Source organism: Streptomyces wedmorensis, from assembly GCF_000716445.1.
Lineage (GTDB): Bacteria > Actinomycetota > Actinomycetes > Streptomycetales > Streptomycetaceae > Streptomyces > Streptomyces wedmorensis.
Map to the genome: position 1 here is coordinate 57264 of NZ_JNWK01000030.1, position 57671 is coordinate 114934.

The 57671-nt window shown below is 72.7% G+C and carries 48 protein-coding genes and 2 pseudogenes (2 of these 50 cut by a window edge); 23 read left to right on the forward strand and 27 right to left on the reverse strand.

The annotated features are described in order from the left end of the window. The 4 genes from OO54_RS23030 to OO54_RS23045 all read right to left on the reverse strand — a co-directional run. Positions 1 to 39: the 5' end (the start) of an EI24 domain-containing protein gene (locus OO54_RS23030; protein WP_033205984.1), read on the reverse strand. It extends 792 nt beyond the left edge of the window; only the first 39 of its 831 coding nucleotides appear in the window; the start codon lies at positions 37 to 39; its stop codon lies off the left edge, out of view. A 42-nt stretch (positions 40 to 81) separates the two neighbouring features. Next, positions 82 to 1701, reverse strand: a complete 1620-nt coding sequence (locus OO54_RS23035; protein WP_051787115.1) for a serine/threonine-protein kinase — start codon at positions 1699 to 1701, stop codon at positions 82 to 84. 119 nt (positions 1702 to 1820) lie between these two features. Then, positions 1821 to 2243 (reverse strand): organic hydroperoxide resistance protein, encoded by a 423-nt coding sequence (locus OO54_RS23040; RefSeq protein ID WP_030693363.1) that lies wholly within the window; start codon positions 2241 to 2243, stop codon positions 1821 to 1823. A 65-nt stretch (positions 2244 to 2308) separates the two neighbouring features. Beyond that, positions 2309 to 3328, reverse strand: a complete 1020-nt coding sequence (locus OO54_RS23045; RefSeq protein ID WP_033205986.1) for an NADP-dependent oxidoreductase — start codon at positions 3326 to 3328, stop codon at positions 2309 to 2311. A gap of 105 nt (positions 3329 to 3433) precedes the next feature. Between OO54_RS23045 and OO54_RS23050 the strand changes: the two genes are divergently transcribed. Next, positions 3434 to 3868: a MarR family winged helix-turn-helix transcriptional regulator gene (locus OO54_RS23050; protein WP_017239158.1), complete on the forward strand. Its 435-nt coding sequence runs from the start codon at positions 3434 to 3436 to the stop codon at positions 3866 to 3868. 15 nt (positions 3869 to 3883) lie between these two features. On the opposite strand, the gene OO54_RS45115 is transcribed toward OO54_RS23050, so the two are convergent. Further along, a complete protein-coding gene (locus OO54_RS45115; RefSeq protein ID WP_051787116.1) occupies positions 3884 to 4942 on the reverse strand; it encodes an SCO2400 family protein in 1059 nt (352 codons plus the stop codon). 287 nt (positions 4943 to 5229) lie between these two features. Here OO54_RS45115 and mreB point away from each other — a divergent pair, with 287 nt between their 5' ends. The 4 genes from mreB (at position 5230) to OO54_RS23075 (ending at position 10803) form a co-directional block, all read left to right on the forward strand. Continuing rightward, positions 5230 to 6291, forward strand: a complete 1062-nt coding sequence (gene mreB / locus OO54_RS23060) for a rod shape-determining protein (protein ID WP_033205989.1) — start codon at positions 5230 to 5232, stop codon at positions 6289 to 6291. A gap of 225 nt (positions 6292 to 6516) precedes the next feature. Further along, positions 6517 to 7998, forward strand: coding sequence for a GAF domain-containing sensor histidine kinase (locus OO54_RS23065; RefSeq protein WP_033206107.1), 1482 nt, complete (start codon positions 6517 to 6519; stop codon positions 7996 to 7998). A 112-nt stretch (positions 7999 to 8110) separates the two neighbouring features. Then, on the forward strand, positions 8111 to 9295 hold the full coding sequence (locus OO54_RS23070; protein ID WP_078905309.1) for a nitrate/nitrite transporter: 1185 nt from the start codon (positions 8111 to 8113) through the stop codon (positions 9293 to 9295). 59 nt (positions 9296 to 9354) lie between these two features. Then, positions 9355 to 10803, forward strand: coding sequence for an acyl-CoA synthetase (locus OO54_RS23075; RefSeq protein WP_033205994.1), 1449 nt, complete (start codon positions 9355 to 9357; stop codon positions 10801 to 10803). A gap of 134 nt (positions 10804 to 10937) precedes the next feature. On the opposite strand, the pseudogene OO54_RS23080 reads toward OO54_RS23075, so the two are convergent. The 4 genes and pseudogenes from OO54_RS23080 to OO54_RS23095 all read right to left on the reverse strand — a co-directional run. Then, positions 10938 to 12584, reverse strand: a pseudogene (locus OO54_RS23080) (S8 family serine peptidase); the annotation flags it as partial. Between the two features lie 37 nt (positions 12585 to 12621). Continuing rightward, a pseudogene (locus OO54_RS41660) lies at positions 12622 to 13841 on the reverse strand (RNA-guided endonuclease InsQ/TnpB family protein). A gap of 253 nt (positions 13842 to 14094) precedes the next feature. Further along, positions 14095 to 15357 (reverse strand): MFS transporter, encoded by a 1263-nt coding sequence (locus OO54_RS23090; RefSeq protein ID WP_033205996.1) that lies wholly within the window; start codon positions 15355 to 15357, stop codon positions 14095 to 14097. Continuing rightward, positions 15354 to 15800, reverse strand: coding sequence for a GNAT family N-acetyltransferase (locus OO54_RS23095; protein ID WP_017239165.1), 447 nt, complete (start codon positions 15798 to 15800; stop codon positions 15354 to 15356). The genes OO54_RS23090 and OO54_RS23095 overlap by 4 nt, the downstream gene beginning before the upstream one ends. A 108-nt stretch (positions 15801 to 15908) precedes the next feature. On the opposite strand from OO54_RS23095, the gene OO54_RS45915 reads away from it, so the two are divergent. Genes OO54_RS45915 through OO54_RS23105 form a run of 3 tightly spaced genes read left to right on the forward strand, consistent with a single transcriptional unit; the run spans position 15909 to position 18296 of the window. Beyond that, positions 15909 to 16055: a hypothetical protein gene (locus OO54_RS45915; protein WP_157856502.1), complete on the forward strand. Its 147-nt coding sequence runs from the start codon at positions 15909 to 15911 to the stop codon at positions 16053 to 16055. Continuing rightward, entirely contained in the window at positions 16052 to 16636 is a 585-nt protein-coding gene (locus OO54_RS23100) for an NUDIX domain-containing protein (protein ID WP_234439393.1), read from the forward strand. The genes OO54_RS45915 and OO54_RS23100 overlap by 4 nt, the downstream gene beginning before the upstream one ends. A 43-nt stretch (positions 16637 to 16679) precedes the next feature. Continuing rightward, positions 16680 to 18296, forward strand: a complete 1617-nt coding sequence (locus tag OO54_RS23105) for a prenyltransferase/squalene oxidase repeat-containing protein (protein ID WP_033205999.1) — start codon at positions 16680 to 16682, stop codon at positions 18294 to 18296. Between the two features lie 55 nt (positions 18297 to 18351). On the opposite strand, the gene OO54_RS23110 is transcribed toward OO54_RS23105, so the two are convergent. Continuing rightward, the gene (locus tag OO54_RS23110; protein ID WP_017239169.1) at positions 18352 to 18834 is read right to left on the reverse strand and encodes a MarR family winged helix-turn-helix transcriptional regulator; all 483 of its coding nucleotides are present in this window, start codon (positions 18832 to 18834) and stop codon (positions 18352 to 18354) included. 124 nt (positions 18835 to 18958) lie between these two features. Between OO54_RS23110 and OO54_RS23115 the strand changes: the two genes are divergently transcribed. From OO54_RS23115 to fxsT, 4 genes are all read left to right on the forward strand, one after another. Beyond that, a complete protein-coding gene (locus tag OO54_RS23115) occupies positions 18959 to 19375 on the forward strand; it encodes an organic hydroperoxide resistance protein (RefSeq protein ID WP_017239170.1) in 417 nt (138 codons plus the stop codon). Between the two features lie 228 nt (positions 19376 to 19603). Beyond that, entirely contained in the window at positions 19604 to 21061 is a 1458-nt protein-coding gene (locus tag OO54_RS23120; RefSeq protein ID WP_033206002.1) for a VMAP-C domain-containing protein, read from the forward strand. Then, a complete protein-coding gene (locus tag OO54_RS23125; protein WP_033206005.1) occupies positions 21058 to 22152 on the forward strand; it encodes an AAA family ATPase in 1095 nt (364 codons plus the stop codon). The genes OO54_RS23120 and OO54_RS23125 overlap by 4 nt, the downstream gene beginning before the upstream one ends. After that, positions 22152 to 26654, forward strand: a complete 4503-nt coding sequence (gene fxsT, locus OO54_RS23130; RefSeq protein WP_051787118.1) for an FxSxx-COOH system tetratricopeptide repeat protein — start codon at positions 22152 to 22154, stop codon at positions 26652 to 26654. The genes OO54_RS23125 and fxsT overlap by 1 nt, the downstream gene beginning before the upstream one ends. Before the next feature lie 86 nt (positions 26655 to 26740). Here the strand turns inward: fxsT and OO54_RS23135 are convergent, their stop codons facing one another. Further along, positions 26741 to 28051, reverse strand: a complete 1311-nt coding sequence (locus OO54_RS23135; protein ID WP_063738318.1) for a cation:proton antiporter — start codon at positions 28049 to 28051, stop codon at positions 26741 to 26743. 133 nt (positions 28052 to 28184) lie between these two features. Between OO54_RS23135 and OO54_RS23140 the strand changes: the two genes are divergently transcribed. The 5 genes from OO54_RS23140 (at position 28185) to OO54_RS23160 (ending at position 34948) form a co-directional block, all read left to right on the forward strand. After that, positions 28185 to 29420: an RBBP9/YdeN family alpha/beta hydrolase gene (locus tag OO54_RS23140; protein ID WP_159391581.1), complete on the forward strand. Its 1236-nt coding sequence runs from the start codon at positions 28185 to 28187 to the stop codon at positions 29418 to 29420. Then, positions 29417 to 30517, forward strand: coding sequence for an effector-associated domain 2-containing protein (locus OO54_RS23145; RefSeq protein ID WP_051787121.1), 1101 nt, complete (start codon positions 29417 to 29419; stop codon positions 30515 to 30517). Before OO54_RS23140 ends, OO54_RS23145 begins: the two co-directional genes overlap by 4 nt. An 87-nt stretch (positions 30518 to 30604) precedes the next feature. Next, entirely contained in the window at positions 30605 to 30793 is a 189-nt protein-coding gene (locus OO54_RS23150; RefSeq protein WP_033206010.1) for a hypothetical protein, read from the forward strand. Between the two features lie 22 nt (positions 30794 to 30815). Continuing rightward, positions 30816 to 32642: an HEXXH motif domain-containing protein gene (locus tag OO54_RS23155; RefSeq protein WP_051787122.1), complete on the forward strand. Its 1827-nt coding sequence runs from the start codon at positions 30816 to 30818 to the stop codon at positions 32640 to 32642. A 251-nt stretch (positions 32643 to 32893) separates the two neighbouring features. After that, positions 32894 to 34948 carry a phosphocholine-specific phospholipase C gene (locus OO54_RS23160; RefSeq protein ID WP_033206013.1) on the forward strand — a complete coding sequence of 685 codons (2055 nt, stop codon included), beginning with the start codon at positions 32894 to 32896 and terminating at the stop codon, positions 34946 to 34948. Positions 34949 to 35023: 75 nt separating this feature from the next. Here the strand turns inward: OO54_RS23160 and OO54_RS23165 are convergent, their stop codons facing one another. The 4 genes from OO54_RS23165 to OO54_RS23180 form a co-directional block, all read right to left on the reverse strand. Then, positions 35024 to 35620, reverse strand: a complete 597-nt coding sequence (locus OO54_RS23165) for a hypothetical protein (protein ID WP_033206016.1) — start codon at positions 35618 to 35620, stop codon at positions 35024 to 35026. Between the two features lie 94 nt (positions 35621 to 35714). Next, positions 35715 to 36707: an MBL fold metallo-hydrolase gene (locus tag OO54_RS23170; RefSeq protein WP_033206019.1), complete on the reverse strand. Its 993-nt coding sequence runs from the start codon at positions 36705 to 36707 to the stop codon at positions 35715 to 35717. Between the two features lie 191 nt (positions 36708 to 36898). After that, positions 36899 to 37690: an AfsR/SARP family transcriptional regulator gene (locus OO54_RS23175; RefSeq protein ID WP_033206023.1), complete on the reverse strand. Its 792-nt coding sequence runs from the start codon at positions 37688 to 37690 to the stop codon at positions 36899 to 36901. 192 nt (positions 37691 to 37882) lie between these two features. Continuing rightward, positions 37883 to 39535 carry a penicillin-binding transpeptidase domain-containing protein gene (locus OO54_RS23180; protein ID WP_051787123.1) on the reverse strand — a complete coding sequence of 551 codons (1653 nt, stop codon included), beginning with the start codon at positions 39533 to 39535 and terminating at the stop codon, positions 37883 to 37885. Positions 39536 to 40032: 497 nt separating this feature from the next. Here OO54_RS23180 and argJ point away from each other — a divergent pair, with 497 nt between their 5' ends. Then, positions 40033 to 41214 (forward strand): bifunctional glutamate N-acetyltransferase/amino-acid acetyltransferase ArgJ, encoded by a 1182-nt coding sequence (gene argJ, locus OO54_RS23185; RefSeq protein WP_017239183.1) that lies wholly within the window; start codon positions 40033 to 40035, stop codon positions 41212 to 41214. A 743-nt stretch (positions 41215 to 41957) separates the two neighbouring features. Here argJ and OO54_RS23190 read toward each other — a convergent pair. Then, entirely contained in the window at positions 41958 to 42671 is a 714-nt protein-coding gene (locus OO54_RS23190; RefSeq protein ID WP_063738316.1) for a TetR/AcrR family transcriptional regulator, read from the reverse strand. Positions 42672 to 42750: 79 nt separating this feature from the next. Here OO54_RS23190 and OO54_RS23195 point away from each other — a divergent pair, with 79 nt between their 5' ends. Beyond that, positions 42751 to 44274: a serine hydrolase domain-containing protein gene (locus tag OO54_RS23195; protein ID WP_051787124.1), complete on the forward strand. Its 1524-nt coding sequence runs from the start codon at positions 42751 to 42753 to the stop codon at positions 44272 to 44274. 271 nt (positions 44275 to 44545) lie between these two features. Here OO54_RS23195 and OO54_RS23200 read toward each other — a convergent pair whose 3' ends face one another. The 4 genes from OO54_RS23200 to OO54_RS23215 form a co-directional block, all read right to left on the reverse strand. Further along, complete coding sequence (locus OO54_RS23200) at positions 44546 to 45565, reverse strand: hemolysin family protein (protein WP_033206028.1); 1020 nt, start codon at positions 45563 to 45565, stop codon at positions 44546 to 44548. Further along, positions 45562 to 46878, reverse strand: a complete 1317-nt coding sequence (locus OO54_RS23205) for a hemolysin family protein (protein WP_399521845.1) — start codon at positions 46876 to 46878, stop codon at positions 45562 to 45564. Before OO54_RS23205 ends, OO54_RS23200 begins: the two co-directional genes overlap by 4 nt. 138 nt (positions 46879 to 47016) lie before the next feature. Continuing rightward, positions 47017 to 48036 (reverse strand): hemolysin family protein, encoded by a 1020-nt coding sequence (locus OO54_RS23210; RefSeq protein ID WP_033206034.1) that lies wholly within the window; start codon positions 48034 to 48036, stop codon positions 47017 to 47019. Beyond that, on the reverse strand, positions 48033 to 49370 hold the full coding sequence (locus OO54_RS23215) for a hemolysin family protein (RefSeq protein WP_051787125.1): 1338 nt from the start codon (positions 49368 to 49370) through the stop codon (positions 48033 to 48035). Before OO54_RS23215 ends, OO54_RS23210 begins: the two co-directional genes overlap by 4 nt. Positions 49371 to 49866: 496 nt before the next feature. On the opposite strand from OO54_RS23215, the gene OO54_RS23220 reads away from it, so the two are divergent. Together OO54_RS23220 and OO54_RS23225 are read left to right on the forward strand one after the other, a co-directional pair. Continuing rightward, positions 49867 to 50895: a sporulation protein gene (locus tag OO54_RS23220; RefSeq protein WP_033206129.1), complete on the forward strand. Its 1029-nt coding sequence runs from the start codon at positions 49867 to 49869 to the stop codon at positions 50893 to 50895. Between the two features lie 184 nt (positions 50896 to 51079). Then, a complete protein-coding gene (locus tag OO54_RS23225; RefSeq protein ID WP_033206036.1) occupies positions 51080 to 51535 on the forward strand; it encodes a tellurite resistance TerB family protein in 456 nt (151 codons plus the stop codon). Positions 51536 to 51626: 91 nt separating this feature from the next. On the opposite strand, the gene OO54_RS23230 is transcribed toward OO54_RS23225, so the two are convergent. The 3 genes from OO54_RS23230 to OO54_RS23240 form a co-directional block, all read right to left on the reverse strand. Continuing rightward, positions 51627 to 52274 (reverse strand): hypothetical protein, encoded by a 648-nt coding sequence (locus OO54_RS23230; protein WP_157856504.1) that lies wholly within the window; start codon positions 52272 to 52274, stop codon positions 51627 to 51629. A 128-nt stretch (positions 52275 to 52402) separates the two neighbouring features. Beyond that, on the reverse strand, positions 52403 to 53332 hold the full coding sequence (locus tag OO54_RS23235; RefSeq protein ID WP_033206038.1) for a M56 family metallopeptidase: 930 nt from the start codon (positions 53330 to 53332) through the stop codon (positions 52403 to 52405). A 4-nt stretch (positions 53333 to 53336) separates the two neighbouring features. Next, the gene (locus OO54_RS23240) at positions 53337 to 53741 is read right to left on the reverse strand and encodes a BlaI/MecI/CopY family transcriptional regulator (RefSeq protein WP_033206040.1); all 405 of its coding nucleotides are present in this window, start codon (positions 53739 to 53741) and stop codon (positions 53337 to 53339) included. 205 nt (positions 53742 to 53946) lie between these two features. Between OO54_RS23240 and OO54_RS23245 the strand changes: the two genes are divergently transcribed. After that, a complete protein-coding gene (locus OO54_RS23245) occupies positions 53947 to 54522 on the forward strand; it encodes a TerD family protein (protein WP_033206042.1) in 576 nt (191 codons plus the stop codon). A gap of 43 nt (positions 54523 to 54565) precedes the next feature. After that, positions 54566 to 54835 (forward strand): Sec-independent protein translocase subunit TatA, encoded by a 270-nt coding sequence (tatA, locus tag OO54_RS23250; RefSeq protein ID WP_033206045.1) that lies wholly within the window; start codon positions 54566 to 54568, stop codon positions 54833 to 54835. 77 nt (positions 54836 to 54912) lie between these two features. Here tatA and OO54_RS23255 read toward each other — a convergent pair whose 3' ends face one another. From OO54_RS23255 to OO54_RS23270, 4 genes are all read right to left on the reverse strand, one after another. Further along, positions 54913 to 55170, reverse strand: coding sequence for a recombinase family protein (locus tag OO54_RS23255; protein WP_033206048.1), 258 nt, complete (start codon positions 55168 to 55170; stop codon positions 54913 to 54915). Between the two features lie 92 nt (positions 55171 to 55262). Then, positions 55263 to 55904 (reverse strand): response regulator, encoded by a 642-nt coding sequence (locus OO54_RS23260; protein WP_033206049.1) that lies wholly within the window; start codon positions 55902 to 55904, stop codon positions 55263 to 55265. Next, positions 55897 to 57225: a sensor histidine kinase gene (locus OO54_RS23265; protein WP_051787127.1), complete on the reverse strand. Its 1329-nt coding sequence runs from the start codon at positions 57223 to 57225 to the stop codon at positions 55897 to 55899. Before OO54_RS23265 ends, OO54_RS23260 begins: the two co-directional genes overlap by 8 nt. A gap of 17 nt (positions 57226 to 57242) precedes the next feature. Further along, on the reverse strand, positions 57243 to 57671 hold the 3' portion of the coding sequence (locus tag OO54_RS23270; protein WP_033206052.1) for an ABC transporter permease. The gene runs 318 nt beyond the window's last position; 429 of the gene's 747 nt are visible here — the last part of the coding sequence; its start codon lies off the right edge, out of view; its stop codon occupies positions 57243 to 57245.

Below are 57671 nucleotides of genomic sequence, written 5' to 3' on the forward strand. Positions count from 1 at the left end.
CTGCACCAGGTACTTGAAACCCACCCCGAGATCGCGCATGGGGGTCACCCTATCGGTGCCTCCGGGGGCCGCCCGGGCAGGTCAGCGGCCGGACGTACGGAAGGAGCCGAGGGCCGTGTCGAAGTGCCGGCGGGCCTCCGCCGCGCGGTCCACCGGGGCCGACGCCCACACGTCGTACAGCGTCCCGGCCTGCTCCCAGCAGACGTCCACGGTGCGCCGCGGCCCCTCCGCGCTGGTGAAGCCGTTCCAGGTGAACTCCCAACGGGCGGCGGGCAGTCCCTTGTGCCGCGTCTCCTCGACCGTCGCGTCGCGGTACCCCGGGTTGGTCCTCGGGCCGCTCGCGTCGGCGTCGCGCATCACGCCGATCGCTCCGCCGGCCGGGATCGCCCTGATCCTCACCCCGACCCAGGCGGCCCCGTCCGCCGTCGTGTAGAACACCCGCTCCCCGTCGGTCGAGCGGCGCGCCCCGGCGGGGACGGCAAGGGTGAAGCCCCGTTCGTCCTCGACGGCCGTGTACCCGGCGGGTGCGGGGTCGGACGCGGAGGTGGGCCGGGGGCCCGCCGAACCCGTCGGTCCGGCGCCCGTCGACGGTTCGTCCCGTCCGGCCAGCAGCACCGCCACCGTCACCGCCGCCACGGAGGCGGCGACGGCCGCGACCACGAAGGGCAGCGCGAGCGCGCCCCGCCGCCCGGCCGCGGCAGCGGGGGCCCGGTCCTCCGGCGGGGTGGGCTGCCGCGGGGTGGCCGGCAGGTGGGCGTCGGGCGCGGCCGGCGGGCGGGGGCCGGCGGCCTCCGGGGACAGGGGCCGCCGGGGAGTGCCGGTGGGGCCGGTGTCGCGCACGGCCGGCGGCCCGACCGGCACCGGACCGTCGGCCGGGTCCTCCCCCGCCGCGCAGGCGGCGAGCATCCGGCGGGCTTCGGCGGCTCCCAGGCGCCGGTCCGGGTCGCGTTCGAGCAGGCCGCGGACGACCGGGACGAGCGGCCCCATCCGCTCGGACGGCCGGATCTCCTCGTACACGACGGCGTGCAGGACGGCGCCGATCGAGTCCCGGCGGAAGGGCGAGGTGCCCGTCGCCGCCGCGCACAGGAGCGCGCCGAGCGACCACAGGTCGGAGGCAGGGCCCGCGTCGCCTCCCTGCATCCGTTCCGGCGCGGTGTACTCGGGGGTCCCGACGAAGACGCCGGTCCCGCTGAGCGTGGTGGCGCCGGGGAGGCTGGCGATGCCGAAGTCGGTGAGCACCGCCCGGCCGCTGCCCTTCTCCAGGAGGACGTTGGCCGGTTTCACGTCCCGGTGCAGGACGTCGAGGGCGTGGGCGGCGCCGAGCGCGTCGAGCAGGTCGAGGCCGAGCCGCGCGGTCTCCCGCGGGGACAGGACGCGGCCGGCGGCCAGCCGGTCGGCGAGCGATCCGCCGTCGACCAGCTCCATCACCAGTGCGGGTCGGCCCTCGTGCTCGACGACGTCGTGGACGACGATCACGTGGGGGTGCCGGATCCGGGCGACGACCCGCGCCTCCCGGAGGGCGCCCGCCGGGTCGGCGCCGTCGTCGAGCGCCAGGGTCTTGACCGCGACCGGTCGCCCGAGCAGTTCGTCGGTGGCCCTCCGGACCACGCCCATGCCACCCTGCCCGAGGCGCTCCCCGAGGCGGTACCGCCCGCCGATGAGCCCGTGGCCGGCCTGCTCCGGCCCGTTGTGCGACGACACTCGACTCCCCCGTCCGCTGGACACGGACATGATGCCGCAGCCGCCCGGCTCCGGACACGACGAGGGCCGCACCCCGGTCGGTCGGGGTGCGGCCCTCGCCCAGTGTGCGGGTCCGCGGGTCAGACGGCGAGTTCGACCGTGATGTTGCCGCGGGTCGCCTTGGAGTACGGGCAGACCTGGTGGGCCTTCTCGATCAGGCTCTTGGCGGTCTCGGCGTCCACGTTGGGGATGGTCGCCGAGATCTTGACGATGATGCCGAATCCGTCGTCGTTCTTGCCGATGCCGACCTCGGCGGTGACCGTCGAGCCGGAGACGTCCGCGTTCTCGTTGCGGGCGACGACGCCCAGCGCGCCCTGGAAGCAGGCGCTGTAGCCGGCGGCGAAGAGCTGCTCGGGGTTGGTGCCGGCGCCGGAGCCGCCCATGGCCTTGGGCGGGTTGACGACGACGTCGAGCTGACCGTCGTCCGTGGCCACGCGGCCGTCACGGCCGTTCTCGGCGGTGGCGACGGCGGTGTAGAGGACGTCGGAGTGCTGGATGGACATGCCGGGGTACTTCCTTCTGCTGTTCGCCGCGACTCGCGCCCACGATCACGACGGCTGAGGGAAGACTAGCGGGTCACCGAGACGATCATCTTTCCGGTGTTGTCGCCGCGGAGGAGCCCGAGGAAGGCGTCCACGCCGTTCTCGATGCCCTCGACGAAGGTCTCGCGGTGCTTCAGCTCGCCGGAGCCGAGCCAGCCGCCGACCTCCTGGACGAACTGGTTCTGCAGGCCGTAGTGGTCGCCGACGAGGACGCCCTGGAGCCGCAGCCGCTTGCCGATGATCATCGCCATGTTGCGCGGGCCGGGGACCGGCTCGGTGTCGTTGTACTGGGCGATCATGCCGCAGATGGTGGCGCGGCCGTGCACGTTGAGCGAGGAGATCGCGGCTTCGAGGTGGTCGCCGCCGACGTTGTCGAAGTAGACGTCGATGCCGTCCGGGGCGGCCTCCCGGAGCTGGTCCTTGACCGGGCCGTTCTTGTAGTTGAAGGCGGCGTCGAAGCCGAGCTCCTCGACGAGGAACTTCACCTTCTCGTCGGAGCCGGCGGAGCCGATGACGCGGGAGGCGCCCTTGAGCCTCGCCATCTGGCCGACCTGGCTGCCGACGGCCCCGGCGGCGCCGGAGACGAAGACGGCGTCGCCCTCCTTGAAGGAGGCGACCTCGAAGAGGCCGGCGTAGGCGGTGAGGCCGGTCATGCCGAGCACGCCCAGGTAGGAGGAGAGGGGGGCGAGCGCCGGGTCGACCTTGGTGGCGCCCTTGGCCGGGACGTCGGCGTACTCGCGCCAGCCGAGGCCGTGCAGGACGTGGTCGCCGACGGCGAAGCCCTCCGCGTTGGAGGCGACGACCTCGCCGACCGCGCCACCGTCCATGGGGCGGTCGAGCTCGAAGGGCGGAATGTACGACTTGACGTCGTTCATCCTGCCGCGCATGTAGGGGTCCACGGAGAAGTGCAGGTTGCGCACGAGGATGCGGCCCTCGGCGGGCTCGGCGACCGGGGTCTCGCGCAGGGCGAAGTCCGCGGGGACGGGCCAGCCGTGCGGACGGGCGACGAGGTGCCACTCACGGCTGGACACGGGAAGAACGGACATGAGCACGGCCTCCAGAAAAGCTTTGGATCACAAAAGGTTCACTACCTCAAACAACCATGCTCCTGGATATTTCATGTTGTCAAGTATCTGGGTAGACTGACCCCCATGGCCACCTCACGCACGGACCCGCTGACCCTCGAAGTCGTCGAGCTGATCGGCACGGTCGTGGCGCGCTACTACGAGGAGTACGAGCAGGCGGCCGCGCAGCACGCGCTGACCGGCGCCCAGGCCCGCGTCCTCGGCCTGCTGTCGCTCGACCCGCTGCCGATGCGCCGCATCGCGCAGAAGCTGAAGTGCGAGCCCTCCAACATCACGGGGATCGTCGACCGCCTCGAGGCGCGCGGCCTGGTGGAGCGCCACCCCGATCCGGACGACCGGCGCGTCAAGCTCGCCGTCCCCACCGACCAGGGCCGGGAGACCGCGCGGCGGCTGCGCGACTCCCTCGGCTTCGCCCGCGAGCCGCTCGGCGAGCTGTCCGAGACCGAGCGGACCCTGCTGCGGGACCTGCTGAGGCGGATGCTCGGCGAGGGCGTGGCGTAGTCCGCGAACCCGGCCCTACACGCACCACCAGAGGAAGCGGGTACAGGTCGGCGTGGGGCTCGGGGTCGGCGTGCCGCCCGGCGTGGGGCCGCTGGTGGACGGCGAAGGCCCGCCGGGCGTGCCCGAGCCGGTCGGCGACGGGCCGCCCGCCGTCGCGGACGGCGTCGCGGTGGGCGCTGACGGCGAGCCGGAGGCCGTCGGCGCCGGCGCCGGGGCGCCGCCGCCCCCCTGCCCCGTACCGGAGCCCGGCCCCGCACCCGCGCCCGGCAGCGATCCCGTACCGGACGCCGAGCCCGACCCCCCTCGGATGCCCGTGCCGGAGCCCGCGCTCACCTGACGGGTACGTGTGGGTCCGGAGGTGGGTGTGCCGGCGACCGGGGACGGGCCCGTGCCGTCCGGCGGCTCGGTGCTGTCGAGCGGTTCGGGCGCGAGCGGGGTGGCGGTGACGTCCAGCTCCTCGACGGCCGTCGCCGCGCCGTCCTCCGGCGGCTGCTCCAGGGCGAGCCGGGCCAGGCTCAGCGTGCCGGCCGCGAGGACCAGACCCACCGTCCCGACCAGGACCGTACGGCCCCGCCGCGACCGGGCCCGGCGTCCCCCGCGCGCGGGGGTACGGCCCCGCTCCGCGTGGTCCCGTTCGGCGGCGCGAGCGGCCCGGCGCCCGCCCGCGGCCGGTCGCGGCGGCTCGAGGACGTCCAGTTCGTAGACGTGCTCGGGCGCGGGCGCGTCCGGCTCGGTGTGAGCGAGGCCGGCGGACGCGGGGTCGGCGCGAGCGAAGTCGGTGGACGCGGGGTCGGTGGGCGCATGGCCGGCGTACGTGTGGTCGCCGTATCCCGGGTCGCCGTATCCCGGGTCGGCATAAGCCGGGTCGGCGTACACGGGGTCGGCGTACGCGAAGTCCGGGGTGCGGACCTGCGGATAGGCCGACGTGGGGGCCGGCGGGTAGGCCGACGTGGGGGCCGGCGGGTGGGCCGGTATGTGGGGGGGCTCGTACCGCAGTTCCTCGACGGGAGTCCCGCACCCGGCACAGGCGAGGGCCCCGTTGAGATGCCGCCGGCACGCGTGGCAGTAGTCCATGGGGCCCGCAGGCTATGCGGCCGGGTGCGGCGGCAGGGAGGCGGGTACGTGAGGATCCTGTGAGGAAACCGCAGGTCGTCGGCGGTGCGTCGTGATTCTCCCGCTTCGGGAAGGATCGCCTCCGGTCCGTCCTCACCCCTACCGGATCCTCCGTCACCGCCCGCGCCCGGCGCCCCGGGCGGCGCAGCCCAGCGCGCGCCGCGCCCCGGACGGCCGGACGATGCGAACAGGAACGCGAAACGCGAACCACCTCGCCCGTGCCAGCACCGCACTCCGGAGGATCCGCCATGACCGTCAGCCTTGAGCAGCTGCGTCGTTGCCATGTCGCCGTCGACCTGGGTGCCGCCCGCACCCGGGTCTTCGTCAAGGGCACCGGACTCGTCGTCGACGAGCCGAGCGTCGCCGCCGTCAACACCCGCACCGGAGCGCTGATCGCCGTCGGCGCGCTGGCGGAGAAGATGACCGGCCGCACCCCCGACTACATCCGGGTCGTCCGCCCGGTCTCGGGCGGCACGGTCGTCGACATCGAGATGGCTCAGCGGATGCTCCGTCACCTCCTCGGCGAGAAGCTGCGCCGGCAGCTGCGCCGCAAGCCCCGGCTGCGCGCGGCCGCGTGCACCCCGCACGACAGCGACCCGCTGGCGCAGCGGGCCGCCGTGGAGACCCTCGTCGGTCTCGGGGCGCGCCGGGTCGAGCTGGTCGACACCCTGATCGCGGCGGCGGTGGGCTGCGGCCTTCCGGTCGAGCAGCCGACCGCGACCATGATCATGGTGTGCGGGGCGGCGACGACGCAGGTCGCGGTGCTCTCGCTCGGGGCGATCGTGACGGCCGAGCGGATGCCGGTCGGCGGGGACGCCATCGACCACGCCGTCATCCAGCACCTGCGTCACCACCACGAGCTGATGCTGCCGAGCCAGTCGGTCAGACCGCTGCAACTCGCCCTGAGCGGCAACGGCCTGACCACCCACGGCCCGGCCTGGACCGAGATCCACGGCCGGGACGTCGCGACGGGCCTGGCGCGTTCGGTGACCGTCGACACCGCCGCCGTGCGGGAGGCGATCCACACGCCGTTGACGGCGGTCCTCGACGGCATCGGGAAGGTGCTGCGCGACTGCCCGCCGGACCTGGTGGCCGACCTCGCGGACCGCGGGATCATGATGGTCGGCGGCAGCGCGCTGCTGCCGGGCCTCGACCAGATGCTGCGCGAGGCCACCGGGATGCCGGTGCACATCGCCGAACGGCCGGACGTGTGCGCGGTCCTGGGGCTGGGCGCGATGCTGGAGGGCAAGGTCCAGCCGATGATCCTCGACCCGTTGGCGGAGCGGAACCCGCTCGCCGACGAGGACTGAGCCCGCACTCTCACGGCCGTACGCAAACCAGCCAAACCGTATGATTCGTACGACAATGAGACCATGACGATCATGGGCGAGGACACGGACGAGGACGCTCCCCCGGGTCCGGACGGGACCCCTCCCGAAAATCCCGGTCCGGGCTCGGGCACGGACCGGGACGAGGACCCGGACCGGTACGAGGGCACGGACCCGGACCCGGACGAGGGCACGCCCCGCCTTCCCATGCTGCTCGAAGCGGTCCTCGGCGTCGGCACGGATCTCGAACTCCGCACCACCCTCCAGCACATCGTGGACTCCGCCACCGAGCTGACCGGGGCCCGCTACGGGGCGCTCGGGGTCGTCGACCCCGAGCGCCACCGGCTCACCGAACTCTTCACCTCCGGCATGACCGACGAGGAGCGGCAGCGCATCGGCCGGCTCCCCGACGGCCGCACCGGACTCGTCGGCGTCCTCGTCCAGGACCCGCAGCCGCTCCGGCTCGACGACCTGACGGCCGACCCGCGCTCGGCCGGCGTGCCCGAGGGCCACCCGGAGATGCACACCTTCCTCGGTGTCCCGATCCGGGTCCACACCGAGGTGTTCGGCAACCTGTACCTCACCGAGAAGCGGGCGGGCGGCTTCACCGAGGAGGACCTCGCCCTGCTCCGGGTGCTCGCGTCCCAGGCGGGCATCGCGATCGGCAACGCCCGCCTGTACGAGACCGCACGGCAGCGGGAGCGCTGGATCGAGGGGGCGGCGGCCGTGACCACGGCCCTGCTCACCGGCGAGTCCGCCGAGGACGCCCTGATGACCGTCGCCGAACAGGCCCGCGTCCTCGCCGGCGCCTCGGCCGGTGTGGTCCTCCAGCCCACCGCCGAGGGCGGGATGGAGATCGTCGCCGCCTCCACCACCGACGACCCGGGCGACCTGGTCGGCACGACGATCGTGCCCGGCTCCCCCGTCCTCGTCCAGCTCCTCGGCGGGGAGCCCGTCTTCGTCGAGGACTCGGCGACCGATCCGCGCATGACCACCGCGGTCCGGTCCCGCTTCGGCCCGTCGATGATGCTGCCGTTGCAGAGCGGCGGGAGGCTCATCGGCACCCTCGCCCTGCCCCGGCGGCGCGGCGACCCGCCGTACTCGGCGGTGGACCGGCTCCTCGCCTCCCAGTTCGCCTCGCAGGCGGCGCTCGCGCTGGTCCTCGCGGACGCGCGCCACGACCGCGAGCGGCTCGCCGTGTTCGAGGACCGGGACCGGATCGCGCGCGACCTCCACGACCTCGTCGTCCAGCGGCTGTTCGCCACCGAGATGATGCTGGAGTCGACCCGCCGCCGCGCGTCCGGCTCGTCCGACGAGGACGCGCTGCTCGGCCGGGCCGTCGACGAGCTGGACTCGACGATCCAGGAGGTCCGCACGACCATCTTCGCCCTCCAGCAGCCTCCCGCCGACGCACCCGCCTCCTTCCGGGGCCGCGTCCTGCGCGAGACCGGCGGCGCCGCGGTCCTCCTCGGCTTCCAGCCGTCCGTCCACTTCTCCGGCACCGTCGACACCCTCGCCGAGGACGACCAGGCGGCGGGACTCCTCTCCGCCCTGCGCGGCGCGCTCGCCGCCGTCCACCGCCGCTCCGGCGTCACCGCCGTCACCGTCGAGGTCTCGGCCGGGTCCGACGGCCTCCGCCTGCGGGTCGACGACGACGGCACCCCGCCGACCATCGTGACCTGGCCTTGAGGGGCACCCGTACGGAGCAGTCCCGCGCGCCGGGCCCCTCCTACCGATCTTGACTGATGGGGTGACCACCGAGACGAAGCCCCCCACCGCGGCTGCCTACCGCAACCTGGTGATGGCCACCATCGGCTTCACGCTGACGTTCTGGGCGTGGAACCTGATCGCACCGCTCGCGAGCTGGTACGGCGACCGGCTCGAACTCAGCTCGTTCCAGCAGTCGTTCCTCGTCGCCGTGCCGGTCCTGGTCGGCTCGGTCGGCCGGGTCCCCGCCGGTGCCCTCACCGACCGGTACGGGGCGAAGCGGATGTTCCCGCTCGTCTCGGCGCTGACCATCGTCCCCGTGCTGCTGCTGACCGTGGTGAAGGACACCTACGGCCTGCTGCTGGTCGTCGCCTTCCTCCTCGGCCTGGGCGGGACGACCTTCGCGATCGGCATCCCGCTGGTGAACTCGTGGTTCCCGCCGGCCAAGCGGGGCCTGGCCCTCGGCGTGTTCGGCATGGGCATGGGCGGCGTGGCGCTCTCCGGCTACTTCACGCCCCGGATCGCCAAGCACGGGGAGAACCTGCCGTTCTTCGTGGTGGCGATCGCGCTGGCCGCGTACGCGGTCCTCGCCTCCTTCCTCATCAGCGACCGGCCCGACCGGCCGGTGCCCACCGCCTCCCTGGCGACCCGGCTGGGCTCGGCGGCGCGGCTGCGTGTGACGTGGGAGCTGTCCGCGCTGTACGCGATCGGCTTCGGCGGCATCGTGGCGTTCGGCGTCTACCTGCCGACGTACCTGAAGACCTGGTACGAGCTGGACCCGACGGACGCGGGCACCAAGGCGGCGGGGTTCGCCCTGGTCACCGTGGTCTTCCGGCCGATCGGCGGCTGGCTCTCGGACCGCTTGCACCCGGCGCTCGTGACGGCCGGCGCGCTCGGCACGGCCGCCCTGTTCGCGATCGTCCAGGCCTTCGACCCGCCGCTGTACCCGGGCGGCACGATCGCCCTGCTCGTCATGGCGGCCGGCCTGGGCACGGCGAGCGGTTCGGTCTTCGCCCTCGTCTCCCAGGTCACCCCGCAGGCCCAGGTGGGCAGCGTGACCGGCATCGTCGGTGCGATGGGCGGCCTGGGCGGCTTCGTGCCGCCGCTGGTGATGGGCGCGATCTACAGCGCCAAGGACTCCTACTCCATCGGCTTCATGCTCCTGTCCGATCTCGCCCTCGCGGGCTGCGTCTACGCCTACGGCCGCATGCGCGGCATCCGCCCCGGCGGTGAGGAACCCGAGCCGGAGGCGACGAAGGTCACGGCCGCGCGGCCCTGACGCCCCGGCAGAATGCCTCCCGGCGACCTACGCCCTCGACGACCCGAGGAGTTCGACCGGTGAGTGCCCTCCTTCCCGCCTTGACGGACCCTTCCGACCGGCCCGCCCTGCGCTTCGGCGCGGCGAGCCTGACGTACGGCGAACTGGCGCGGGCCGCCGGAGCCCTGGCGGCGCGGGTGAGGGGCGAGGAGCGGGTCGCGGTCTGGGCCACGCCGACCGCGCACACCGTGGTCGGCGTGGTCGGCGCGCTCCTCGCGGGCGTGGCCGTCGTACCGCTGAATCCGAGGACCGGGGAACGGGAGCTGGCTCACATCCTGGGCGACAGCGCCCCGGGCGCGGTGCTCGCGGAGCCCGGGGCCGAGCTGCCGGCGGGGCTCGCGGGGACACCGCGGATCGAGGTGGAGCTCGGCGGGGTGGCGGGTCCGCCGGTGGCGGAGCCGGACGACCCCGAGGCCACCGCCCTCGTCGTCTACACGTCCGGCACCACCGGCCCTCCGAAGGGCGTCCTGCTGTCCCGCCGGGCGGTGGCCGCGTCCCTGGACGCGCTGGCCGACGCCTGGTCGTGGACGGCGGACGACGTCCTGGTGCACGCGCTGCCGCTGTTCCACGTCCACGGGCTGGTCCTCGGCGTGCTGGGGCCGCTGCGACGGGGCGGGGAGGTGCGGCACCTGGGCGCGTTCTCGGTGGAGGGCGTGGCCCGGGAGCTGGGGGACGGCGGCGGAACGATGCTGTTCGGCGTGCCCACGATGTACCACCGGGTGGCGGACTCGCTCGGCGGGGACGCCTCCCTGGCGGCGGCGCTGGCGGGTGCCCGGCTGCTCGTCTCCGGTTCGGCGGCGCTTCCGGTGCACGACCACCGGCGGATCGCGGCGGCGACGGGCCGGACGGTGGTGGAGCGGTACGGGATGACCGAGACGCTCATGATCACCAGCGTGCTGCCGGGCGGCGAGCCGCGGCCCGGGACGGTCGGGGTGCCGCTCGCGGGGGTGGAGCTGCGGCTGGTGGACGAGGACGGCTCCGTGCTGCCGGAGCTCGACGGGGAGACCGTCGGGGAGGTGCAGGTGCGCGGTCGGAACCTGTTCTCCGGCTACCTCGGCCGGCCGGACGCGACGGCGGCGGCGTTCGACGGCGACTGGTTCCGGACCGGCGACATGGCGGTCCGCGAGGCCGACGGCACGGTGCGGCTCGTGGGCCGCAAGGCGACCGACCTGATCAAGAGCGGCGGTTACAAGATCGGGGCGGGCGAGATCGAGAACGCGCTCCTCGACCACCCGGGCGTGCGCGAGGCCGCCGTCACCGGCGAGCCCGACCCGGACCTGGGCGAGCGGATCGTCGCCTGGGTGGTGCCCGAGGACGCGGAGAAGCCCCCGGCGGAGTCCGAGCTCGCCGACCACGTGGCACGCCTCCTCGCCCCGCACAAGCGGCCCCGGGTGGTGCGCTACCTGGACGCGCTCCCCCGCAACGACATGGGCAAGGTCCTGAAGAAGGAGCTGCCGGACGCCCGCTGAACCGGCCGGGGCCGGGGTCCCGTCGGACAAGCCGGGGCCGGGGCCGTCGGACCCGCGAAGGCCGGGCACCCGGCGGCCGTACGAAAGCCGGGCCCCCTCCCCGTGGGGAGCGGGCCCGGCCCCGGTCGTACCGGCTACTTCACGCCGACCGCGCGGATCACCTCCTGCGTGACGGAACCGCCCCGGTCGTCGCCGGCGCCGGCCCGCAGGGAGACGGAGGAGACGCCGGACGGGACGCGCAGTTCGCCGGTCCAGGAGGCGCCGCGGGACGCCTTCCTGAGCGCGACCTTCGTCCAGGTCGTGCCCTCGTCGTAGGAGACCTCCAGGGTGCCGGTGCCGATGGTGCCGGTGCCGGTGGCGCCCTTCACGTACTCGGCGGAGATGCCGACGGGGAGCCGGCCGCCGGCGCGGACGTCGCCGTGGAGGTCGGTGTCGAGGTCGAAGCCGAGGTTGAGCATCGGCAGGTAGGTGATCCGGTCGTCGGGGGTCTCGGCGGAGCGGAACGTCCACTCGCTGTGGCCCTTGGTGCCGAGCCTCCAGCGGGCCGGGTCGAGGGCGGTGTCGGTGACGAACAGGGCCTTGGCGCCCGCGTCCTGGGCGGCCTGGGCGAGCTGCTTCGGGTCGGCGCCCTCGGTGAGCCGGACGAGGACGGCCCTGCCGGTGGCGGCCTTGCCCGCGTACTCGGCGGGCGTACCGGTGCCCGCGTCGACGAGGCCGAGGCGGTGGCGGCCCTCCAGGAGCGTGCCGCCGCCCTGCGGGGTGGCGCCCGCGAGGCGGACGCCGTCGACGGTCGCCTCCAGGAGCGGCTTGCCGAGGCGCCATACGGTCCGGTACTCGAAGGTGCCGGTGGCGGGCTCGCGGGTGGGCGCGGCGAAGATCGAGTCGTAGGTGATCGGGACCTGGACGGCTCCGCCGTAGGAGGCGCCGTTCGCCTCGCGGTCGAACTCCATGAGGAGCTGGCGGGTCTCGGTGCGCTTCTCGACCTCGGCGCGGATCTCCCGCAGCCGCCGTCCGTCGAGGGTGATCTCGCGGTCGCGGTCGAGGACGATCTCCGGTTCGGTGAGGAAGCCGAGGCCGAGGGAGTCCTCGCCGCGCGAGCCGCGCACGTCGAGGAAGGTGTCGACGGTGTACGTGCCGGGCTTCAGGCGCAGTTCGAGGGTGCCGGACTCGCCGACGGCGGCCGGGAAGGGGTCCACGCCCTCGGTGAGCCGCTGCACGCCCAGGTAGGCGGGGGTGGGGGCGCCGTCGCGGTCCTTGACGTGGACGGTGAGGGTGTAGCGCTCCTCCTCCTTCACGAGGCCGAGCGCGGTGTGCGCGACGGGCGCGCCCCCGACGGTGGCGGTGACCCGGCCGGAGGAGACCCCGACGGGGGCTGCCGTGCCGTCGCCGGTGACGGTGGTGGACGCGGAGCCGTGGGCCGGGACGGTGAGGGCGGTGTCGGCGAGGGTCGCGACGCCGGCGGGCATGCCCTCGACGGCGAGGTTCACCTCGACCGGGTCGTCGGAAGAGTTGGAGTAGGTGACGGTCCTGGTGACCGGCTTGTTCTCCTCGTGGGGCCAGGAGGCGAAGCCGAGGTCCGCGGAGCCGGTGGCGGTGATGTGCGCGGCGAGGGCGGCGGCCACGTCGACGCGGCCGGCGCCGAGCTCGTACGCGGTGGCGTCGAGCGTCTTCGACGAGGACATCAGCGCGTCCTTGAGCCGGGCACCGGTCCAGTCGGGGTGCTTCTCGGCGAGCAGCGCGGCGACGCCGGCGACGTGCGGGGTCGCCATCGACGTACCGCTCGTGACTCCTCCCCCTCATGAATGAGGGGGCTCTTCGCTATGCCGGGTTGGCGTCGCGACGGACCAGCCCGGCCCGTAGAACGTTGAGAGCGCCCACCGTGTCCGCGTGTGCCTGGTGGTCGCACGAGACGCAGTGGAACTTCTCCTGTCCTGTATGGGCCGGTTCTCCTTGGCGGTGTGCCCGCATTCGGGGCGCGTCCGGGAGGTGTTGCGGGGGTCCACGGCGATCACTTCCCTACCGGCGCTTTCAGCCTTGCTGGTGAGGATCGCGAGGAACACCCCCCATCCGGCATCGCTGATCGAGCGGTTGAGCCCGGCCTTCGCGGCAGCCCCGTTCGGCAGGAATCCGCCCGGCGTCTCGGGGTCGGGCTTCGGCGCGGGAGCCTTGACCATGTTGCGGATCTTGAGGTCTTCGTGCGCGATGAAGTCGTGCTCCCGCACGAGGTCGAGCGCGGTTTTGTGCGCGTGGTCGAGGCGCTGTCGGCGGACCTTGCGGTGTAGGTCGGCAACCTTCTGGACGGCACGGCGGTGGTTGGCGGTGCGCTTGTCGCGGCGAACACGCGGGAACCGGGCGAGGGCCTGCTGCGCGGCTTCGAGCTTCGCGGCGGCCTTCCGGCCGTGGTGGGGGTTGGCGACATGCTCGCCGTGGGAGGTGGTCAGGAACGAGGCTATGCCCAGGTCGATACCGACCACGCAGCCGGTCGCGGGCAGCGGCTCGGGGGCGGACTGTTCGGCAGTCAGGACGACGTACCAGCGTCTGCCTTCACGCTTGACACTGACGGTCTTGACCTTGCCGATCACGCGGCGGTGCTGGTTGACCTTGACGTGCCCGACGCCCTGGAAACGGACGCGGGGGACCGGGTCATGCGGAGTGGAGTCCCAGCGGCAGCCGTCCCCGTCCTTGGGGAAGTCCACCGTGTCGAACCAGTTGACGCCCCGGAAACGCGGGTAGCCCGGAGTGTCGCCGGCCTTGATCCGGCGGAAGAACGCCGTAAACGCCTTGTCAAGACGGCGCAAGGTCGCCTGCTGCGACGAGAACGACCAGCGGCCCTGACGCTCCGGGTCAAACGCCCGGATGTCCTTGAGCTGGGCGGACTGCTGCCCGTACTTGACGCCCTTCTTGGAGCCGTGCCGGTAGGCGTCACGACGCTCCTGCAACGCCCCGTTGTACATCGAGCAGTGATCGCGCAGCATCTCGCCCAGCGCGACCCGCTGACCCACGGTGGGCCGCATCAGGAACTTGTACGCACGAATCACCCAGGCCCACCCCCTCACCACCACCCTAGAACCGGCCACCGACAGCAACGAACCTCCTGGCGACAAGTCGCCACCTGTCGAGGATCACCCCGCCAGCCCGGTCACCAGCCCGAAGGAGGTCAGCACCTGATACCCGCGCGCCGAGTGCACCGGCCAGATCGCCGCTGCCCGTCATCCGGCAGTACATCGAAGGCCCATGGCGACCAACCGCCAGGTCAGGAGGGTAGGTTCGGGGCGAAACCCGCCCGAAGCCTCACGGAGTGGGGTCGAGCGCGTCGTAGCGCCGGAATCCCTTTCCGTACAGGGCGAGGACGCCGATCGCGAGGACGCAGGCGATCCCGCCGCCCGTGAGGGCCACGGCCGGGGAGGTCAGGTCGGCGACGGAGCCCGCGAGGAAGTCCCCGAGGCGGGGCCCGCCCGCGACGACCACGATGAAGACGCCTTGGAGCCGGCCGCGCATCTCGTCCGGCGCCGCGACCTGCATCATCGTGTTGCGGAAGATCATCGAGACGGTGTCGGAGTAACCGGCGAGGGCCAGCAGGAGCAGGCCGAGCCAGAGGTTCCGGGTCAGGCCGAAGACGGCGATCGCGGTGCCCCAGCAGGCCACCGCGATGAGGATCGCCTGGCCGTGGTGGCGGATGCGGCCCTGCCAGCCGGAGAGGACGCCGCCGAGGAGCGCGCCGAACGCGGGCGCGGCGACCAGGAGTCCGGTGGTCTTCGCGTCACCGCCGTACCAGAGGACGGCGACGGCGGGGAACAGTGCGCGGGGGTGGGCGAGGATCATCGCGCAGAAGTCCGAGAAGAACGTCATGCGCAGGTTGGGGCGGGTGGCGAGGAACCGCAGCCCGTCGAGGACCGAGGCCCGCTTGCTCCCCTTCCGGTCCGGCAGCATCGACGGCAGCCGCCACATCGCGTACAGGCTCGCGGAGAAGGCGACGGCGTCCACGAGGTACGCGGCCTGGTAGCCGGCGAGCCCGACGATCAGGCCGCCGAGGCTGGGGCCGACGAGCGTTCCGAAGGTCATGACCATCGAGTTGAGCGCGTTGGCGGCGCGCAGCTGCTCCGGCGGCAGGAGCCGGGGGATCATCGACGTGCGGGCGGGCGAGTTGAGCGCGGCGCACACGGCCTGGAGGGCGACGATCCCGTACAGGAACCAGACCCGGTGGAAGCCGGCGAACGCGGCACCGGCGAGCGCGATCGAGAGGACGGCCGACCCGCAGGCGCTGACGAGGCCGAGCTTCCGCCGGTCGACGGTGTCGGCGATGGCCCCGCCGTACAGGCCGAAGACGACGAGCGGGACGAGCGAGAAGAGCCCGACAAGGCCGACGGAGAACGGCGAGCGGGTGATGTCGTACACCTGGAGGGAGACGGCGAGGGCCGTCATGCCCTGCCCGACCCAGGAGACGGTGCTCCCGAACCAGAGGCGGCGGTAGTGGGCGGAGGTCCGCAGCGGGGTGAGGTCGGCGAAGACCCGGCGGCGTGCCTGCTGTTCCTTCTGTTCCTCGGCAGTGGTCACGCGACGTCGTACCGCAGTTCGGGGCGTTCCCAGTGGATCCGTCCGGTGGGCGGGACGGATCCGGTGCGGACGGCGCCCGTCCGCAGGTAGAACTCCTCGGCGGGCGGGTGCGCCACGACCCGTACGGCGGCGAGTCCGGCGCCCTTCGCCTGCGCGGCCATGTGCTCCATCAGCAGCCGCCCGATCCCGAGCCCCTGGGCCGCGTCCGCGACGAACGCGAGGTCGAGCTCCGCCTCGTCGACGAGCAGCGCGTAGAACCCGAGGACGCGGTCGGTCCCGTCGACGGCGACGAAGACCGGGTGGTGCTCGATGTACGCGCCGCCCACCTGGTAGCCGTCGACCATGGCGGCGTAGTCCCCGCGATAGGCACGGGAGCCCCGGACGAGCCGGGTGAGCCGGCGGGAGTCGTCGGCGGTGGCACGCCGGATGGTGATGTCGGACATGGAGTGAGTATAGGACCGGCCTGGGGTGATGATCCTTACAAATGAGCGAACCCCTCACCGGGGGCGAACGGGATCCGAAGATCGCACAGATCACTACTATATGCCATCGTGCAATCGCTAAGCGTGACGGACGGCATGCCCCCCGGCCTCCCCGACGACGCCGTCGTGGCGTCCCGGGCCGCCTCCGAGCCCGTGTTCGGCATCGACCCGCGCCCGGCCGGCCCGCCGTCCGCCCGCGTCCGCGAGCGGACGTGAGCACACCCGCCCCCGACCCGCACGCCCTCCCCCGCCCGCACCCCGCACCCGGCCCGTACGCCCCCGTCCGCGCCGTCTCCCCGTCCGCGTCCGTTCCCGAGCGCGTCGACTACGTCGATCCCGGGGACCGGGTGGTGGCGCAGGGGCGGCGGACCGCCGAGGCGCCGGACGGGCTGCTGCGCCGGTACGCGGCGACCGTCTGCACCGACCACGCCGGGCGGGTCCTGCTCTACCGGCGGACCGCCTCGGCCCGGGCCTACCCCGGCCACTACGACGTGCTGGTCGGCGGGGCGGTGCGGACCGGCGAGGAGTACCGGGCGGCCGCGCTGCGCGAGCTCCGGGAGGAGCTGGGCTGGGCGGCGGCGCCCGGCCTCGCCGAGGCCTACCGGGTACGCGTCGACGATCCGCACGGCGCCTGCTTCCTGACGGTGCACCACTGGGTCGCGGACCGCGCGCCGCGGCCCGATCCGCGCGAGATCGCCTGGTGCGGCTTCGTCGCCCCGCCGGCGGTCGCGACCGGCGGCTACACCCCGCTGGTCCCGGCCGGAGCCGAGGCCGTCCGGCGCCTCTTCCGCCTCTGAACCACGCCCTCACTCCCCGTACGACACCGAAGAAGGACCCTCCATGCCCCTGTCCGCGTCCTGCGCGCCGCCCTTGACCGGCGCCTCCCTCGCCGTCCCGGGCCCGCTGCCCCGCCCGACGACGCCGCGGGGCTCCCTCGACCGCGCCCGGGCACGCCTCGCCACCCGGCTCCTCGCGGCCGCCGGGCCGCACGGGCTGCTCCGGGCGCCGTGCGACAGCCGGCTCCTGGAGACCGCGCTCGCCCTGCGACTGCTCACGGTGACGGGGGTGGACCCGGACGCCCAGGAGCGGCTCGCCCGCCGGCTGAAGACCGCCCTCGACGAGGGCGCGTCCGACCCGCTGCAGGAGGCGGCGGCCCGTGCGGCGCTCGGCGAGTACGTGGACGGGCCGGCCGCCCTGACCCGGCTGCTCGGCGGCTTCGACCACTTCACGGCGGGCCGCAAGCGGCTGATGTTCCAGACGGTCCTGGCGGAGCTGGGGGCCCATCCGTTCCCCGGACTCCCCTCCCCCGGCGCGGCCTTCGAGGCGCGCGGCCAGCAGCGCTGGCTGGTCACCGAGATGGCCGCTCTGAAGGTCCTGCACGCCTACGGCACCGGCGCCCCGCACCTGATCGGCGAGGACGACTGGCGGGTCCTCGCGCCGTCCTCGCTGCCGGGCCCGCCCCCGTACGGGAACCATCTCGCCCGGATCCTCGCCCTGCTGGCGCTCCGGCTGCGGCCCCGTCACACGACGGCCGTCCGGGCGCGGGCGCGGGAGCTGCGCGACGGGCTGCGGGAGGACGGGGGGCTGCCGTTCATCACGGGCATGGACGTGTTCGCGACGGCGACCGGCGGTCTCGCGCTGGCCGGGGCGGGCGCGCCCGCGCACACGCTGCGGGCGCTGGCCGCGGCCCTGGCGGAGCACCGGAACCCGGACGGGGGCTGGGGTTTCGACCGGGGCGTCGCCCAGAGCGACGTCGACGACACCTCGTACTGCGTGGAGTTCCTGCGGGCGGTGGCCCCGGAGCGGTTCGGCGACGAGGTGGCGGCCGGCGAGCGGTACCTGCTCGCCCGGCAGGGCGGCGACGGCGGGTTCCCGACCTTCGAGCGCGGGACGGCCTCCGAGGTGGCGATAACGGCCGCGGCGGTGAACGCGCTGGCCCCCTCCCCCGCGCACCGGCCCGCCGTGGAGGCGGCGGTCCGGTTCGTGGCGGCGCGGCAGGAGGCCGCCGGGCCGTTCGAGCGCAGCTGGAGCCTGAACGAGAGCAACGCCCTGTTCCGCACGGTCCTCGCCTACGACTCCTTCCTGGCCGCGGCGCCCGGGCATCCGGCCGTGCCCGAGGTCGCGCGGGCGCGGGAGCGGGCCGTGGCCCGGCTCGTGGACACCCAGAACGCGGACGGCGGCTGGGGGCACGTGCCGTCCGATCCGAGCGACCCGATCAGCACGGCGTACGCGCTGATCGCGGTGGCCAGGACACCGGCCTTCCCGCCCGCCCGGGGCGCGACGGAGCGCGCGGTGCGGCACCTCCTGGAGCGGCAGCGGCCGGACGGCGGTTTCGTCTCCCGCCCCGACCAGGCCGGGCCGCGGCCGCTCGCCTACCACGTGCCGCTCCTGACGGACGTCTGCGTGCTGCTCGGCCTGAACCACGCGCGCGCGTCCGCCGCGTCCGCCGACCGCTGACCCGTCCGTCCGTCCGTCCGTCAGGTGAGTGAGGCGGGCGGACGGCGGCGGGGGGTCAGCCGCAGGCGCCGAGGGCGTCCGGGTCGACGGCGTCGAGCCGGACGGCCAGCGCGTCGAGCCGCTCCCGCAGCTCGCGGATCTCGCCGACGTCCAGGCCGGTGGCGGCGGCGATCCGCCGCGGCACGCCGAGGGCCTTCTCGCGCAGGGCGGTCCCGTCGCCGGTGAGGCGCACGGTGACGGACCGCTCGTCCTGGGGGCTGCGCCGCCGCTCGACGTATCCGGCCGCCTCCAGCCGCTTGAGCAGCGGCGACAGGGTCCCGGAGTCGAGCCTCAGCCGCTCGCCGATCCCCTTCACGGGCAGCTCGCGGTGCTCCCAGAGCACGAGCATGACGAGGTACTGGGGATAGGTGAGCCCGAGCTCCTTGAGCGCCTCGCGGTAGACGCCGTTGAAGGCGCGGGTCGCCGCGTGCAGCGAGAAGCAGATCTGGTGGTCGAGCCTGAGGAAGTCCTCGTCCGGGACCGAGTCGAGCGTCTCCATGGCTCCAGGATACGCGAGACCCCTCACACGCGATTAAGTTGTGCACAACTGAATAGTGCGCTATCAATAGAGGGCACCCCACCCCAGGACCGGGGTCCTCACCCCAGGACAGGACGGAAGAACCATGGACGCGATCTACACCGCCGTCGCCACCGCCAACGGCCGCGAGGGCCGCGCCGTCAGCTCCGACGGCCACATCGACCTCCCCCTCGCCCACCCGCAGGCCCTCGGCGGCAACGGTCAGGGCACCAACCCCGAGCAGCTCTTCGCCGCCGGGTACGCGGCCTGCTTCGCCAGCGCCATGGGCGTCGTCGCCCGCCAGGAGAAGATCGACATCTCCGAGGCCTCCGTCACCGCCGAGGTCTCCATCGGCAAGGACGCCGCCGACGGCGGCTTCGGCCTCGCGGTCGTGATGCGCGCCGAGTTCCCCGACCACCTCCAGGGCGAGGCCGGACTCACCCTCCTGAAGAAGACCCACGCCTTCTGCCCGTACTCGAAGGCCACCCGCGGCAACATCGAGGTCGAGCTCGTCGTCGAGTGACGCGACCGGACGGGCGGCCGCCCCACGGCGGCCGCGTGACCAAGGAACCCGGCTCACAGGGTGGCGACGCGTCAGGCCCGCGGCATACCCTGGACCGTGGGCGGCGGCGCCCGGACTACCCACTCCCGATCGGGAGTTGGGAACAGCGGAGCCGTGACGGGGGGGCTTTTGTTCCATGGCAGCCATGGCGCTCATGCACCGGGGTTCGAGCATGAGCTGGTGGATCAGATGTGTGCGGTGACGGGCCTCGACGCTCCCCACGAGCGCGGCCTGCTGATCAGCATGCTGGCAAGCCGGTTACCCGAGCTGGGCAACATCCGGCAGCACGGCCGGACCCGGTCGGACATGCTGGAGATCGTCCAGGCCTGCCTGCGCGACCCCCGCGGACTGCCCGAACTCCTCGACACCCTGAACGTCTACGCTCCCGGCTCCCCGCCCGTGCGGAGGATCCGGGAGCTCGTCGCCACCCCGCCGGTCCTCGCGGTCCTGCCCGAAGCGGAGTTACGGGCGGTCCGCACACTGCTGGCCCGCGTCTCCCACCTCGACGCGCACGGACTGCTGTACGCGGCCGCCGGCGACCTCCCCCTCCCGCACCCGCCCGTCGCCACCCTCGGCGAGGCGTTCGACCATCTCACCCGGGTCAACGCCCGCCCCGACGGCCTGCTCCCCCTGATGGTGCTGGTCGAGCACGTGGTCGCCGACCTCCAGGGGGACGAGGCCCACCGCCGGGTCACCACCGCCCTGCGCGAGTGGAACGACGCCCAGGCCGTCAAGCTCGGCCTCGCGGTCCAGCTCGACGCCGTACGTACCGAGACCTCCGGCGACCCGGCCGCACAACCAGCTCCCGCCTGTCTCGTTGTCCAGTTGGACAGACACGGAATGGACCCGAACCGGTATCTGCTCTCCCACTGGCGCCAGATACGTCCGGGTCCCTGGCGGCCACAGCGCGGAGAGGACCAGGTCGTGTCCCTGGGCGAGGTCGAGGCCACCGTGGAGCGGCTGGTCTTCGAGGCGGAGAAGGACTGGGCCGGCCGCCCCGGGAAACCGGTGCTCGAGTTCATCCTCCCGATGCACCTGCTCAACCGCCCCATGGAATGGCTGCCCCTGGCCTCGGACTCCGCCTTCGCCCCGGCCCTCTGCCTGAGCTATCCCGTGGTGCTGAGAAGCCTGGAACGCATGCGGGCGCCCCACTTCCACCGGCGGTGGCACAACCGCTGGCAGCAGCTGCAGGACGCGCACGAGACCGTCTGCCACTGGGACACGGCGGGCCGGCGCGGCCACGACCCCGTCCAGTGGAACAGCAGGCTCACCGCCGACGAGCGCCTCGTCTCCGTCGCCCTCAACGCTCCCCCGCTGCCCGGCCCGGACGGGAGTCTGGCCTCGCTGGAGACCGCCCTTCGCGCCGGGGTGCCCGTCGCGGTGTGGGACCGCCGCCCCGGAGTGTCCGGCGACTTCCGCCGGAGGGCCAGGAAACTGATGAAGGGCAGGGCGACCGAGCTGCCCCAGCGGGTCCAGCGACTGCGGAACGAGGCGGCCACCGCCGCGGCCGCCCAACGCGACCACCACGTGGGACGACACCTCGCGGTCCTCTTCGACGATCCCAACCGCATCGTCGACTGGTCCGGATCGCCGGGAGAGGACACCGCACGCGCGCGAGGCGGACACGACGACGAGGGGGAGACATGAGCGGCGTCCATCATCCGGTCGAGAGCAGCCGGAACGGAGGGCAGGTCAGCAGCCGCAGCTGGTGGATCTACCGGGGCACCGGACAGCCGCTGGCCGACATCCGGCTCGGCGACGTCCTGCCGCCGCCGCCCGGCTGGCGGGACTTCGACGGCGGCCCGGTGCTCCCGCCCGTGGAGGCCGAGAGCGCCGAGACCGACCGGCGGCTCGGTGCCGTGGGCCGCGCCACCCCCCGGCAGGACCCGCACGACATCGACATGATCAACACGGCGCTGCTGCTCCGCAGGCCCCTGCTCGTCACGGGGCGCCCCGGAATCGGCAAGTCCACCCTGGCCTATCTCGTCGCGCGCGAACTGGGCCTCGGCCGCGTCCTGCACTGGGGGATCACCTCCCGCAGCACCCTGCGCTCGGGTCTGTACGAGTACGACGCCATCGGCCGCGCCCAGGCCTCCCTCGGACAGGGCCGCGCCGGCGCGCCGGTGCCGCCCGAGGAGCCGGAGGACACCGGAGGCCGGGCGAGGATCGGGGACTTCGTGCGGCTGGGCCCTCTGGGCACCGCCCTGCTGCCGTACGAACTGCCCCGCGTCCTCCTCATCGACGAGCTCGACAAGGGCGACATCGACCTGCCGAGCGACCTGCTGCACGTCCTCGAGAACGGCTCCTACGACATCCCCGAACTGGTCCGCGCCCGCCACCGGGAAGGCCAGGCGGAGGTGTTCACCGACGACCCGGACCAGCGGGTCACGGTGACCGACGGGCGGGTGCGCTGTCGGGCCTTCCCGTTCGTCGTGATCACCAGCAACGGCGAACGGCAGTTCCCGCCGGCCTTCCTGCGCCGCTGCGTCCGGCTGGACGTGTCCCCGCCCCGCGAGGACCAGCTCGCCGCGATGATCGCCGCCCACTTCCGGGACCAGGGCGGCCGGCACGACGCCATGATCCGGGCGTTCATGGAGCGCAGCAGGCAGAACGGCGGGCTGGCCACGGACCAGTTGCTGAACGCCGTCTTCCTGCGGACGGCGGGGGTCCGTGAGGACGAGGAGGCATGGGGCGAACTGCTCGACGCGCTCTGGCGCGAGCTCTCGGGATCGCCCTGATGGACGACGTCGCCCCTCCGTATCCGGAGGCCTTCGAAGTGGCGGAGGCGCTGTGGCTGCACGCGTACCAGACGCTCGCGGCCCGGCTGCCCCCGTCCACCGAACCACCGCGGCCCCGGCCGGCCACGCCACCGGGGCTCTCCGCCGCGCCCGACGTCCCGGACCGGCCGCCGACGCCCGGCTCCGCCCCGGACCCGGGACCTGACGGCGCCCCGGACGCCGGCCCCGGCAGCGGCCCGGCCCTCGGGCACGACGACACGGCAGGGCCCCTCGACCACAGCCGGCCAGAAGCGCTCCCGCGGGACACCCCGGTCCGGGCGCACTTCCGGCCGCTGCCCGAGGGGTCCGTATCCGGGACCGTCGCGGAGTCCGAGCCCGTCACGGTGCCGCAGGAGTCCCAGGACGGGCACGTCAAGGCGGAACCGCTGCCGGACCTGCACGACGCACCCGGCATCGCCCGGCGGCTGCGGCCGCTGAAGCAGCTGGTGCCCTCGGCGTACGAGATCGAGCTGGACGAGGAGGCCACGGCCGAACACGCCGCCGAGGACGGCCTGTGGATGCCCTACACCCGGCCGGCCGGCGAGCGCCGCTTCGACCTCGTCCTCGTGGTGGACGACCACCCGACCATGGCGATCTGGGAGCAGACGATCGCCGAGTTCACCACCCTGGTCGAGCAGTTGGGCGCCTTCCGGGACGTACGGGTCCGCCGCCTCGGTGTGCGCGACACCCCGGACGGCGAGGAGGCCGTCCTGCGCGGCCCGTACGCCGGCCAGGGCGCCGTCGGTGTCCCCGCCGAGCTGGTGGACCGGACCGGTCGCCGGATCGTCCTCGTCCTCACCGACGCCCTGGGCCCGGCGTGGCGGAGCGGGGCCGCCCGGAAGGCGCTGGAGCCGTGGGCGAAGGCCGGGCCGACGGCGGTGGTGCACCTGCTGGCCCAGCGGGACTGGCACCGCACCGCCCTCACGCCCTGGCGGGTGCGGCTGCGTGCCGCGCGCGCGGGCGCCCGCAACACCGAACTGTCCGTGGTCTTCCCGCCGGAGGCCCGGGACCCGTTCGATCCGCCGCCCGAGACGTGGCGGGTGGCCGTTCCGGTCCTGGAGCTGGAGGCCGACTGGCTGGGCCGGTGGGCCTCGATGGTGGCCGGTGAGGAGCCCGGCTGGGTCGACGCCTCCGTCCTGCTGCTCGGCGTGCCCGGCAAGGACGGGGCGGACGCCGACGAACCGGCGGACCCGCTGCCCGCGCCCTCGGTGCAGGAGCGCATCCGCCGCTTCCGCAGTCACGCCACGCCCACCGCCTTCCGCCTGGCCACCCATCTGGCCGCCGCGATCCTCGAACCGGCCCTGGTGCGGGACGTGCGGCGCACGCTGGTGCCGGAGGCCCAACCCGTCCACGTGGCCGAGCTGTTCCTGAGCGGCCTGGTCGAGGAGTCCCCGCCCGACGAGCCGCCGGGTGCCGTCCCCGAGGCGCCGCTGGACTTCGTCGACGGGGCGCGCGAGGCGCTGCTGGCCGGCGCGATGCGCGCGGACACGGCGCGCGTCGTGCGCTCGGTGTCCGACTTCTACGGCGACCGGTTCGAGGCGGCCCGCGGCCTGCCCGGCGCCCTGCTCGCCCCGGAGGAGGAGCCCGACCCGCCGCTGACCGCGGAGAGTCTGCCGTTCGTCCGCGTCGAGCTCGCCGTCCTGCGCGCCCTGTCCGGGCCCTATCTGGACCGGGCCGGCCGGATCAGCGCCGCCCTGGAGGGGAGTTCGCCGGGAGCGTCGTACATACCGAACGATGCACGATTGGTCCACGATATCCGCAATGCACACGAAAATTCCGACACGGGCGGCCCTTCCATGAGCGAGACCACTGCCAGCCAGCACCAGCGCCAGGACGGAGGGGCCTTGAACGGGACCCCGGTCCAGTCGATTCCGTCTCCGGCTCCCGACGGACGCCGGGAGGCCCAGGAGACCCCGCCGGCCGGCACGCCGATCCCCGGGCCGACCGGGTCGCGGCCCTCCGAGTCCCGCTCCGCCGTGCCCGCCATCTGGGGCAACATCCCTCCGAACAACCCGAACTTCGTCGGCCGCGAGGACGTCCTCGCGCAGGTGCGCGAGCAGTTGCTGACCGGCGACACCTCGGCGGTGCTGCCGCACACGCTGCACGGCATGGGCGGCGTCGGGAAGTCCCAGATCGCCATCGAGTACGTCTACCGGTACGCCGCCGACTACGACGTCGTCTGGTGGATCCCCTCCGAGCAGCCCACGATGATCCTCACCGCGCTCACCGAACTCGCCCAGCGGATGGGCCTGAACGTGAGCAACGAGGCCAACCGGGCCGTCCCCGCGGTCCGCGAGGCGCTGCGGAGGGGCGACCCGTACAGCCGGTGGCTCCTCGTCTTCGACAACGCCGAGAACGTGGAGGCCGTACGGCCCTACTTCCCGACCGGCGGCACCGGCAAGATCCTCATCACCTCACGGAACCAGGAGTGGGACCGGGTGGCCAGGACGCTGTCCGTCGACGTCTTCACCCGCGAGGAGAGCAAGGCCCTGCTGCGGCGGCGCGCCCGCGACCTGAGCGACACGGACGCCGACAAGCTCGCCGAGGCACTGGGCGACCTGCCGCTCGCCATCGAGCAGGCGGCCGCCTGGCAGGCCGTCACCGGAATGGCCGTTCCGGAATACCTGCGCCTGATCAACGAGAAGATCGCCGAGCTGATGCTCGAACTCGTCCCGTCGCCCGACTACCCGATGTCGGTGGCCGCCGCCTGGGACGTCTCGCTGCGCCAGCTGGAGCAGCGCAATCCCGCGGCACTCCAACTCCTCCAGGTCTGCTCCTTCTTCGCTCCCGAGCCGATCTCCCGCTCCCTGTTCAACAACTCGCGGAGCACCACCATCGCCCCCGAGCTCGACGAGGCGCTGCGGCACCCGATCAAGCTCGGCCGGGCGATCCGCGAGATCAACGTCTACGCCCTGGCGCGCATCGAGCACCGGCACGACACCATCCAGCTGCACCGTCTGGTCCAGGCCGTGCTGGTGAACCGCATGTCCCCGCAGCAGCAGGCGGACATGCGGCACGGCGCGCACCTGCTCCTCGCCGACGCCAACCCCAACAGTCCCGGCTCGCGCGAGCTCTGGCCCCGCTACCAGGCGCTGCTGCCGCACGTGGTGGTGTCGCGGGCCGTGGAATGCGAGTCCCCGTGGGTGCGCGGCCTGGTCCGGGGCATGGTCGAGTTCCTCTACGTCTGGGGCGACCACAAGAGCTCGGCGGCGATGGCCAGGGAGGCGCTGGAGATCTGGACCGAGAAGTTCGGCGCCGAGGACCAGCAGACGCTGGAGATGGCGAAGTGGCTGGCCTTCCTCCTGCGCGTGCTCGGCGAGTACCAGGAGGCCGCCGCGATGATGCAGCGCACCGCGGACACCTACCTGCGGACCGCCGGCGAGGAGGACGAGGGCACCCTGGACGCCCTCATCCAGCTGTGCAGCGGTCTGCGGCTGAGGGCCGAGATGGCCCGGGGCCTGGAGATCAACCGGTCGGTGTACGAGCGCTCGCTGCGGACCTTCGGCGAGGACGACCCGGCGACCCTCCGCGCGGCCCACAGCCTGGGCGTCGGCCTGCGCCTGATGGGCCTGTACCGGGAGGCGCGCGCGCTCGACACGGAGACGGCCCGGCTCCGCGCCCTCAACCTGGGCGAGAACCACCTCGACACCCTGAACACCCGTACCGGCCTGGCCATCGACATCCGGGAGGACGGCGACTACCTGGAGGCCGCCGCCCACCTGGAGGGCGTCTACGCGACCTACGTCGCCGTGTTCGGGGAGGACACCCCCGTCAGCCTCGGCTGCGCCCGCGTCCTCGCGGTGTGCCGCCGCCGCGCGGGCAACCACGACGGGGCGCTGGAGCTCGGCGAGACGGTGTGGACGAAGTTCGTGAACCGCTACGGCCCCGATCACCCGGACGCCGTCGCCTGCGCCGCCAACCTGGTCGTCGAGTTCCGGCAGGACGGGCAGCTGCGGCGGTCGAGGGAGCTCGGCGAGGCGACGATCGAGCGCTACACGGCGAAGCTCGGCGCCTCGCATCCGTACACCCTGTCGGCGCGCACCAACCTGGCGATCACCCTGCGCCACCTGGGAGACCTGGAGGCCGCCGGGGAGCACCTGGCGGCGGCGCTGCCGGGGCTGCGCGAGGCGCTGGGCGACGAGCACATCCTCACCCTGACCGCGGCGATCGGCACGGCCAGCCACCATGCCGACGAGGGGCGTCACGCGGAGGCGCTGGAGATGGGCCGGCGGACGCTGGAGATCCTGACCCGGGTCGTCGGCGAGACGCACCCGACCACGCTGGCCTGCGCCACCAACGTCGTGCTCGACCTGCGCGCGCTCGACCGGGACACCGAGGCCACGGCCCTGCACACCGAGACCCTGGCGCGCTTCCGGGCCAGGCTCGGCGAGGGCCACCCGGCCGCCGTGGCCTCCGCCAGCGGCCGCCGGGCGGACGTCGACATCGCCCCGGTGCCCTTCTAGGGCCTGTCTGAACAATTCGCGTCGGATCAGGCCGGGTCGTTCGGTGCGTGCGATCGGCGTGCGGCCGGGGCGCCCTCGTAGCGGAGCTACTGGGGCGTTTCGGCCGTGCGCTCGGGCCGGGCCCCGGGTGGCTTGCCGGTGTCGATGACGAGGTCGACGGGTACGGCCGGCGGGCCGTCGGCGCGTCGCAGCGGCTTGATCAGCGGTCCCGTGGCGGCCGTGGTCAGGAGCGCCATGACGACGAGGAGCGCGTAGAGCCGGGGGCCGATCACACCGGCCTGCAGGCCGACGTTGAGCACGATGAGTTCGGTGAGACCGCGGGTGTTGAGCAGGACGCCGATCAGCAGGGAGTCGCGCCACGGCAACCGTGCGCCGCGGGCCGAGAGCGTGCCGGCGCCGACCTTGCTCACCACCGCCGCGGCGCATATCACCACGAGGAGCAGCAGGTCCGACGAGTGCAGCCCGCCGAGCTTGACCGCCATCCCGGAGACCGCGAAGAACACCGGGAGCAGCAGGCCCCCGATGTCCTGGAGCGGGCGCAGCAGCCGGCCGTCCGGGGCGCCGTCCGGGCGGCGGGGCATGATGGCCCCGGCGAGCAGCGCGCCGAAGATCACGTGCAGCCCCAGCGCGTTGGTGGCCCAGGCCGACGCCAGGGCCAGGGTGACGGCGACGGGGAGGTGGGCGGACACCGGCGTGTCCGGCCGGCGCATCCAGCGCTCCAGCGCGGGCCGTACGCCGAACAGCATCACCAGGACGTAGAGGACGAGCAGGGCGGCCTTGACGACCCAGTCGCGCACCGAGCCGTGCTCGCCGCCGACGAGGACCACGGCGAGGACGGGCCAGCTGAGCGCGTCGATGACGCCCGCGGAGGCCATCGCGATCGTGGCCGGCCCGCTTCCGCCGAGTCCTTGGTCCCTGATGATGCTGGCCAGTACGGGCACCGCCGTGATGGACAGGGCGATCGCCATGTAGAGGACGAAGGTGGCGTCGATCGGGCGGTCGCCGTTGGCCGAGGCGAAGGTGCCGGGGAGGAGCAGGACGATGCCGGCGCCCATCAGCATGGGGAGGGCGAAGCCGCTCAGGGAGACGGCGGTCACGGCCCGCCGGCCACGCAGCAGCCCCAGGTCCAGTTCGTAGCCGACGACGAAGAGGAAGAGAACCAGGGCCACTTGGGCCAGCGAGGTCAGGATGGGCTGGATCTGCGCCGGGAAGAGCGTCTCGTACGCCTGCCCCGGCACCAGGCCGAGGAGGCTCGGCCCGAGCGCGATGCCCGCGAAGAGCTGGCCGACGACCGGGGGTTGGCCGAGTTTCCGGGCCAGCGCGCCCAGGGCGTACGAGGCTGCGATCACCACGGCCAGGGCCGCGACGACATGGGTGACGACGGACTCCGAGCTCACCGGCACTCCCCTTCCGGCCGGTGCCGCACAGTGAGGCACAGCCCCTGTGGATTATATCCGCCGTGGCCGCAAGTGCCCTATCGTGAAAGCCATTTGGTCTAGCCGTCCCGGACGGGGGTCAGTGGTGACGACGGTGTTGTTCGTCCATGGCACGGGAGTGCGAGAACCGGGGTTCACCGAATCCGTGGAGCGCGTGCGGGAGGGCTTGCGGCCGTCGCGCCCCGACGTCGCCGTGGTGCCCTGCTACTGGGGCGGGAGCGCCGGCTCGGCGCTGCGTTCGAACGGCGTCTCCGTGCCGGGGTACGGGACGGGGCGCGGCGCGGCGGAGGCGGGCGCTCCGGGCGCGGAGGCCGGGGAGGCCGGGGAGGCCGGGGAGGCGGACGAGGACGTCGAGTTCTGGGGGCTCCTCTATCTCGACCCCCTCCTCGAACTGCGGCTGACGGCCTCGGAGTCCACCGGGCGCGCGGAGCTGGCGCCGGGTGCGCGGCCGCCGGGCGAGGCGCTCTCGTCGGCCGCCCTGTCCCTCACCGGGGACGACGAGCTGCGGGAGCTCCTCGACGCGGCGGGGATCGCGGAGGAGTTCGCCGCGGCGGTGGCCGCCGTGCTCACCTCGCCGGACGGCCGACGGTTCCTGCGGACTCCCGACGCCGCCGCCGGGACGACCGAGCTGGCACGGGCGTTCGTCGCCGACGCGGTACGGCGCCGGGTCGACCGGAACGGTTCGGCGCCGGCCTTCGACGGCACGGCCCGTGACGAGGCGGTCGCCCGGATCGCGGCGCTGCTCCCCGGGGATCCGTCCGGCGCGGACGGGTCCGGTACGCACCGCGGGCCGGTGACGCGGAGGGTGAAGCGGCTGGCCGGGCGGCTGGCGCTCGGCCTGGCCTCGGCCCAGGTGGTGAAGCGGCGTTCGGCGCTCACCGACGCGGCCCACCCGGCGGCCGGGGACGTGCTCCTGTACCTGGCCCGGGGCGCCGCGATCCGCGAGGTCGTCCTGGAGGCGGTGCGGGCCGCGGAGCCGCCGGTCGTCCTGCTGGCGCACAGCCTCGGCGGGATCGCGGCGCTCGACCTGCTGGTGCTTCGGGAGCTGCCGGAGGTGGAACTGCTCGTCACCGTCGGCTCGCAGGCGCCGTTCCTGTACGAGCTGGGGGCGCTGCCGAGCCTGGAGCACGGCACCCCGCTGCCGGCGCACGTGCCGCGCTGGCTGAACGTGTACGACCGGCGGGACCTGCTCGGCTATGTAGGGGCGGGCGTCTTCCCGGGCCGGGTCGAGGACGTCGCCGTGGACAGCCGGCAGCCCTTCCCGCTGTCCCACAGCGCCTACTGGAGCAATCCGGAGCTGTACCGCCTGCTCGCGGGGGAGCTGCCGTGAGCCCCGCACGCCCCGACCGTACGTACGCGGTCGTCGTCGGTGCCGAGCGCTACGCCGCCGGGCCGTCCTGGGACCTGCCGGGACCCGCCGCCGACGCCCACCGTTTCACCGCCTGGCTGCGTGGGCGCGGGGTGCCCGCGTCCCAGGTGTTCCTGCTGCTCGACGCGCTGCCCGGCGCGGGCGGCCCGACGGTCGACGTGGCGGCCGGGCCCGCCGGGCGGGAGGCCGTGCAGGAGGTGCTGACGCGCCGGCTGCCGCGCCTGGAGGGCGATCTCCTGTGGGTGTTCTGGGGCGGCCACGGGGTCACCGACCCGCAGGGGCACCGCCGGCTCTTCTACGCCGACGCCTCGGCGGACGAGCGGCGGAACCTGGACCTGGACGCCTGGCTGACCGCCTTCACCACCGATCTGTTCCCCGGCTTCCGGCGTCAGATCTGGTTGGTGGACTCCTGCCAGACCTTCGTCGAGGACCTCGGCTTCGCCCGCACCCTGCCCGTCGAACTCCCCTCGGGCGGGGACCGGTTGCCGGGTCGGGAGCAGTTCGTCCTGCTGGCCTCCGGGCCGGGGCAGCGGGCGGCCAACGACCCCGTGGCGCAGACCGGGGCGTTCTCGCGGGCGGTGCTCGCCGCGCTGGACGCCTCGGACGTCTCGGCATGGCCGCCCGACATGAGCGGGATCGCGGACACCGTGGTCGGCGGGTTCACGGAGGGGGAGCAGCGGCCCACCTCGCTCTGGTACCGGTCCTGGGCGGGCGACGAGCGCAGGATCGAGTTCCCCTCCACCCGTCGTCTGGAGGAGCCCGTGCCCGACGCGGGGCTCAACGCGCTCATCGGGCTGCTGGCCGGCTGGCCCAGCATGGCGGACCGGGACCAGCGGCAGCTCGTGCTGGGCATGCTGCCCGCCGACCTGGCGGGCTCGATCCCCCGGATGGGCGCGCCTCGCCCCGACATCATCAGCATCGTGCGCACCTGCCGTCGCCATCCCGGCGGTCTCGCCGCCCTCGTCGAGGCGATCGCCCTGCTCGAACCGGGCTCACTGGAACAACGCGAGCTGAAGAACTGGGCCGATCGCTGGCTGACGCCGGAAACCGGAGGCTGAGCGCCTGATCACGCCCTTCCCGAACCCTCCGGCCTGCGCCATCATGAGAACCAACGGGGTTCACGGCATGGCAGGGGGGATGTCGAGATGCACACGTCCGACGAGCACATGGGATCCGAGCTGGTCGATCTCAGCGACGTCCCCCTGACGGTCGTCCGAGAACAGGATCCAGGCCTGCACGCCCGCTCGCTGGAGCGGCTGCTGCGCCAGGTCGAGCGCCCCCGGCTGAACTTCTCCACCGGCAGCGGCGACGGCCCGCCCGGGCGGGCCGACTGACGGATTCCCGGGGAGGAGATCCGTGCAGACCGACGGACGTCACGAACCCGCCCGTACCGTGCACCATCTCATTCCCTCGGCGCATTTCGACGCCCTGGCCGCGGGGCGGGGCGGCGCGGACACGATCGGCTTCCTGCGGACCGGCGAGTACAGCAGACGGCTGTTGCTGCTGCGCGCCCTGCTCGACGCCGTCGCGGCGACGCCGGGCGCGCTCGGCCCGCTGCCGGCCGTGGACAGCGCGTGGGAGGTCCTGACGGCCGCCCAGGAGCGCGCTCCCGAGGACTTCCGCGAGCTGCTGCTGCATCCGCAGGTCGGCGTCTGGCTGGGGCACGGTCTGCGGCGGCTGAGGCACACGGCCTGGGGCGAGGGGCCGCTCTGGACCGACCTGGGCCATGTGCACGCGGTGTGCGCCGTCGCCGCGCTGCGCGCCGGCCTGCCGCTGCGCACGACCGTGCCGCTGCGGGACGGCACCGCGATGTTCCCGACCCTCGGCCTCGCCCGGCTGCCGGGGCATCCGCGCTGGGCGACGGCGGAGGTCGTCGTGGAGGCGGGGCGGCTGCGGGTCGATCCGCACGGCGCGTGCGCGGGGCCGCCGGAACCGCCCACGCCCGTCGACGGCGACGCCCCGGGATGGCAGGGGCTGCGCCGCCTGCGCGCGCACGCGGCGGGACGGCCGAGGGAGGTGTGGCTGGACGACATCGACCCCTATCGGGACCTGAGCGAGCCGCTGGCCCCGCAGCGCCTCGACGCGGCCGAGACCGCCCGCTGGCAGGAGCGGTTCGCCCTGGCGCTGGAGGTCCTGGAGGACAGCGACCCGGAGTCGGCGGCGGCGCTCGCGGAGGGGTTACGGAGCTTGACGGCCGTCGCGCCGTCGACGAGCGGGGTGGTGCTCAGCGCCTCCTCCGGCGATGCGTTCGGCGGTCTGCTGACCTCGCTGCCGCCGGATCCGGTGACGTTCGCGGTCACCCTGGTCCACGAGTTCCAGCACACCAAACTGGGCGCGCTGCTCCACCTGCTGACGCTGGAGCGGGACGGCGGGGCCGAGCGGCACCACGCGCCCTGGCGGGACGACCCCCGTCCCCTGAGCGGTCTGCTCCAGGGCGCGTACGCCTTCCTCGGGATCACCGACTTCTGGAGCCGGCACCTGGACCGGGCTTCCCGTGCCGGGCGGGCGACGGCCGAGTTCGAGTTCGCCCTCAGCCGCCGACAGACGCTGGAGGCCGTCGACACGCTCGGCGCCGACCCCGCGTTGACGGCGCACGGGCGTCGTTTCCTGGCGGGCATGGCCGCGCGGCTGCCCGCCTGGGCGGCCGACGGCAGGGTCCGGCCGGGTGTCGACGCGATGGCCGCGTTCGCCGCCACGGACCACCGCACCGGCTGGCGGATCCGGCACCTGGTCCCCGCCCCGGACGATGTGCGGGCGCTGGCCAGGGCCTTCGTCACCGGGGCCGGGGCGGACTGCCCGGTCGCCGATTCCGCCGTCGTCCCGGATCTCGCCGACCGCTGGCCCCATGCCCGTACGCGGCTGATCCGGCAGGTCCTCGCCCCGTCGCCCGACGGGGAGCGGCCGCTCGCGCCGTCGCCCGCCGACCGTGCGCTGGTCACCGGGGACCCCGCGGCGCCGGGGGCCTACGCGCGGCTGCTCGCCGACGATCCCGAGTCCGCCGAGGCGTGGACGGGTCTCGTCCTGGCCCTCGCCTCCGGCGACCCCGCCGCCCGGCCGCTGCTGCGGCGGCCGGAGCTGCTGCGGGCGGTCCACCGCGAGCTCCGGGCCATCGGCACGCCGGCCGATCCCCTGCGGGTCGCCCACTGGCTCGCCGCCGGGAGGTCCACCGGTCCGCTGGGGTGAGCGCCGCCGCACCGGTGCCGGTTTCTGTTGGTTCGCGGCCGATCACGTGCGCCGACGGGACGCCAGAGGCGTTCGGTTGTGAGTTTTCACGTTCGAGCACGAGGGGTTCGCCCGCCGTACGACGGGCAGTCATGGGACGGCCGCCGGGCGGTGGTTCGCGGGCGCTCTCCTTGGGGCGCTCGTCGGCCGGCCCGCCCGGCCGCCGCACCCGCACCCCATCGTCCGTACTCACCCCGGAGGAAAATCCCCCCATGGCCGACCTCAATCGCCGCCGGTTCCTGCAGCTGACCGGCGGGGCCGCCGCGTTCACGCTGCTCTCGGAGAGCATCGCGCGCGCCGCGTCCATACCGGCGCAGGGTTCCACGGGCACGATCCAGGACATCGAGCACATCGTCGTCCTGATGCAGGAGAATCGTTCCTTCGACCACTATTTCGGCGCGATGAAGGGCGTACGCGGCTTCGGCGACCCGCGACCGGTCACACTGCCCAGCGGCAAGTCCGTCTTCCACCAGTCCGACGGCTCCAAGGTGACCCTGCCGTTCCGCCCGACCAGCGCCAAGCTGGGCATGGAGTACCTCCAGGGCCTCAACCACGACTGGCAGGGCGGCCAGAGCGCCTTCAACAAGGGCAAGTACGACAACTGGGTGCCGGCCAAGACCAAGGCCACGATGGCCCACCTCACCCGCGAGGACATCCCCTTCCACTACGCGCTCGCCGACGCCTTCACCATCTGCGACGCCTACCACTGCTCCTTCATCGGCGCGACCGACCCCAACCGCTACTACCTGTGGAGCGGTCACACCGGCAACGACGGCACCGGCGGCGGCCCCGTCCTCAACAACGCCGAGGCGGGATACGGCTGGACCACCTACCCCGAGCGCCTGGAGGCGGCCGGCGTCTCCTGGAAGATCTACCAGGACATCGGCGACGGCCTGAACGCCGCCGGCTCCTGGGGCTGGATCAACGACGCCTTCCGCGGCAACTACGGCGACAACTCCCTGCTCTACTTCAACAACTACCGCAACGCCCAGCCCGGCAACCCGCTCTACGACAAGGCCCGCACGGGCACGAACGCCAAGGCGGGCGAGGGCTTCTTCGACATCCTGCGCGCCGACGTGCAGGCCGGCCGGCTGCCCCAGGTCTCCTGGATCGCCGCGCCCGAGGCCTTCTCGGAACACTCCAACTGGCCCTCCAACTACGGCGCCTGGTACATCGCGCAGGTCCTGGACGCGCTGACCTCGAACCCGGACGTGTGGGCCCGTACGGCCCTGTTCATCACCTACGACGAGAACGACGGCTTCTTCGACCACGTGGTCCCGCCGTTCGTCGGCGCCGACGCCTCCTGGGGCAAGTCCACCGTGGCCACCACCACGGACTGGTTCCCCGGCAAGGTCGGCTACCCGGCCGGCCCGTACGGTCTCGGCCCCCGCGTCCCGATGATCGTCGTCTCGCCCTGGTCGACCGGCGGCTACACCTGCTCCGAGACCTTCGACCACACCTCGGTCATCCGCTTCATGGAGTCCCGCTTCGGGGTGCGCGAACCCAACATCTCGCCCTGGCGCCGTACCGTCTGCGGTGACCTCACCTCGGCGTTCGACTTCACGCACACGAACACCCAGCCCGCCCCGCTCCCGCCGACGGCCGGCTACTACCCGCCGGACAAGAACCGCCACCCCGACTTCCTGGCCACCGCCCCGGCCGTCGGCACGATGCCCCGCCAGGAGCCGGGCGGCAAGCCCACCCGCCCGCTGAAGTACGCCCCGTACGTGGACGGCGCCGCCGACACCACCGCGGGCACCTTCCGCCTCACCTTCGCCGGCGGCCCGTCGGCCGGCGCCCAGTTCTACGTGACCTCGGCGAACCGCACGGACGTCCCCTGGACGTACACGACGGAGGCCGGCAAGTCGATCGCCGACACCTGGAACACCAAGTACTCCAAGGGCGTCACGGACCTCAGCGTCCACGGCCCCAACGGCTTCCTCCGCCGCTTCCGCTCCCCCGGCAAGACCGCCGTCCCCGAGGTCACCGCCCGCCACGACGGCGCCACCGGCAACCTCACCCTGACCTTCACCAACCCGGGCGCCGCGACCCAGGTGACGGTCACCGACGCGTACGGCGCCACCCCCGTCACGCTCTCCGTCGCCCAGGGCGCCACGGTCGCCCATACGGTGAACCTCGCCCCGTCCGGCCACTGGTACGACGTCACCGTCACGTCCCCGGCGTCGGCGGACTACCTCCGCCGCCTCGCGGGCCACGTGGAGACGGGCGCGGCGGGCGTCTCGGACCCGGCCATCCTCACGTACTGACGGACCTCCCGGGAACGCCGCCGGGGCGGACGAGTGCGCGCACTCGTCCGCCCCGGTACTGCCCCGGCGCTCCGGTCAGGTGAGCGCGCGCTGGTACTTGTACGTGACCTTCCCGTCGGTCAGGTCGAAGTACGCCACCGGCGGGAACAGGCCCGTCGAGGCGTCGCACTTGTAGGCGAGCTTGTGGCCGGTGGTGGCCGGCCAGTTGGGGTACGCCTCCTCCCGGACCACGCAGGAGGCCTTGGGCACGATCGACCAGAACTGCGCCTCGGACATGCCCAGCTGGACCTGGTTGTACCGGGCCAGCGTCATCGACGGCGCCGCCGGCTTGTACAGGAACTCGTTCTGCTTCGACACCAGGATCCCGGCCGAATTGAAGTTGAAGTTCCCGTACGGCACGTAGTCACCGCTCGCGGTGGAACACTGGATCGTCGAGGTGTAGTTCTGGCACCAGCCGCTCGCCGAACCGGGCGGGGGCGACTGCGCCGCACCGACGACCGTCTGCCAGACGGTGGCCCGGTCCGTGCCGAACGGCACCGCCGCGTACTCCTCGGCCGTGAAGCTGAAGCCCGCGTCCGCCCCCGTCTGCGCGCCGTGCGCCGCGCCCGCGCCGGCCGCCACCGCCGCAGCCGCCGCGACCCACGTGACCGCCGCGCGCCATGCCTTACTCATGCCCTTCCGCCTTCCTGTCTGATACGTCCGGATGCGCGTTCATCCTTTCCGACGGCTCTCTCCGGACGATCTCTTGCGGCTCCGGGCGGCCTGGTCAGGCGAACGCGGTGCGCAGGTCCACGGGCCGCAGCGGTCCCGGGTCCAGGACGCGGCAGTCGCCCGGGGCCAGCCGGGACAGCCGCTCGGCGGCGGAAGGGCCCGTGTCCCCGGCGGCGAGGCCGGCGCCGAGCGGTGCGGTCAGGTCGTCGTGGTGGGTCGGGATCAGCAGCGGCGGGTTCCCGGTCGCGCTCAACAGCCGCTCCACGTAACGGTGCACGGCCCCGTGCGAGGTCATCGGCACCAGGGCGACGTCCGGCCGGATGCCGGCCAGTTCTCGCTCGACGAAGTTGCTGGCGCCCATGAGCAGGATCCTCGGGCCCGAGTCGACGGACACCTGAAAGGCGAGCGTCTCGCCCTCGACGAGGTCGCCGAGGGTGACCGGCCGGCGGGGCGGGGCGGCCCTGCGGCCGGGTGCGAAGGAGCCGTGGTCGGCGAGTTGGCTGTGCAGGCTGCGGAAGACCTCCACGGTGTACCCGTCGAACTGCAGGTACTCGCCGCCCCTGACCTGGATCACGTCGGCGACGCGCTCCGACGGCGTACCCATGGCGGTGAGCAGGTGGCGGACGGTCTCGTCGCAGACCGTCCGGATCCGGTTCCGCCGCCACTCCGGACGACCGAGGAGCTGAGGGACGTCCGCGACGTGGTCGAAGTGGCCGTGGCTGACCAGGATCAGTTCGGGCGCGCCGGCCAGGTGCCGCTCGGCCACCCGCTCCACCGCGGCCCGGTCGGTCCGCAGCGGCAGCCCGGGGTCGAGCGCGCCGGTGGGCCCGAGACAGGGCATGCGGCTCAGATACGGGTCGAAGACGATGCTGCGGTCGCCGTCGATGACGATCTCCCAGCCGGAGACGCCCAGCCAGCGCAGCTCGACGGGGGTGGAGTACGGGCCGCGGCGCCCGGGAAGCGGCGCGGCGGCGGACGTTCCCACCCCCGCGAGCGCGACGCCCGATGCCGCGAGGACTCCCTTGAGTACCGACCGTCGTTCAGCCAACGTTGCCGCCCCTGCCGTGCGTGATCCCTTGGAATGGGGCGACCATACGGGAGGTCTCGGTACGTACGGTGCCTTTCAGTCACCCGCCCTTCGAACGAGGGACCCGGTGGGGCGTGCCGGAACACGCGTGCGGGCCCCCTTCCCGCGACGTCGTCGGGGAAGGGGGCCCGCGGGGCCGGGAGCGGCGGCCGTCAGGCCTTGCCGCAGCCGACCCTCAGGTAGTGCTCGTCCTGGCGGAGGACCGCCTGCATCGCCTTCGTCAGCGGGACGCCCGGGTTGATCCCGATCTGCTCGCGGAGGATCTTCTTCGCCTGGTGGAACACCTGGATGGCGTCCGCCTGACGGCCCTCCGCGTAGTAGGCCATCATGAGCTTCACGTACAGGTCCTCCCGGAACGGGTCGTGGTCGACCAGTCCGGACAGACGGTTGATCGCCTCGGTGTAGCGGCCGAGGCCGAGGTCCGCCCGGGCGCGGAGTTCGACCGCCCCGGTGCGCTCCTCCTCCAGCGACTCGGCCTTGAGGCGGAGCCGGCTGGAGGTGACGTCGGCGAGGGCCGGCCCGCGCCAGAGGGCGAGCACCGCGTCGAGCCGTTCGGCCGCGTCCCGGTGCCTGCCGCGCTGGTACAGCTCCCGCGCCGCGCGGACCGCGTCCCGGAACACGAACAGGTCGACGGAGACCTCGGGCGCCCGCAGCTCGTAACCACGGTCGTGCGAACGGAGCACGTCCCGGGCCAGCCCCGCCTGCGTCAGGACCTTGCGGACCATCCATGCCGAGGTCTGCAACTGGCCCGTGACGGTGAGCGGCGGCTCACCGTCCCAGGAGTCCTCGATGATCGCCTCCTTGGAGACGACCTGCCCGGCTCGCAGGGCGAGCGAGGCGAGGAAACGTCGCTGCCGCTGCCCCTGGATGGGAATCGGCTCGCCCTCCTGCACGAGGGCCACCGGACCGAGAAGCCGGATCGTCGCCTCATCACACGTACTCATGGCTTGACTTCCCCCGTCGAAGACGAGCCGTGCCCGGCCGGAAATGGGGCGGGCATGGCTGGATGCGTTTTCGTGTGGCCAGTACTTTCCATTCCTTTTGCGCGGGCGCTGATCCTCGGGGGGCGGGAGATAAACGGCGAGGGTACGGAATCGGTCTCGACCGGAACCTCACCGTTCACGGAAGGTTTGTCGTCACCCGACCAGGTTCTTGAGGAACTTGGCGGCGATGGGGCCCGCGTCGCGGCCGCCCGATCCGCCGTCCTCGAGCAGCACCGCCCAGGCGAGGTTCCGGTCCTGCTGGTAGCCGATCATCCACGCGTGGGTGCGCGGCGGGGTCTCGGTGCCGAACTCGGCGGTGCCCGTCTTGGCGTGCGGCTCTCCGGGTATGCCTCTGAGGGCCTTGCCGGCGCCGATGGTGACGGTCGCGCGCATCATGCTCCGCAGCGAGTCGACGACGTCGGCGTCCAGGCGGGCGGGAGCCTCGTACTTCTGGCGCACGGCCTCGGGCACGAGGACGGGCTGCTTGAAGACGCCCTCCTTGACGGTCGCGGCGATCGATGCCATCACGAGGGGGGACGCCTGCACCCGGGCCTGCCCGATGGTGGAGGCGGCCTTGTCGTTGTCGCTGTTGGAGACCGGGACGCTGCCGTCGTAGGTGATCGTGCCCACGTCCCAGGAGCCGCCGACACCGAAGGCCTGGGCGGCGTCGCGCAGGCCGGCCGCGGGCAGCTTGGCGCGGGAGTCGACGAAGAAGGTGTTGCAGGAGTGGGCGAAGCTGTCCCGGAAGGTGGATCCGGACGGCAGCGTGAACTGGTCCTGGTTCTCGAAGCGCTGGCCGTTGACGCTGGCGAACTTGGGGCAGTCGGCGCGGTCCGACGGCTTCATGCCGCCCTTGAGCAGGGCGGCCGCGGTGACCACCTTGAAGGTCGAGCCGGGCGGGTAGCGGCCCTCCAAGGCGCGGTTCATCCCGGAGGGCATGTTCGCCGCGGCCAGGATGTGGCCGTTGGTGGGGTCGATCGCGACGATGGCCGCGTTCTTCTTGACGCCGTCGAGGGCGTCGGCGGCGGCCTCCTGGACCTTCGGGTCGATGGTCGTGCGCACCGGCTTGCCCTGGCTCGCCCCGCCACCGGAGAGGGTCTTGACCGGCTCGCCGGACTGGCGGTCCACGACGACGACCGACTTGCTCTGCCCCGAGCCGCCGGCGAGCTGCTTGTCGTAGCGGGCCTCGAGGCCGGAGACGCCCTTGCCGGTCTGCGGGTCGACGGCGCCGACGAGCGAGGCGGCACGCAGCTCGCGGCCGTCGGCGTCGAGGACTGCGGCCCGGTCGTGCGCGTCGAGGGCGAGGGTCTGCCCGGGCACCATCTGCGGGTGGATCATCTCCGTGCGGAATTCGACCTTCCACACCTTGCCGGTCTCGACCACCTCGGCCTTCGACTGCCAGGAATACGCGCCCGCCCCGGGGATCTCCATCTTCACGGTGAACGGAACGAGGACTTTCGCCTTCTCCTTGACCTCCCCCGCGCCCGCGTCGATCTCCGTCTTGGAGGGCTTCAGGTTGCCCATGACGGACTTGATCAACGACTCCGCGCCGTCCGGCGTGTCCGTGAGCCGCGCGGCCCGCGGGGCGTCGCCCGCCTCCCAGGCGTCGAGGAACGCCGTGAGCGCCTTCGTCGCCTCCACGACCCGCGGGTCGCTCGCGCCGTCGTCCTTGATCAGCGCGGAATATCCCCAGTATCCGGCTCCCGCGACCGCCGCCAGCACCACACAGGTCGCGATCACCGAAGAGCCGCGAGAGCGCCTTCGGCGCGATCGGGGTAAGCCGTCCTGATTTCGATAGCGTGCCATGGAGCCGAGATTATGCGGGCCCGCCTTTTACACCACTCCCCCCACAGGCATTTCAGGACAGCCGCCCACGTGAAGAAATCGTGAAAGGCGCAAGAATAGGGAACCACCCGCGCCGCGGACGGGGCGTCACCCCCGTGGCGCGGCACGGAAACCCCGCCACGGCCTCCCGCAATACGGAACAAAGCGAAGAGGCCGGAGGAGGCCCCGAAGATCCCCGAGTGGTCCAGTCCACTGAAGCAACCCCTCCCGCCCCCGGCCGCCGCGAACCGTAACTGTCCGGATCGCATCCGGTGCCCCGCCCACCCCCTCCCCACCAGCTCTCCGCCTTCTCTCCGAACGCTCTCCGGCGGCTCTCCGAACGGTCCCGCCGACACTCCCGCCGCCCCTTCCGGGCATGGCGCGATCTCATGCATAGATATGCTGCATTCCTGGAAATAATGCGATGGGGTGACGGACACCGCCGCCGCCCCGCCATCCGCGTGACAGGAGACGCATTCATGTCCGAGCCCACACCGCACGCACCGCGGGGATTCGCCATCCACACGGCACCGGTGGGACTGGCCGACGACGGCCGCGACGACTTCACCGTGCTCGCCTCCACCGTTCCGGCCACGGTGAGCGCGGTCTTCACCCGGTCCCGGTTCGCCGGACCGAGCGTCCTCCTGAGCCGCGAGGCCGCAGCCGACGGCCGGGCCCAGGGCGTCGTGGTGCTCGCACGCAACGCCAACGTCGCCACGGGGCGCGAGGGCGAGGCCAACGCGCGGGAGGTCCGCGAGTCCGTCGCGCGCACCCTGGGCGTACCGGAGGCCGAACTCCTCATCGCCTCCACCGGGGTGATCGGCCGCCAGTACCCGATGGAGAAGATCAGGCAGCACCTCAAGGGGCTGGCCCTGCCGTTCCCGGAGGGCGGTTTCGACCGGGCGTCCCGCGCGATCATGACGACCGACACCCGGCCCAAGCAGGTGGGCGTACGGGTCGGCGGGGCCACTCTCGTGGGCATCGCCAAGGGCGTCGGAATGATGGAGCCCGACATGGCGACGCTCCTGACCTTCTTCGCCACGGACGCCCGGCTCGACCCCGAGGAGCAGGACCGGATCTTCCGGCGGGTGATGGACCGCACCTTCAACGCGGTCAGCATCGACACCGACACCTCCACCAGCGACACGGCGGCCCTCTTCGCCAACGGACTGGCCGGCGACGTGGACCCTGCCGAGTTCGAGGAAGCGCTCCACACGGTCGCGCTGGCCCTGGTGAAGGACATCGCCAGCGACGGCGAGGGCGCGAGCAAGCTCATCGAGGTCCAGGTCACCGGCGCCCGCGACACCGCCCAGGCCAAGCGCGTGGGCAAGGCCGTGGTCAACTCCCCGCTGGTGAAGACCGCGGTCCACGGCTGCGACCCCAACTGGGGCCGCGTCACCATGGCCGTCGGCAAGTGCTCCGAGGACACCGACATCGACCAGGACCGCGTCAGGGTCCGGTTCGGCGACGTCGAGGTCTACCCCCCGCGCGCCGGCGGCGCCGACGGCGAGGACGCCCTCCGCGACGCCGTCGCCGACCACCTCCGCGGCGACGAGGTCGTCATCGGCGTCGACCTCGGCATCGCCGACGGCGCCTTCACCGTCTACGGCTGCGACCTCACCGAGGGCTACGTACGCCTCAACTCCGAGTACACCACCTGACCCGCCCCGACCAGCCGGCCCGGCGAGGCGCGGGGGCACCCCCGCGCCTCCCCGAAGCCCGGAGCCCGTTCCACGCCGGTGGTGCGGCATCCGGGTGAGGGCCGCACGTCTCGCCTCACCGGTGGAAGGCGAGGGACACACGCGAAAACACCCCCTCCAGGGGTGTTCTCGCAGGTCAGAACGTTTTTCTTTGGTGGGGCGGGTGGGACTCGAACCCATTCCGGTGACGCGTCTCACCTGCGACGATGCCGAAGGGTCGGACATATCCATCCGATTCCATCCGGCTGCGTCTCCCTCGATCCGGCTCTGACGGGGACCGTTAGGCGTTCGCCGCACCGCTCCCTCTGCGTCCCGCACTCCTTGCGTGCCCGCGAAGCGTGGGGAAGCTCTGCCCGCCAGCGCCCCCGAATCACTGCGTAGATTGCCACAGGTTTCCCCACCCCCTGACCCCTGCTCGCCCGGAGCCTGCGGCTACGCTGCGTAGCGCCGCCCCTGTGCCCCCGGCGTCCAGCCCGGCGCCCTCGCCGCCCCGTCTTCGCCTGGTGCTGCTGTGAACCCGCGACCTCTTCGTCCCGAACAAGGTCCGGCAGGGCTCGCGGCCTGGCCACCTTGGCAACAGCGCAGGTCAGCGACCGGGTATGCGTGGGGCCGCGTCGGTCTGGGGAGGCGGCTGGGAGAAGATCGTCTCCCGCGCCCCGGCCGCCTTCTGTGGTCGAACCGTTGCCGATGCATCGCCACCGGCGTCAGCAGGCGTTCCCCGGCGAGGAGTCTGTCGGGGCACCGGGTGCCCGCGGCGCCCTCGGCGGATCGGCTGGCTCTCTCGCGTACTGGCGGCACTCGCCGGTGAAGACTGCGGCGAGTTCGGTCTCGAGCAGGGGCGCCACGAACGGGACCACGGCCGCTTCGGCGGCGCCCTCGGGCTCGCGGTAGACCTGGAGCGCGAGGCCCTCCATCACGGCGGCGAGGCGGACGGCCGCCGCCGACGGATCCACGTCCTCGTCGACCTCGCCGCACTCCTTGCCGTTGTGGACGGCGCGGGCGATGTCCTCGCGCAGCTTACGGGCGGCCTCGGTGTCGACGGCCGCGAGGGCGGGGGCGTCGAGGGCTCGGCCGGCGAACGCGCGGGTGACGCGGTATTCGGCGCGGCGGGCCTCGTCCAGGGGGATGTACTCGGTCATCACCTCCGCCATGACCCGTGCGATGGGCCGCTTGTGCTCGACCCCGTCCCTGATCCGCTCATCGACGCGCGCGCGGATGTGGGCCGAGACCTCGCTGAAGGCGTGGAGCAGCATCTCGTCCTTGGTGCGGAAGTAGTGCTGGACGAGCCCGACGGACATGCCCGCGGTGGCGGCCGTACGGGCGACGGTGACGGCGTCGAGCCCGTGTGCGGTGATCAACCGGCTGACGGCGTCGGCGATCTGACGGCGGCGTTCTTCGTGGTCGGCGGTTCGCGGCACTTGATAACCGTACCAGCGTACGGCTATAACCGTATCCCCATATGGTTATTTGGCGTGCCTCACGGAAGGACGACGCCCCATGCCCAACCCGCTCCGCCGCGCCGCCGCAGCGGCGACAGCCCTCCTGCTCGGTCTGCTTCCCTTAGGTCATGCGCCGGCCGCGGCCGACTCGCTCATCCCCGCGGACCGTTTGGCGGCCCTGGACGCCTACGTGCACGACCGCATGGCGGCCACCCGTACGCCCGGGCTCTCCTACGCCGTCGTCGGACCCGACGGGCCGATCCACGCACGCGCCAGGGGAACCGACGGATACGGCGAACCGGTCACGATCGAAACCCCCTTCCTTTGGGGCTCGGTCGCCAAACCGATCGCCGCGAGTGCCGTGATGACCCTCGTGCAGGACGGGCGGCTCCGGCTCGACGACCCGGTCGTCGACCACGTGCCCGACTTCCGTTTCGGCGGCTCCGGTCACGCTTCTCGCGTCACCGTCCGCCACCTGCTCCAGCAGACCGCCGGCCTGCCCGAGTCGGCCACCTTCGAAGTCACCGACTGTGTTGACGCCGACTGCCCGGGGGCGGTGGAGCGCGTCGCCGAGCTGGACGACGTACATCCGCTCGGGCCGCCCGGCACCACGTACGCGTACAGCAGCGCCAACTACCTCGTGGTGGCCGCTGTCGTCGAGTCCGTGACCGGTCGCCCCTTCGCCGACCACCTTCGGGACAGTGTCCTGCGCCCGGCCGGCATGGACGGGGCGATCGCCGACCGGGCGTCCGCACGCGAGCGAAACCTTCCGCCCGGGCACCAGCTCCTGTGGGGCATACCGTCCGCGATCGCCGACGGCGTGGACGACGACGGCGCCGCCTACGGCTACACGGGCGGTGACCTGAACGACCTCGCCGCGTTCGCCTCCCTCCAGCTCCGGTCGGGGAGGACCGCCAACGGCACGACGATCCTGACGCCCGAGTCCGTCCGCCTGATGCGGCAATCCGGCCGACTCCACCCGTCCGGTGACGACACCGGATACGGACTCGGCTGGCGCGTCGGGGGCCTTGAGGCTCCCCTCGACAGCGCGATCTGGCACACCGGCGCCACCCCGGGCTACTCCGCGATGCTTGTCCTCCTGCCGGAGCAGAACATCGCCCTCGTCCTCCAACAGAACCTCCACGGCCTCCTCCACGACGGTGCCGTCATGGAAGTCGGCTTCGGCGCCGCACGCATCCTCGCCGGAGGCACCGCCCCCACCGACCCACCCTCCGCCGCGACCTACCACGCCGCCGTCTGGGGCCTCACCGCCCTGGCCCTCGCCCTCCTCGCGGGCACCTTCCACTCCGCCCGCCTGCTCCGCCGGCGGCCCGTGCCCCGCCGCCTCGCCCCCACCGTCCTGTGGTGTCTGGCCGGCGCCCTGCCCTGGATCGTCATGGCGGCCGCCCTCGCCCTCATCGGGCCCAGAGCGCTGTGGACCTGGACACCCGACGCCTTCATCGCCCTCTGCACGGCAACAGCCGCCGGGACCGCCACCATCGCCCTACGGCTCACCACCGCGTACGTCGGCAGAGGCGGCGCCCGGCGTCCGGCCTCCCCGGGGCGAGTCCGCAGTGCCTGAAGGGTGAGGATCGCGCGACCGTACGGGGAGCGGGCAGGTGCGTCGCAGATGCGCGGCTCGTCAGCTCAGGAGCGCACGTTCCCCGAGGCCGGGCCTGGTGAGGCGTCGGGGCGTTCGTCGCCCTGAGTGGCCGGTTTCTGGAGGGGGCGGCTGTCGGTGACCTGACCTGGTAGGTGGCCTGCTGCTCCGCAGGGCCGTCGGACCGCCCGACTCCGCCGCGAGGAAACCTGCGGGCGGCCCGTCTGGCTCGGCCGGCCCAACGACGAGGATGTCAGACCGTCTGCGGCCCCATGAGCCGGACGAGGAGGTCGTCGAGGCTGACCAGGCCGGTGAGCTCGCCGTCGGCGTCTCGTACGACAGCGAGGGAGGAGCGGCGTCGGCGCAGTTGCTCGACGGCCTCGGAGACCGTGGTGCCGGTGGCCAGCTCGGGTACGGGGCGGGCGAGGTCGCGGGCGGTGAGGGTCCGGCCTCGGGTGCGGGCGACCAGGGCATCACGGGCGTGGACGGAGCCGAGGATGCGACCGCCGTCGCGGACCAGGAGGCGCGAGCGGTCGGCGTCGGAGGCGCGGGCCAGGAGCGTGTCCAGGTCGGCGTCGGCCGGGATCGTGACGATGTCGGCGGCCGGGGTCTGGAACTCCGCCACCGGAGTCTGGGGTTCGGTCAGGGAGCGGGTGATGAGCTGTGAGTCGGTCTTGTTGATCAGGCCGAGGCGCTCGGACTCCTCGACGAGGTGGGTGAGCTGTTCGCGGTTGTGGACGGCGGCCAGCTCGTCGCGGGGCTGGACGCGGCACATCCGTACGAGCGCGTTGCTGACCTTGTTGAGGATCCAGAGCAGCGGGCGCACGGTCTTGACCACGGCCCGGAAGGGCGGCGTGAGGAGCATCGCGGAGCGTTCGGGGTGGGCGATGGCCCAGGACTTGGGCGCCATCTCACCGAGGACCATGTGGAGGAAGACCACGATGATCATGGCGACGGCGAAGGCGATGCCGTAGCTGAGCGCTGTGGGCAGGCCCAACTTCACGAGCAGGGGGTCGAGCTCGTGGGAGATCGCGGGCTTGGAGATCGCGCCGAGGCCGAGGGTGCACAGGGTGATGCCGAGCTGGGCGCCCGCGAGCATCAGCGACAGCTCGCGCATGCCGGCGAGTGCGGCCTTGGCGCCGCGCTGCCCGTCGGCGACGGCCTTCTCGATGCGGTGCCGCTTGGCGGCGACGAGCGCGAACTCGGCGGCGACGAAGAAGCCGCTGCCGATCAGCAGCAGGACGGTGACGAAGAGCGCCATGGGGAAGCTCATGCCTGGGCCTCCTCGGCGGCAGACGGGACGTGCTCGATGCGGACGCGTTCGGGGACGTGGCGGTCGAGGCTGAGGACCTCGATGTGGACGTCGTCGACGGTGAGGCGGTCCCCGATCGTGGGGAAGCGGCCGAGACGGTCGATGATGAGGCCGGCCACGGTGTCGTAATCGTCCTCCTCGGGCAGCGTGATGCCGGTGGCGTCCTCGATCTCGTCGAGGCGACGGCCGGCGTCGACCTTCCAGCCGTCGCCGTCCGGTGCGGCCACAGTGACGACGGTGTCGCTCTCGTCGGCGATGTCGCCCACGAGCTCCTCGGCGATGTCCTCGTACGTGACGATGCCGGCGACGCCGCCGTGCTCGTCGAGGACGACGGCGAACTCGTCGTCGCGCTCCCGCATCTGCGCGACGGCCTGCGGCAGTGGCAGCGTGTCGGGCAGCAGGAGCGGTCGCCGGGCCGCCTCCCCCGCGGTGGTGGTGCCGAAGGCGGTCGCGGGCAGGCGCATCAGCTCGTTCACGCCCAGGACGCCGGCGACGTCGTCGGGGTGGTCGCCGAGAACCGGGTAGTTCGAGTGGCCGTACGTGGCGATCAGCTCCACGGCCTCGGTGAGGGTGGCGTCCTTGCGTACGAAGACGGCGTCCACGCGCGGCACCATCACCTCGTCCATGGTCCGCTCCGAGAACTCCAGCGCGTGGTCGAGCAGCTCGGCGGTGTCGGGCGGCAGCTCGCCCTGTTCGTGGGACTCACCGATCAGGTGGCTGAGCTCTTCGAGGGTGGCGCCGTGGTGCAGCTCCTCGACCGGCTCGATGCCGACCTTGCGGAGCAGCTTGTTGGCCGCGCCGTCGAAGACGCGGACGACCGGGCCGACGATCTTCAGGTAGACGAGGGTGGAGGAGGCGAGGGACTTGGCGAGCCGTTCGGGGACGGCGAGGGCCAGGTTCTTCGGCGCGAGCTCACCCAGGACCATCTGCAGGACCGTCGCCACCACGAAGGCGAGGACCACGGAGATCGCCGAGACGGCGCCGGTGGACAGGCCCGTCCCTTCCAGCGCGGGCTTCAGGAGCGCCGAGACGGACGGCTCGGCCAGGAATCCGACGACCAGACCGGTGACGGTGATGCCGAGCTGGGCGCCGGAGAGCATGAACGAGAGCCGTTCGAGGACGGTCAGCGCGCGGGCGGCCCGCTTGTCGCCCGCCTCGGCCTCGCGGGCGAGCGCGAGCCGGTCAGCGGCGACATAGGCGAACTCCTGGGCGACGAAGTACCCGGTGCCGGCGGTCAGGACGAGGACGGCCAGCAGGCCGAGAGCGGCGTTCATCGACCGCACCCCTTCAGGGCAAGGGTGGACGTCGGTCTGGCGGACGCGGACAAGAAGTGGCTCCTTGCAGAAGGGACAGAGCGTTGGAAGGGAGTATCGGGGGTGAGGGAACCGCCGGACCGCAGGCGGAAGGCCGGGTCACACGGCGGCGGCCGGTCCGACCAGCTCGTCGAGGACGTCTTCCATGGTCACGTAGCCGAGGACGGCACCGCCGACACCGATGACGGCGGCCAGGTGGCTGTCGGCGGCCCGCAGCGCGGTGAGCGTGTCGTCGAGCGGGGTGTCGACGCGCACCCGGGTCACCGCGTGCAGCGCGGTCCGCGGGAAGGGCCTGTCCCGGTCGGTGACGCCGAGGGTGTCCTTGATGTGCAGGTAGCCGAGCACGGCTCCCGCCGGACCGGTGACCGGGAAGCGCGAGTAGCCGGCCTCGGCCGCGGTCCGCTCCAGCCCGGCGGGGGTGATGCGGTGGTCGACGGTGATCATGCGGGCGGCGGGGACGAGGATCTCCCCGACGGGGCGGGTGCCCAGTTCCAGGGCGTCGCGCAGCCGCTCCCCGTCGGCAGGGGAGAGCAGTCCGGCCTGGCTGGTGTCGTGGACCATCCGGGCGAGTTCGTCGTCGGTGAAGACGGAGGCGACCTCGTCCTTCGGCTCGACGCGCAGCAGCCGCAGGAGTGCGTTGGCGAAGGCGTTGATGCCGAAGATGACCGGCTTCAGGGCCCGGGTGAGGGCGACGAGCGGCGGGCCGAGGAGCAGCGCGGTCTTCACCGGAGCGGCGAGCGCGATGTTCTTCGGGACCATCTCGCCGATCAGCATGTGCGCGTACGTCGCCAGGGTGAGCGCGATGACGAACGAGATCGGGTGCACGAAGCCGTTCGGGACGTGCATCGCCTCGAAGACGGGCTCGAGCAGGTGGGCGATGGCCGGTTCGGCGACCGCGCCCAGGACCAGGGAGGAGACGGTGATGCCCAGTTGGGCCGTGGCCAGCAGCGCGGAGATGTGCTCCAGGCCCCACAGCGTCATCCGGGCCCGCCGGTCGCCTTCCCGGGCAAGGGGCTCGATCTGGCTGCGGCGGACCGAGATCAGGGAGAACTCGCCGCCGACGAAGAACGCGTTCGTCAGGAGGGTGAGGAAGCCGATGGTGAGCTGGACGGCGGTCATCGGGCCACTCCGGCGTGCTGGTGCCGGCCCTGGTGAGCGGGCTCGGTGAGGTGGACGCGGTCCGCCCGGTGGTGCTCGATGTCGAGGACGTCGAGCCGCCAGCCGTCGAGCAGGATCGCGTCGCCCTGGGCGGGGATGCGGCCGAGGCGGGTGGCGATCAGACCGGCCACCGTCTCGTACGGGCCTTCCGGCGCGCGCAGCCCTATGCGGGCCAGCTCGTCGATCCGTACGCCTCCGTCGGCCTCCCAGGTGGCCCGGCCGTCCTCGGTGGGCGGCGCGGGCAGCAGGTCGGGGACCTCGACGGGGTCGTGCTCGTCGCGGACCTCGCCGACGACCTCCTCGACGATGTCCTCCACCGTCGCCACGCCGGCCATGCCGCCGTACTCGTCGATCACGACGGCCATGGTGCGGCTCGCCCGCAGCCGCTCCAGGAGCCGGTCGGCGGGCAGCGTCTCGGGCACGAGGAGGGGCTCGGTCACCAGCGCGGTGATCGGGGTGGCCGCGCGGACGGCGGGTTCCAGCGCGAGGACGTCACGGATGTGGACCGTGCCGATCACGTCGTCGAGGTTCACGCGGTACACCGGGAAGCGGGACAGGCCGGTGGCGTACGTGAGGTTGGCGGCGTCGGCGGCCGTGGCCTGGGCCTCCAGGGCGCGGACGTCGACGCGCGGCGTCATGACGTTCTCCGCTGTCAGCTCGCCCAGGTGGAGCGTACGGACGAACAACTCGACGGAGTCCGCCTCGATGGCGCCCTCGGCGGCCGAGTGCCGGGCCAGGGACGCCAGCTCGTCCGGGGTGCGCACGGAGTGCAGCTCCTCGGCCGGTTCCAGGCCGAAGCGGCGTACGAACCGGTTGGCGGTGTTGTTGAGGTGCCGGATGAACGGACCGAAGGCGGCGGTGAAGCCCCGCTGGGGGCCGGCGACGACCTTGGCGACGGCCAGCGGGCGGGAGATCGCCCAGTTCTTCGGGACGAGCTCGCCGACGACCATGAGCACGACGGTGGAGATCGCCACACCGAGAACAGTGGCGACGGAGGACGCCGCACAGCCCAGGCCGATCGCCTCCAGCGGGCCGCGCAGCAGCGCCGCGAGGGACGGCTCCGCGAGCATGCCGATCACCAACGAGGTGACGGTGATACCGAGCTGGGCGCCGGAGAGCTGCACGGTCAGCCGTCGGACGGCACGCAGCGCGCTCTCGGCGCCGCGCTCCTCGGCCTCGGCGGCACGTTCCAGATCGCCGCGCTCGACGGTTGTCAGGGAGAACTCGGCGGCGACGAAGACGGCGCAGGCCAGGGTGAGTCCGAGGGCGAGGAGCAACAGGAGGACTTCGGTCACCGTGCCACCCCCGCTCGCTCACCGAAAGTCAGCAGGCAGGGTCCGGCACGGCCGGTACTCGGAGGCTCCATCGCGGGCCCGTGGCTCCTTCTCGTGAACGACGTGGGGAGAGGGGCACGCCCCTCCCCGTACTTCTACACCCACTGTAAAGGACCCAGGTCCGGTGTCCACTGTTCGCCCACTCACAGATCGCGCCCGACAGGGGCGACCTCCTGGGCGCGTCCTGTCTGCACGAGCGAGTTTCCGGCCGTGGCGTCCAGGGGCGGACGGAGACTGTTTCCGGACTCTTTCTTCATGAACCCCCGGTCGCGCTGCCCTACTTCGCCGGAACACCCGTATGCTCTACAGCTATGTAGAGGCGGTGCGTGGTGTGCGCACGCTCGCCGCGCTCCACACCCGACGAAGTAACCCGCATACCGCCGCCGGCGCCCCACACCCCACCCGCGGCGCCGACGGCATCCGAACCACTGGTACGAACGAAGGAGTGAACGCCACGATGGTGTTCAAGAGGCTGCTCAGCTCGCTCGGGGTCGTCGGCCCGTCAGTGGACACAGTCCTCGACCCGGGCTCGGTGACGCCGGGCGGAACGCTCAGCGGGCAGGTCCACCTCAAGGGCGGGAGCGCCGACTTCACCGTCGAGCACATCACCTTGGAGCTCGTGGCCCACGTCGAGGCCGAACACGACGGCGGGGAGTCAGAGGGGGCGGTGGCCTTCCACCGGCAGGTGGTGGGCGGGAACTTCCGCCTCACCGAAGGTGAACTGCGTAGCGTCCCGTTCTCCTTCCCCCTGCCGTGGGAGACTCCGATCACCGAGCTGTACGGCCAGGGCCTCGGCATCGCCCTCGGCGTACGGACCGAACTCGGCATCGCCGGCGGGAAGGACAAGGGCGACCTCGACCCACTCGCCGTACGCCCCCTGCCGGTCCAGGAAGCGGTCCTCGAAGCCCTCGGCCGACTCGGCTTCGGCTTCAAGTCGGCCGACCTCGAACTCGGGCACATCCGGGGGACGGGCCAGCAGCTGCCCTTCTACCAGGAGATCGAGGTCACTCCCTCACCCCGGTACGCGCACCAGGTGAACGAGATCGAGCTGACCTTCCTCGCCGGCCCGGCCGGAATGGAGGTCGTCCTGGAGGCTGACAAGCGCGGCGGATTCCCCTCCGAGGGCCACGACACCGTCAACCGGTACACGGTCGGCCATCACGGCGTCGACCAGGTCGACTGGAACGCCGAGGTCGAGTCCTGGATGCGACAGCTCGTCGAGCACCGTGCCTCGTCCGGTTCACCCTCCCCGTACGGGTCCCACGATGCCTACGGCCACGGAACCCCGCACGCCGACAAGGACCACCACGGCCACCACGGTGACGGGCACAGCCACCACTCCGGCCCCGGCATGGGAACCGTGGCCGCGGTGGGTGCGGCCGGACTCGCCGTCGGTGTCGTCGGCGGCATGGTCGCGGCCGAAGCCGTCGACGAGATCGGCGACTTCTTCGAAGGCGACGAGGAGGAAGAGGGCGACGAGGGCTGAGGCCAGCAGGCGACCCGCCCAGGAGGCCGCCTCCCTTGCGGCGAGGTTTCCGGAGCGTCGACCGGAACGGCACCGACCGCGCCACCGGCACCTGATAGCTTCTACATCAACGTAGAAGATGTGGGTGGTCCGGACCGTCCCCATCCGGCCCGGACCGCCTCCGACATGTAACGGAGGTCCGAAGATGGCCCTGTGGGACCGCTTCAAGGAGTCTGCATCGACGATGCAGACCCAGCTCATGGCGAAGAAGAACGACCTGAAGAGCGGCGCCTTCCGTGACGCAAGCATGGCGATGTGCGCGCTCGTCGCCGCCGCCGACGGCAGCATCGACCCGTCCGAGCGCCAGAAGGTCGCCCAGCTCATCATCAGCAACGACGTACTGCGGAACTTCCCGGGGGACGACCTCCAGCGCCGCTTCGACGCCAACTGCGACAAGCTCACCGCCGACTTCGACTTCGGCAAGGTCAGCGTCCTCCAGGAGGTCGCGAAGGCGAAGAAGAAGCCGGCCGAGGCCCGCGCCGTCATCCAGATCGGCATCATCATCGGCGGCGCCGACGGCGACTTCGACAAGGACGAGCAGGCGGTCGTACGGGAGGCGTGCTACGCCCTCGACCTCCCCCCGCACGAGTTCGACCTGTAGTCCGCTTGCCGAGGGAGGGGCCCGTACCGCCGTCGCGGGTCCTTGCCTCCCCTCGGGCCCGCGTCGAGCGCGGTGCCGCAGAGCGCGGTGATCAACGGCGCTTGAACTCCGTCGGCCCGGCGTCCATCAGCACCGTGCCGTCGGTGTGCAGTACCGGCCGCTTCTCCGTGAACCGCCTGCTGTAGCGCTCGACGTGGCTGATGGACACCCCTTGCGGATCCGTGAAGTCGACGAAGGCGATGGCCGCCCAGTACGACGTGCTCGTGTCCTCGTAGAGCGGCACCGTCACCACCGAGCCGCGCCCGTCCGTGACGACGACCTGCGCCCCATAACCGCGGAAACCGCCCACGCCGTTGCTCACCGCGCTGTACGCGCAGATCAACGCGTACCCCTGCCGGCCCGGGCGGACGATGCTGATCGTCTCCTCGCCCGGCGCTTTCGCGTCGCCGCTCAGCTGCATGTACGGCGGTTCCCGCAGGCTGCCGAGGTTCTTGTAGTAGATGGCCTGGCACGCATCGGTACGGGTGACGAGCTCCGCTCGCAGGGCCTTGGCCTCGTCCCTGTTCTTGTTGCGGAACAGACCGCGCTGAATCTGCGGGAAGACATGACCGGGTGCGTGGTCGGCGCTGCGCACAGCCGCGTCAGCCGGCACGAACAGCGCGTAGAGATCAAGATCCGCGCCCCGCGCACGGCGCTCCGCGCTGCCACCGTTCCACTGCAGTGAAGCCGTGACCGTCAAGCCACGGTCTCCCTTGTCGAGGGATATCCGCGCCTGGCCGCCCTTGGCGAGACTGACTCGCCCCGCGGTTCTTCGTCGAAGTCCACCCGCGGATTCAACCACCGAGCCCCCCACGAACTCGTGCGGAGCTAGAGCGGGGTCGCTGCCTTCAGGATCACGAACAGTGTGACGGCCGAGTTCGCCGACGACAGCGCGGAGAGCGTGGTGCCGGCCGCCGCCCCCCACGCCGCCAGGCCCGCGCTGGTGAACAAGGACGGCCACAGGCGTGCGGCCGGAGCGGGGCCCAGCAGAGCGGCCACGCGGCGGGGCACGGGGCCGGCCGAGGCGAATCCCGCGAGGGGCACCGAAGGCGCGCCACGGGAGATCAGCGCGGCCTTGCCGACGGCCCGGGCCACGACGCGGCGGCTGCCGATCCGGGTGGCGGCCTCCTCGTCCGCCCAGCGCTCGGTGGTGTAGGCGACCGCCGTACGCAGGGGCCGCAGGAACGGGTTGGCGCGCGCGGCGAGCTGCACGGTCAGCAGGAACCTGTGGTGGCGGGCGGTCAGGTGGACGCGCTCGTGGGCGAACAGCGCGCGCCGCTCCGGGCCGGTCAGGGTCGAGAGCATCGCGGTCGTGACCACGACACGGTCCTTCCGGCCCGGCAGGGCGTACGCGTACGGGTTCGCGTCGGGCAGCACCACCACCGACGTCGCAGGCAGGCCCTCCAGCGCGCGGCCGGCACGGCGGCGTACGCGACGGTGCCGCCAGGTGGCCCTGGCGCAGGAGGCGAGAACGAGGATCAGGGTGGGGATGGCGGCCTTTCCCGCGATCTCGTCGTAGGGGACGGCCTCGCGGACCTCGGGGTCGGACCAGCCGTCCGGCAGCGGGTTGCCGGGCAGTTGGGCGGTGCCGACCACCATCAGCAGTGCCAGGGACAGCGTGCTGCACACGGCGAGCACGCCGGAGACGCCGGTCAGCAGCCAGGTGGCCATCCGCGGATGCAAGTGATGCTCGGCAAGGCGTGCGACCGGCCATGCCGTCAAGGGCAGGACCAGCGGCAGGAAGACGAAGACCCCCATGCGGTCAGTCTTCCCCCTCCGCGGGCTCCTGAGCCAGCAGATCGCGCAGCAGACGCTCGTCGCGGGGTGAGAGGGCCGTCACGAACCTGGCCAGCACCGTCTCCCGGTCCGCCTCGCCGTCCAGGACCTTCCGCATCCGCAGTGCCGCCAGCCCAGCCTCGTCCGAGACGGCCGTCCACTCGAACGACCGGCCCACCCGTTCCCTGCTCACAGCGCCCTTGGCGTGCAGGCGGGTCAGGATCGTGATGACGGTCGTGTAGGCGAGATCGCCGCCGAGCTGCTCCTGCACCCATCCCGCGGTGCGTGCGCCCGGCGCCCGGCGCAATGCGGCCACCACCTGCGCTTCGAGCTCGCCCTGGCCCCGCCGCCGGGGAGACGTGTCGCGGCCCTCCCGCTCGGCCTTCGTCATTCCGCCGCCCTCCCGTCGACTCGATCCGCCCGTGTGAGGCGGTTCATCGTACTGAGACGATACGCATCCGCCCGCTTCCGTTCGCGTGGAGTTGGCCGGCGACGCCGTCGGGAAGCGAGGGGTCCCGTTCTCCACCCTTCCCGCATCTTCTACATCATTGTAGATTTGTAGGCTCCAGCACGCGCCGGCCGGGAAGGAAGACGACATGGGTGTGCACCTCTCCAAGGGCGGCAACGTCTCGCTGAGCAAGGAGGTGCCGGGGCTGGCAGCCGTCCTGGTCGGCCTGGGCTGGGACGTCCGCACGACCACCGGGAACGACTACGACCTCGACGCGAGCGCCCTGTTCCTGAACGACACGGGGAAGGTCGCCTCCGACCGGCACTTCGTCTTCTACAACAACCTCACCAGCCCGGACGGTTCGGTCGCCCTCACCGGCGACAACCTCACCGGTGAGGGCGACGGCGACGACGAGGCCATCAAGGTCGGCCTGGCCGCCGTGCCCGCCGACATCACGAAGATCACCTTCCCCGTATCCATCCACGACGCCGAGAACCGGGGCCAGCGCTTCGGCCAGGTCCGCAACGCCTTCATCCGCGTGGTCAACCAGGCCGACGGCGCCGAACTCGCCCGCTACGACCTCTCCGAGGACGCCGCCACCGAGACCGCGATGATCTTCGGCGAGCTCTACCGCCACGACACCGAAGGGAAGTTCCGGGCCGTGGGCCAGGGCTACGCCGCCGGGCTCGCCGGAATCGCGGCTGACTTCGGCGTCAACGTCTGAGACACCGAGCGAGACAGCCCCCTCCAAAGAACGGAACAACACCGTGTTCGGAATCAGCGAGATAGCGATCATCCTGATCGTCGTCATCCTGCTCCTCGGCGCCAAGAGGCTGCCCGACCTCGCCCGTAGCGCGGGCAAGGCGGCCCGCATCCTCAAGAGCGAGACCAGGGCGATGAAGGCCGACGGCACCCCGGACCAGCAGGCCACCTACCAGGTCACCGAGAACCGCCCCGTCCAGGACCCGGCCGCCCAGCCCGACAACCAGCGCCCTGAAGCCTCCTCCGGCCCCGCCGCAGGGAACACCCGTCCTTGAGGCCGAGAACGCCTCCGTGCAGGATGAGCCGCCGGTTCAGCCGACAGCGAGCTCACGGAAGGTGTTGCAGACGTCGGTCAGGGGCCGGCGGCCGCGGGGCGGTGGAGCTCGGCGCGCACGGACAGCATCCCGAACAACGCCCGGCCCCCCATCGTGGAGGTGTCGATGCCCTGCTCGATGACGTGCAGGGCGATCCCGCGCTCGCGCGGGTCCGCGCCGAGGGTCACCAGGTGCAGCACCGAACGGGAGAGCTGATGATCGGGGTTCTGGTCGGCGGTCGAGACCCGCGCGTGGCCGATGAGCAGGTGTCGGAATCCACCGGCCGGACCGTTCACCGACGTTCAGTCCCGACACGAGCTGTCGGCAGTGCCCACCTGCGGGTTCGTGATCACTTGAGGGTGCCGTCGCGCTCTGGTCTGCGCGGCCGTCAGGTCCGGCCAAGGATGCCTTGGTCGTATCCGGCCGCAACCGCGGCGGCCCGGTCGTTGACGCCCAACTTGCCGTAGATGTGGGTCAGATGGGTCTTGACGGTGGCTTCGCTGATGAAGAGCTCGGCCGCGATCCGGCGGTTGGAGGTGCCTCGGGCGACGAGGGTGAGGACCTCGCGCTCGCGGGCCGAGAGGGTCTCGTCGACGGGTGCGGCAGGGCCGCGTGCGGCGCTGACCAGCCGGGAGGCGACAGCCGGAGAGAGGACGGCATATCCCTCGGCTGCGGCCCGCACGGCGGCGAGGAGCTCCTCGAGGAGTGCGTCCTTGAGGAGGTAGCCGGTCGCGCCTGCCTCGATCGCGGGGAGCGTGTCGGTGTCCGTGTCGTACGTGGTGAGGACGAGGACCCGGGAACGCGAGCCGCGGCGCGCGAGTTCGGCGATGGCATCGACGCCGCTGCCACCGGGCATGCGCAGGTCCATCAGGACGACGTCCGGTTCGAGGTGAAGGGCCAAGTCGACGGCCTCGGCGCCGCCGGACGCATCCCCGAGTACGGTGAAGCCCGGGGCTGCGGCGAACATGCCGCGCAGCCCGTCCCGTACGACGGGGTGGTCGTCGACGATGAGCAGGGTGATGTCAGTCATGGCGCACCAACGGTACGCGGGCGGAGATCGCGGTTCCCTCGCCTGGTGAGGATTCGACGGCGACGGTCCCGGCCAGCCGTTCGGCGCGGGCGCGCATGCCGGCGAGTCCGAAGCCGGCGGTGTGGGTGCGGGTGGGGAGTGCGGCCGGGTCGAAGCCGTGGCCGTCGTCGCGGATGTCCAGAGTGACCTCGTCGCCCATGAAGGAGAGGGTGACGCCGGCCCGGGTTGCGCCGGAGTGGCGTTCGGCGTTGGCCAGAGCCTCCTGGGCGATGCGCAGGAGGGTGGCGGCGACCTCGTCGTGGAGGGGCTCCTGGGTGCCGGTGGCGGTGAACCGGGCGGTGATGCCTGTGCGTTTGGACCAGACAGCCAGGGTCTTCTTCAACGCGTCGGGGAGCGGGTCGTGCTCCAGGGCGACCGGGCTGAGGTTGTGCACGGAGTGGCGGGCCTCACGGAGGCTGCGCCGGGCGAGGTCGGCGGCACGCTGCAGGTGGACGCGGGCCTGTGCGGGTTCGGCGGTGCCGAGAGCGGCCTGGAGCTGGGTGGTGATCCCGGTCAGGCCCTGGGCGATGGTGTCGTGGATCTCGGCGGCGAGCCGGCGCCGTTCGTCGGCGACGCCCGCCTCGCGGGCCTGGAGGAGGAGTTGTGCTTGAAGGGCGGAGTTCTCGGCGAGTGCTTGCTCCAGGCGGGCGTTCGCGCGGGCGAGTTCGGCGATGGTGGCGGCGCGTTCGGCGGCCTTCTCGTCCTCCTTGGCGCCGAACTGGGAGAGGACGAGGGCGATGCCGGCGTTGAGGGCGAACAGGCCGCCGAACGCGATCCACTGGAGGGTGGATGAAGGCGGCAGCCCGCCGGATTGGGAGCCGGCCATGGGGACGGCGACGGCGAGCAGTCCGGCCCGGGTAGCGGCGGGCCGGGGCGGCAGAAGGCGGACGGCGTCGAAGTAGCCGACGCAGGCGTAGATGGCGAAGAAAGGGTTGAGCCACGTCAGCGCGAAGGCGAGCGCGGTGCGGAGGAGGAAGTAGATGGTGGAGGCGGTGCTGGGGGCGCCGGGGACGAGCACGACGGGGGCGGCCTGGACCGTGGCGGCTGCGCAGGTCTGCGAGTGAGCGGCAGCGGGGCGGACAGCAGCCGGAAGGGCACGCTGGTAGGTGGTCCACCACAGCTGGAGGGCAAGACCGGCCGCGATCAGGGTGCCGGCGGCCACCTTCGACGGGCCGGTCATGAGCTCGTCGGCCGAGACCCCGGCAAGGAGTGTGGCGAGGGCGAGGAAGAGGTACGGGCCCCAGCGAAAGAACTGCTGCCAGCGTTCATCGACCGTCGTCATCTCGTACGCACTCTCCGTCACTCCCAGCGGAACCGGCGGACCGCAGCCCCCGTCAGCACGACCGTCCACAGTGCCATCACTCCGAGCGCGAACCAGCCGGGCCAGACGCCGCCCGCAGCTTCGTCGAGCGCCCCGGAGGCGGCACCGTACGGCGTGAACTGGATGATCTGCCGCAGCGTATCGGGCATGGCCTGGACCGGGATGTAGACACCTGCGGTGAAGATGGTCGGGAAGAAGGAGGCGGTGCCGATCGCCGTGGCGATCTTCTGTGTACGGGATACCGCGCAGACCGCCGCGCCGAGGGCGAGACCGCAGGCCGTGGCGAGCAGCAGGGCCAGTGCGTAACCAGGGACGTTTCCGGGCAGCGCGACGTCGAACGCCAGTCGGCCGACCGTGATCACGAGGACGGCGGAGACGAGTGCCGCCGCGGCGTGCAGGGCGAGCTG

What these genes read in the sequence shown, in the direction of transcription:
- OO54_RS23160 (WP_033206013.1), top strand. Translation starts at nt 32,894, where the DNA reads ATGGCCGACCTCAATCGCCGCCGGTTCCTGCAGCTGACCGGCGGGGCC.
- OO54_RS23220 (WP_033206129.1), top strand. Translation starts at nt 49,867, where the DNA reads ATGGTGTTCAAGAGGCTGCTCAGCTCGCTCGGGGTCGTCGGCCCGTCA.
- OO54_RS23120 (WP_033206002.1), top strand. Translation starts at nt 19,604, where the DNA reads ATGTGTGCGGTGACGGGCCTCGACGCTCCCCACGAGCGCGGCCTGCTG.
- fxsT (WP_051787118.1), top strand. Translation starts at nt 22,152, where the DNA reads ATGGACGACGTCGCCCCTCCGTATCCGGAGGCCTTCGAAGTGGCGGAG.
- OO54_RS23225 (WP_033206036.1), top strand. Translation starts at nt 51,080, where the DNA reads ATGGCCCTGTGGGACCGCTTCAAGGAGTCTGCATCGACGATGCAGACC.
- OO54_RS23050 (WP_017239158.1), top strand. Translation starts at nt 3,434, where the DNA reads ATGGCCACCTCACGCACGGACCCGCTGACCCTCGAAGTCGTCGAGCTG.
- OO54_RS23070 (WP_078905309.1), top strand. Translation starts at nt 8,111, where the DNA reads ATGGCCACCATCGGCTTCACGCTGACGTTCTGGGCGTGGAACCTGATC.
- OO54_RS23150 (WP_033206010.1), top strand. Translation starts at nt 30,605, where the DNA reads ATGCACACGTCCGACGAGCACATGGGATCCGAGCTGGTCGATCTCAGC.
- mreB (WP_033205989.1), top strand. Translation starts at nt 5,230, where the DNA reads ATGACCGTCAGCCTTGAGCAGCTGCGTCGTTGCCATGTCGCCGTCGAC.
- OO54_RS23175 (WP_033206023.1), bottom strand. Translation starts at nt 37,690, where the DNA reads ATGAGTACGTGTGATGAGGCGACGATCCGGCTTCTCGGTCCGGTGGCC.
- OO54_RS23260 (WP_033206049.1), bottom strand. Translation starts at nt 55,904, where the DNA reads ATGACTGACATCACCCTGCTCATCGTCGACGACCACCCCGTCGTACGG.
- OO54_RS23095 (WP_017239165.1), bottom strand. Translation starts at nt 15,800, where the DNA reads ATGTCCGACATCACCATCCGGCGTGCCACCGCCGACGACTCCCGCCGG.
- OO54_RS23065 (WP_033206107.1), top strand. Translation starts at nt 6,517, where the DNA reads ATGCTGCTCGAAGCGGTCCTCGGCGTCGGCACGGATCTCGAACTCCGC.
- OO54_RS23245 (WP_033206042.1), top strand. Translation starts at nt 53,947, where the DNA reads ATGGGTGTGCACCTCTCCAAGGGCGGCAACGTCTCGCTGAGCAAGGAG.
- OO54_RS23040 (WP_030693363.1), bottom strand. Translation starts at nt 2,243, where the DNA reads ATGTCCATCCAGCACTCCGACGTCCTCTACACCGCCGTCGCCACCGCC.
- OO54_RS23235 (WP_033206038.1), bottom strand. Translation starts at nt 53,332, where the DNA reads ATGGGGGTCTTCGTCTTCCTGCCGCTGGTCCTGCCCTTGACGGCATGG.
- OO54_RS23205 (WP_399521845.1), bottom strand. Translation starts at nt 46,878, where the DNA reads ATGAACGCCGCTCTCGGCCTGCTGGCCGTCCTCGTCCTGACCGCCGGC.
- OO54_RS23240 (WP_033206040.1), bottom strand. Translation starts at nt 53,741, where the DNA reads ATGACGAAGGCCGAGCGGGAGGGCCGCGACACGTCTCCCCGGCGGCGG.
- OO54_RS23265 (WP_051787127.1), bottom strand. Translation starts at nt 57,225, where the DNA reads ATGACGACGGTCGATGAACGCTGGCAGCAGTTCTTTCGCTGGGGCCCG.
- argJ (WP_017239183.1), top strand. Translation starts at nt 40,033, where the DNA reads ATGTCCGAGCCCACACCGCACGCACCGCGGGGATTCGCCATCCACACG.
- OO54_RS23195 (WP_051787124.1), top strand. Translation starts at nt 42,751, where the DNA reads ATGCCCAACCCGCTCCGCCGCGCCGCCGCAGCGGCGACAGCCCTCCTG.
- OO54_RS23165 (WP_033206016.1), bottom strand. Translation starts at nt 35,620, where the DNA reads ATGAGTAAGGCATGGCGCGCGGCGGTCACGTGGGTCGCGGCGGCTGCG.
- OO54_RS23125 (WP_033206005.1), top strand. Translation starts at nt 21,058, where the DNA reads ATGAGCGGCGTCCATCATCCGGTCGAGAGCAGCCGGAACGGAGGGCAG.
- OO54_RS45115 (WP_051787116.1), bottom strand. Translation starts at nt 4,942, where the DNA reads ATGGACTACTGCCACGCGTGCCGGCGGCATCTCAACGGGGCCCTCGCC.
- OO54_RS23180 (WP_051787123.1), bottom strand. Translation starts at nt 39,535, where the DNA reads ATGGCACGCTATCGAAATCAGGACGGCTTACCCCGATCGCGCCGAAGG.
- OO54_RS23110 (WP_017239169.1), bottom strand. Translation starts at nt 18,834, where the DNA reads ATGGAGACGCTCGACTCGGTCCCGGACGAGGACTTCCTCAGGCTCGAC.
- OO54_RS23200 (WP_033206028.1), bottom strand. Translation starts at nt 45,565, where the DNA reads ATGAGCTTCCCCATGGCGCTCTTCGTCACCGTCCTGCTGCTGATCGGC.
- OO54_RS23105 (WP_033205999.1), top strand. Translation starts at nt 16,680, where the DNA reads ATGCCCCTGTCCGCGTCCTGCGCGCCGCCCTTGACCGGCGCCTCCCTC.
- OO54_RS23045 (WP_033205986.1), bottom strand. Translation starts at nt 3,328, where the DNA reads ATGTCCGTTCTTCCCGTGTCCAGCCGTGAGTGGCACCTCGTCGCCCGT.
- OO54_RS23210 (WP_033206034.1), bottom strand. Translation starts at nt 48,036, where the DNA reads ATGACCGCCGTCCAGCTCACCATCGGCTTCCTCACCCTCCTGACGAAC.
- OO54_RS23115 (WP_017239170.1), top strand. Translation starts at nt 18,959, where the DNA reads ATGGACGCGATCTACACCGCCGTCGCCACCGCCAACGGCCGCGAGGGC.